Here is a 55,289-nt window from a genome sequence, read left to right on the forward strand (position 1 = left end):
AGCCGGTGGTGCCGGCCACCAGCAGGTGGGGCATGCGGGCGAGATCGGCGATGACCGGCTCGCCGCCGATGGTCTTGCCGAGGCAGAGCGCGAGCTTCTGCTTCGAGGTCTCGAAGTCCTGGCTGGCGAGCAGCTCGCGCAGGTACACGGTCTCGCGCTTGTGGTTGGGCAGCTCGATGCCGATGGCGTTGCGGCCCTGGACCACCGCCACGCGGGCCGAGACCGCGCTCATCGAGCGCGCGATGTCATCCGCCAGCGAGATCACCCGCGACGACTTCGTCCCAGGCGCAGGCTCCAACTCATACAATGTCACCACAGGACCGGGATTGACCTTCGTGATGGCGCCGCGGACGCCGAAATCCTCCAGCGTTCCTTCGAGGAGGGCGGCGTTCTGCTCCAGGGCCTCGGCGGAGATCGTGGGGACTGACGGCCGCTTCGGCTCGGCGAGCAGGTTGAGCTGCGGCAGCTGGTAATGTTCCTCGTCCAGCAGGGAAGGCTGCGCCTCGCGGGCCATGCGCTTGCCGGGCTTGGGCGCGGCATGGGCCGGTCCGACCCGCGCGGGCGCCGGCTCGGGCCGGGCCGACGGGCGCGGGGAGGGCGGTGCGAGCTCGTCGTCCCAGCCCGCTTCGTCGTCATCGTGCATCGGCACGGAAGCCGGCGCGGGCCTCGGGCGCGCGGGGGCGCCGTCGAGAACCGGCTCGCGCCGCAGTCCCGGCTGGCGGGATGGGCGCTTCGGCTGGGCAGGCACGTCATCGTATTCGTCTTCGAGAGCGGAACGGCGGCCTTCCTTCCAGCGCCGCGCAGTGGCGCGCAGGCTCATGACGCCGTGGGCCAGGGCTCCCAAGGACACGATGCCCCAGCCCGGCTCGTCATGGCCGATTTCCTCCGCCTCGTCCCAATCCTGGATCTTGCGCCGCCTGAGGGGCTGCGGCTCCTCGACCTCTTCGGGCTCATCGTGATGCCGCTCCTCGTCCGGTCCGAGGCCGCAGGCGGCCGTGAGGCTGAAAATGGCGAGGCCCGCGAACAGGAAGCCCAGGAGCGCGCTGGCCGAGCCGCTGGAGAGGCCCGTGATTGCCTTCGCGCCGGCGAGGATCGCATCGCCGACGACGCCGCCGAGGCCCGTCGGCAGGGGCCAGCTCTGGGTCGGCGGCATGGCGCTGGCCAGGGCCGTCGCGGCGCCCGCCCCGATGACCCACAGGGCCAGGCGCAGCTGCAGCCGGCCGAGATCGCCCGACTTCATGAGGCGCCAGCCCCAGAGCGCCAGGGGCAGCACGGCCGCGATGGCCCCGAGACCCAGAAGCTGCATCAGCAGGTCGGCCACGATGGCGCCCGGCCAGGCGAGAAGGTTGCGGACCGGCAGGTCGGTGGCGTTGTTGAGGCTCGGATCGTCCACCGACCAAGTGGCGAGCGCGACCGCGACCGCGCCGGCGACGGCAATCAGGCACAGGCCCGTCAGCTCCTGCGCCCGGCGGGCGAGGAAGGCCCGGAAGGCGCTGAAGAGGCCATCATAGGCGGAAGAAGAACGGCGGGCCGTACGCATCAAACCACTCTGAAAATCCATAGGACGGGGCAATCTCGCCAGGATGCTAGACACGCCGGGTTAAGGGTCCTTTAACCGTAAGTGCATCGGGCGGAGAAAGTGGTCCTGGCGATCCGCTGTTGACGTTTTCCGTCGGAGGGACGAGTGTCCGCCCCATGACGCGCAGGGCTCCCCGAACCCATTGGACACGCGCCGCCATCGTGGCGGTGATGGCCTATGCGTTCGTCCTGCAGGCCCTGCTTCTTTCGGTCAGCGGCGCGTTCCACACGGCCGCGGCGGCCGACGGGCAGGGGATCATCTGTCTTCAGGACGGGTCCTCCGCGCCGGATCACGGGCCGACGAAGGCTCATCAGAATCTCTGCTGCACCCTGAGCTGCCACGGCGCAGGCCTGGCCGGGCCGGTTCCCACGGTGATTATTCCCGGGCGGATCGCGCCCGTGGTCGCCGCGGACGAGAGCCCGGCCGAACCGCCGCATCTGCGGCTCACCTCCAACGTCCTGCCCCTGGGATCGCGCGCGCCGCCGCGCCTCGGCTGACCCGCACTCGCCGATTACCCCAATTCCGCAAGGACTCTTTCCATGTCTACGTCACGTTTCGGCGCGCTTGCCGCCGCCCTCATGCTGTCCACGCCCGCCTTCGCCCACGTCACCTTCGAAAACGGCCAGACGGCGCCGAACTCCACCTACAAGGCGATCCTGCGCATTCCCCACGGTTGCGACGGCAAGGCGACCCTCAAGGTCCGCGTCCGCATTCCCGAGGGCATCATCGCGGTCAAACCCATGCCGAAGGCCGGCTGGAAGCTGGAGACCACCAAGGGCTCCTACGTGAAGGCCTACCAGCTCTACGGCGAGGCCGTGACCGAAGGGCTGACCGACATCGTCTGGACGGGCTCGCTCGACGACGCCTATTACGACGAGTTCGTGTTCCAGGCCCGCTTCACCGATGCCTATCAGCCCGGCGCGACGGTCTACTTCCCTGTCGTGCAGGAATGCGACGGCGCGACGGCCGAATGGACCCAGGTGCCGGCTGCGGGCGAGGACCCGCACAGCCTGAAATTCCCCGCGCCCGGCGTACGGATCGCGGGCGTCGGCACTGCCCCGCAGGCCGTGAAGGCCGGCACGCTCACTCTCGAGCAGGCCTGGTCGCGGGCGACCCCGGGCGGCGCCAAGGTCGGCGGCGGCTATGTGAGCATCACCAACACCGGCACGGCGCCCGACCGGCTGATCGGCGGCTCCTTCCCGCTCGCCTCCAAGGTCGAAGTGCACGAGATGCGTCTCGACGGCGACGTGATGCGCATGAAGCCGGTCGAGGGCGGGCTCGAGATCAAGCCCGGCGCCACGGTCGAACTGAAGCCGGGCGGCCTCCATCTCATGTTCATGGACCTGAAGGAGCCGCTGAAGGAAGGGCAGAATGTCAAAGGCACGCTCATCTTCGAGAAGGCCGGTTCCGTCGAGGTGGAATACGCGGTGCGCGGCATGGGCGGCGGAGCCGCGCCGGCCGAGCACAAGCACTAGCCCGGGAGATCGGCCATGAACGTCAAACGTCTCCTCGTCCCGCTCATCGTCTTCACCGCCGGCCTTCTGGTGCTGGTGGTGACGGCGGGCCTGCTGCTGTTCCCCTCGCAACAGCAGCAGAGCGCCGGCAAGGTGCCCATCGGCGGCCCGTTCCGGCTCACCAGCCATGAGGGCAAGCCGTTCACGGAGGAGAACCTGAAGGGCAAGCCCTTCGTGGTCTTCTTCGGCTTCACCCATTGCCCGGAAGTCTGTCCGACCACCCTCTACGACCTGACCCAGGACATGACGGCCCTGGGCAAGGACGCCGACCGGCTGCAGGCCGTCTTCATCACGGTGGATCCTGCGCGCGATACGCCGGAGCTGATGAAGACCTATCTATCCTCCTTCGACCCGCGCATCGTCGGCCTGTCGGGAACCGAGGAGGAGATCGCCGCGGCCGCCCGCGCCTACAAGATCTACTACCGCAAGGTGCCGACCGAGGGTCAGGACTACACCATGGACCACTCGGCCACCCTGTTCCTGATGGACAGCAAGGGCGAGTTCTACGGCACGTCCAACTTCCAGGAGCCGGAGGAGACCCGGCGGGCAAAGCTGCGGCAGCTGATCAGGAACGGGTGAGACATTCTGGTGTCATCCCGGACGCCGCAGGCGATCCGGTACCGTGTGCAGGATGCGGCGCATAAATCATCACGGTCATCCCCGCGCAGGCGGAGACCATCAATACAGTCTTGGCCGAATGAAGAACCGTCAGTGGCGATGAATTTCGAGTTCCGCTTCCGCGGCCACGGAATGACGGTACTCTGCTCATCACGCGGTCCCGGATCTTCGCTGCGCTCCGTCCGGGACGACGTAACCGGAATCCAAACAGGAAAAGCCCCGGTCGCTCAGACCGGGGCTTTTCCGTTCGAGCCTCTGGAAGGCTTTGTGGGTGCAGCGCCGACGGGTCGCTCCCGTGGGCGCTGCACGTGAGCGGGTTCAGTAATTGTAGGCGCGCTCGCCGTGGTCCGCGAGATCGAGGCCTTCGCGCTCCTGGTCCTGCGTGACGCGAAGGCCGACGATCAGGTCGGTGATCTTGTAGAGCACCACGGAGCCGATGCCGGTCCAGACCAGGGTGATCACCACGGCAATGATCTGGGTCCAGACCTGGCCACCGATGGAGTACTCGCCGACGCCGTAGCCGCCGAGGGACGGAGCCGCCACGATGCCAGTGCCGATGGCCCCGATGATGCCGCCGACGCCATGGATGCCGAAGACGTCGAGGGCGTCGTCATAGCCCAGGGCGTTCTTCACACTGGTGACGGCGAAGTAGCAGACCGCACCGGCCACGAGGCCGAGCACGATGGACCCCATGGGGCCGGACAGGCCGGCGGCCGGCGTGATGGCCACAAGGCCGGCGACCGCCCCCGAGGCGATGCCGAGCAGGGAGGCCTTGCCCTTGCCGAGGGCTTCCACGGTCATCCAGGCGAGGCCGGCGGCGGCCGGAGCCAGGATGGTGTTGATGACCGCGAGAGCGGCGCCGCCCGTGGCCTCGAGGTTGGAGCCGGCGTTGAAGCCGAACCAGCCGACCCAGAGCAGGCAGGCACCGACGAAGGTGAGCGTCAGCGAATGCGGGGCGAGCAGGTCGCGGCCGTAGCCGATGCGCTTGCCGAGCATGAGCGCACCCACGAGGCCGGCCACGCCGGAATTGATGTGAACGACGGTGCCGCCCGCGAAGTCGAGAGCGCCGAGGCCGAAGAGATAGCCTTCCGAGAACCACACCATGTGGGCGATCGGGAGATACACGAAGGTCAGCCACAGGCCGGTGAACAGCATCACGGCCGAGAACTTGATGCGCTCGGCGAAGGCGCCGACGATCAGGGCTGGGGTGATGGCAGCAAACGTCAGCTGGAACGCGATGAAGGTGAATTCCGGAATCGCCACGCCCTTGGTGAAGGTGTCGGCGGTGGAATCCCCGTTGATGCCGGCGAGGAACGCCTTGGAGAAGCCGCCGATGAAGGCGCCGATGCCCTCGCCGCCGGACGTGAAGGCGAGCGAGTAGCCGTAGAACACCCACAGGATGGCCACGAGGCTGAACACCGAGAAGACCTGCATCAGCACGGACAGCATGTTCTTCGTGCGCACGAGGCCGCCATAGAACAGAGCGAGGCCCGGGATCGTCATGAGGATCACGAGGATCGTCGAGACGAGCATCCAGGCGGTGTCGCCCTTGTTGACCGTGGGAGCCGCAGCGGCGGCGTCCTGCGCGAGGGCCGGGGCGAGGGCCGCGAGGCTTAATCCCAGCGCACCGAGCGCGGGCAGGAGGAGAGGACGGAACTTCATCGGATCTAAACTCCGGAATGATCAAAAAATGAAATCAGAGGGCGTCGATGTCGGTCTCGCCCGTGCGGATGCGGACCGCCTTCTCGAGCGAGGTGACGAAGATCTTGCCGTCGCCGATCTGGCCCGTGCGCGCGGCCGCCGTGATCGCGTCGATCACCGGGTTCACCAGCTCGCTCGCCACGGCCACTTCGATCTTCAGTTTCGGCAGGAAGCTCACGGCATATTCGGCGCCGCGATAGATCTCGGTATGCCCCTTCTGCCGTCCGTATCCCTTCACCTCGGTCACGGTGAGGCCGTGCACGCCGAGAGCGGTGAGCGCGTCGCGCACCTCTTCCAGCTTGAACGGCTTGATGACCGCCATCACGATTTTCATGGGTTAGGCCCCCTTTGAGACGCCCACCCGGCAACCCGGGCGGCGGTTTCCAACGTGAACCCGGCCTCGTGGACGGGTGTCGGGGGCATCTACGCAAGAAACATGCCAAGCCTTGCCGAGCCTGTGCAAAGGGTCTCTGCCTCTTTGCTAGGCAACGGAAGCCGGGCTATAAAACAGCCTCTTTGATGAATTTTTAGGCAGGTTTTGTCAGGTCCGGCGCTCCCGGATGAGGCCTTCCTGGGCAACCGACGCTACCAATGTTCCGTCCTGCTTAAAAATGAGACCCCGTGAGAAACCGCGGGCGCCGCCGGCACTCGGAGTGTCCTGCGCATAGAGGAGCCATTCGTCGGCCCGGAACGGCCGGTGGAACCACATGGCGTGATCCAGGCTCGCGGGCTGGATGTTCGGATCGAACACCGTCCGGCCATGGGGGAAGAGGGACGTGTCGAGGAGCGTCATGTCCGAGGCATAGGCCAGGACGCATTGGTGGATGGCCGGATCGTCGGGAAGACGGCCGAGGGTCTTGATCCAGACATGGAAGCGCGGCTCGCCCGGATCGCGGGACGTGTAGCGGTTGATCTCCACCGGGCGGATTTCGAGCGGACGCTCGCGTTCGTAATAGGTGCGCATGGGCTCGGGCATCTGCAGGAGCAGCCGGCCCTTCACGTCCTCCTCGCTCGGGAGTTCGTCCGGACCCGGCACCTTCGGCATCTCCGCCTGATGCTCGAAACCCTCCTCCTCGCGCTGGAACGAAGCCGACATGGAGAAGATCGCCTGGCCGTGCTGGATCGCCAGGACCCGACGCGTGGTGAAGCTCTTGCCGTCGCGGATCCGGTCCACCTCGTAGATGATCGGAACCTTGGGATCGCCCGGCAGCATGAAGTAGCCATGGAGCGAATGGGGATGGCGCCCGTCGACCGTGCGGGTCGCGGCGACCAGCGACTGCCCGATCACCTGCCCGCCGAACACGCGCTGCCATCCGCTCTTCGGGCTCTGGCCGCGAAACAGGTTCACCTCGAGCGGTTCGAGATCGAGGATGGAGAGGAGATCGGAGACGGCACGGGACATGGTTTCAGGGTCCTTCGATCGGCAACGGCCATCCATCGGCGAGCGCTTCGAGAAGGTCAAGCTTGACGCTGGTCGATGATTGGCGGACACCCACCTATAACGTTCGGCGCCGGAGAATTTCCCGGGCGGATGCACTTTCCGACCACGAGAGTGTTTCCCTCACCGGGCAGGGCCTTGAGGAGTACGGAATCATGAGCGCAGCGACGGGGATGGAGCGGCCGCGCATCGTCATTGCGGGCGGGGGCCTCGCGGGACTGTCCCTGGCGCTGGCGCTCAAGAAGGCGCTCGGCGACGGGATCGGCGTGGTCATGTGCGATCCGGCGCTCAGGCGCGACCCCCACGGTGACAAGCGCTCCTATGCCATCGCGGCGGCGGCGCGGCGGATGCTGACGGCGCTCGGGACCTGGGACCCGGTCGCCGACAAGGCCCAGCCGATCCTCGACATGGTGATCACCGACAGCCGACTCCAGGACCCGGTGCGGCCGACCTTCCTCACCTTCGCCGGCGAAGTGGACGGAAGCGAGCCCTTCGCACACATGATCACGGCGGGCGACCTGACCGCCGCCCTGCTGGAGGCCTGCCGCGAGAACGGGGTCGATCTCAGGGCCGAGGGCGTGAAAGGCTTTGCCGTTCACGGCGCCCATACGGAGATATCGTTGACGGACGGCGAGGCCGTGCGGGCCTCGCTGCTCGTGGCCGCCGACGGTGCGCGCTCGCGGTTGCGCGAGCAGGCGGGCATCGGCTGGATTTCATGGCCCTACAACCAGTCCGGCATCGTGGCGACCATCGTCCACGAGCGCGATCACGAGGGCCGGGCCGTCGAGCATTTCCTGCCCTCCGGCCCCTTCGCGATATTGCCGCTCAAGCCCGAGCCGCAGGCCGACGGATCGATCAAGCACCGCTCGTCCATCGTCTGGACCGAGCGCGCCGAGAGCGTGCCGGCCCTGCTGGATTCGCCCGCGGACGACCTGCTCGTCGAGCTCGAGCGCCGCTTCGGGCTGCAGCTCGGCAAGCTCGCTTTCGAAACCAGGCCGCAGGCCTTCCCCCTGTCCTTCGGGGTGGCGCGCTCCTTCGTGGGCGAGCGGCTGGCGCTCCTCGGCGATGCGGCCCACGTGATCCACCCGATCGCCGGCCAGGGACTCAACCTCGGACTGCACGATGCCGCGGTGCTCGCGGAAATCGTGACCGACGCCCTTCGTCTCGGCATGGATCCCGGCGCGGCCGACGTGCTCGACCAGTACGAACGGGCGCGCCGCGCCGATATCACCGCGATGGGCCTGATGACGGACGGCCTCAACCGCCTGTTTTCCAACGATGTCCTGCCCGTCCGCCTGATCCGCGACCTCGGTCTCGGCCTCGTCGATCGCATGCCGGGCCTGAAGCGCTTCTTCATCCGCGAGGCGGCCGGCCTGCGCGGCGGCGAGGCGCCACGGCTGTTGAGGGGCGAGGGGCTCTGAGACGCCGAGAGCCGAATAGTCGGAGCGCCGCAGAAGCTGCTTTCGTATCGTTATGCAATAACGTATAATTCTGTCATGACCGGTTCCGGTTCGAGGACCCATCCATGACTGAAATCTACAAGGCCATTCTCCAAACCGGCGATCTCTCGGCCGGAGAAGACAACCAGATCCAATACAAGCACCTCACAGCCGCGACGGGAACGACCTTTCTGGGTTTGAGCCTCACCGACCCGGACACCGATGCCGGGGGGATCAAGGCGACCGCCAGCCACCGCCTCATCGTCGCCTATGACATTACCCTGAACGTCAAGCTCAATGCGCTGGACTTCTCCGGTGCGAGCAACACCGTCTACAACGAGGGCAAGATCACATCGACCACCGGCACGGGCCTACGCTTCCTGGGTGGCGGGACCCACACGGTCAGCAATGTTCTGCGCGGAGCCCTTCCGACGAGCGCCTCCAACCTAGGGTCTCTGCAAGGAGGCAGCATTTCCGGCGTCGTCGGGATCGACCTGACTCCGTCGGGCAGCACTTCCAGCCGGCTGGACCTCTTCAATTCAGGCCTCATCCACGCATCCTCTGGCACGATCATCATTGGCGGCGAAGGCGACGACCGGGTCACCAATGCCGGGTTGTTTCTGACCACGGCAACCGACGGCTCTCTCCTCGTTGATCTGAAGAACGGCAAGAATTTTTACGATGGGACCGCCGGCAGCTATATGGCTTCCTCCGGCATCCCCTTGAACGTAACGATCAAGGGGGGAACGGGGGACGACACATTCTATGGCGGCGCCGGCAGCGAAACCTTCATCGGTGGAATCGGCGTCAATGTTATCAACGGCGGTAGTGCCACCGATGCCAACCAGAAAGACACGGTCGATTACTCGTGGTCGTCAGCGGCGCTCAATGTCAGTTTGGAGCGCACCTTCCAACAATGGACCGGTGTGTCGCGTGATCTCCTGGTCAACATCGAGAACCTTACCGGCGGCGCCTTCAACGATACGCTCACCGGAGACACCTACGCCAACGTGCTCAAGGGCGGGGCAGGCAACGATACCCTCGAGGGCGGCGCTGGAGACGACGTGCTCGACGGCGGCAGTGATGAGAATGAAAACAACACGGCGCTCTTCTCCGGCAGCTCGGCCGCAACCGTCGATCTCACGATTCTGGCCGCCCAGAATACCGGCTACGGCTCCGATAAACTGATCAACATCCGCAACGTCGAAACCGGCACCGGGGCTGACAAGCTGCTCGGAGATGCCAAGGACAACCTCTTCAAGAGCGGAGCCGGGACCGACCGGCTGGAAGGTCGCGGCGGCAAGGACACGCTCGAGGGCGGAGCCGGAGCCGATACCCTCGTCGGCGGCGCAGGCGACGACACGCTCGACGGTGGGTCGGGGAACGATACGGCGGAATTCTCGGGCAACCGTGCCAACTACGCCTGGAACAAGAACGCCGACGGCAGCTACACGATCGTGGACGGCACGGGCCAGGACGGCACCGATCTCCTCAAGGACATCCGCATCCTGAAATTCGCCGATGCAACGGTGGCGCTCTCCAATACCGGGCCGTCGTCCATCGTCCTTTCGACATCGATCGTTTCCGAATCGGCGGCGCCCGGCAAGATCGCAGATATCTACGGTTCCGATGCCGATGGCGACACGCTGACCTACACCCTCATGGACAGTGCCGGAGGCCTGTTCTCGATCGACGGCGACAAGCTCATCCTCAACCGCGCGCTCGATTACGAGGCGGCGAAGCAGCACGTCATCTCCATCAAGGCCATGGATCCCTACGGCGGCGAGGTGACCAAAGCCATCGCGATCAATGTTCGCAACGTGAGCGAGACGACTCCGATCATTCTCACCGGAACCGCCGGCGCCGACAAACTGGAAGGTGACAACGGCAACGATCGCCTCTCGGGTCTGGCCGGTAACGACGAGCTCAACGGCAGCGGCGGCAACGATATGCTCCTGGGTGGTGGTGGAAACGACTCTCTCTATGGAGGCAACGGCGACGACACCCTCATCGGCGGCAACGGCAACGACGCCATGTACCGCGGAGCCGGCAAGGACGTGTTCGTGTTCGACACCAAGCCCAATGTGAAGACGAATGTGGAGTATCTCTACGACTTCAACCCCGCGGACGACACGATCCACCTGAAGCTGTCCGCGTTCAAGGGTGTCGGCAAGAAAGGGGCTCTCTCCAAGGCCGCGTTCTGGACCGGCACCAAGGTGCACGATTCGAACGACCACATCCTCTACAACAAGAAGACCGGTGCCCTCTTCTTCGATCCGGACGGCACCGGCTCCAAGCCGGCGCTGCAGATTGCCGTCATGCTCAAGAACCTCAAGCTGACCTACAAGGACTTCTTCATCGTCTGACGACTCGTTAGAGCATCGTGCGGAAAAGTGGATCCGGTTTTCCGCGAGAACGATGCTCTCATCTAAAGCATCGAACGCAAAAGTGGGCGCCGGTTTTGCGTGGAAAGATGCGACAAAACAAACGCTTAGTGCATCGAACGTGAGTTCGAATTCACGTCCGATGCACTAGAGAGGTAGCATCGGATCCAATCCCAAAAGTGCAAATCCACCTTTGGGTCCGATGCTTTAGGACATCGAACGACAAAGGCCGGGCTTGCGCCCGGCCTTCCGATGATAAATTCGCCGGGTCTTCAACCCTACTTCTTCGCCCGCTCGATCGCCTCGACGATCAGGCGGCGGGCCTCTTCGGCGTCGCCCCAGCGGATGATCTTGGCCCATTTGCCGGGCTCCAGATCCTTGTAGTGTTCGAAGAAGTGCTCGATCTGCTTGATGGTGATCTCCGGCAGATCCGTATAGGTCGCCACCCGGTCGTAGCGCTGGGTGAGCTTGCTCGACGGAACGGCGATGATCTTCTCGTCCTGGCCGCCATCGTCTTCCATCACGAGAACGCCCACGGGGCGCACGTTCATGACGGCGCCCGGCGCGATGGCGCGGGTGTTGGCGATGAGCACGTCGCAAGGGTCGCCGTCACCGGAGAGTGTGTGGGGGATGAAGCCGTAATTGCCCGGGTACCGCATGGAGGTATAGAGGAAGCGGTCGACGACGAGCGCGCCGGATTCCTTGTCCATCTCATACTTGATGGGCTCGCCGCCGAGGGGCACCTCGATCACGACGTTCACGTCGTCCGGCGGGTTCTTTCCAATCTTGATCGCGTCAAGGCGCATAGAGCTGTTCTCCGGAACAAGGCCTGAAGCACCGCCCCGGGTCGGGCCTCCTCCTGGCAGGGAGATGGGCCGTCACGCCGGGCGGTGCGGCAAAAGCTCGTCTTGAGAGCGGCTTGAACCCTTTAGGCCGAAAGGCCGCTTTCTGAAGCTTGGACGCCTCACTAGAACATTGAGGCCAAAAGGGGAACCCACTTTTCGGCCCCATCGGGCTCGGCTCACGGCAGGCAGCAGAATCGGATACTATGTTCCGGTTCGGGCGCCGGGACACTTTTACCGGAACAGATAGGCGACCTTGGCGAGCGGCGTCCCGCCGATCCGCTCCTCAACCCGCGCGATCGTCCGCCCGCCCATGCCGGCGTAGAAAGCGCAGGCGCGCGCGTTGTCTTCGAGCGCCCAGACCACGATCCTGTCCATCCCGCGCGCCTTCAGGTCGTTGCGGACGGCGTTGAACAGGCGCCGCCCGAAGCCGACGCCCTGGTATTCCGGCAGCAGGTAGAGTTCGTCGATTTCCCCGTTCGCCGGCAGCGACCGGTCGCGGCAGCGGCCGTAGGAAGCATAGCCGACCGGGCCCTGGCCCATATCGAGCACCACCAATGGACGCCCGCGCGACACCGTGGAGCTCCACCAGCGCGGGCTGCGCCGGGAGAACATCTTGTCGAGGGTCACGCCTGGGATGATGCCGAGATAGGCCTCCCGCCAGGCGGCGTCGAAGACCCGCGAGAGCGCCTGGGCGTCTTCGGGCTTGGCGTGACGGATACTGACGAGAAGGTCGCTCATGGCTTTGGCAGAAAAGTCGAGAGAAGCAATACCATCAGTTTCCGCGTCGAAGGGTTAATGGCGCCTTAACGAAGTGGGAAGCCCGATGGTGAAAGCGTGGCATTCTCGGCAGAATCGGCGCGTCGGGGAAGAGCCATAGTGACGCAAGCCGGCTCCTTCGCCGGCAGGCCATTTTCATCGGAACATCCGCGACGGGATCGCCGGTAGGATCTCCCGTCAGCAGAGGAGCAGCGGTGACGCCAACATGAAACAGGGCGCTTCATCGCTGAAGCGCCCTGTTCGGTCCTGATGAACACCCGCTCTTCGTCAAAGGAGCGGGCTGCTGTTTCGTGCGTTATGCCGCCAGTTGCCGCAGGACGTAGTGCAGGATGCCGCCGTTGCGGAAGTACTCGACCTCCTCCAGCGTATCGATGCGGCAATGCACCGGCACCTTGCGCATCGAGCCGTCGGCGGAGGTGACTTCCATCTCCATGCGCTGGCGCGGCTTCAGTTCGCCGGCCAGACCCTTGATGGTGATGGTTTCATCACCCTTCAGGCCGAGGGTCTCCCAGGATGTGCCCTGCTCGAACACGAAGGGAGCGACACCCATGCCGACCAGGTTCGAGCGGTGGATGCGCTCGAAGCTCTCGGCGATGACGGCACGCACACCCAGCAGGTTCGTGCCCTTGGCCGCCCAGTCGCGGGACGAGCCGGTGCCGTATTCCTTGCCGGCGAGCACGATGAGCGGAACGCCCTCCTCCTTGTAGCGCATGGCCGCGTCGTAGATGAACATCCGCTCGCCGGAGGGCTGGTGGATGGTGTAGCCGCCTTCGACCACGTGGCCGCTCTCGTCCTTCACCATCTGGTTCTTGATGCGGATATTGGCGAAGGTGCCGCGCATCATGACTTCGTGGTTGCCGCGACGGGTGCCGTACTGATTGAAGTCGGCGACGCGCACCTGGTGCGACTGCAGGTATTCACCGGCCGGCGAAGCGGCGCGGATGTTGCCTGCGGGCGAGATGTGGTCGGTGGTGATCGAGTCCTGGAAGAGGCCGAGGATGCGCGCGTTCAGGATATCCGTGACCGGCTTCGGCTCCTTGGTCATGCCCTCGAAATAGGGCGGGTTCTGCACATAGGTGGAACCCATGTCCCACTCGTAGGTGAGGCCCGGCTCGAAGGTGACCTTCTTCCAGTTGGCATCGCCCGAGAACACATCGGCGTAGCGGGTCTTGAACAGCTCGCTCGTGATCGTACGTTCGATGAACTCCTGCACCTCGGCAGAGGAGGGCCAGATGTCCTTGAGATAAACCGGCTTTCCGTCCGAGCCCGTGCCCAGCGGATCCTTGGTCAGGTCCACCAGCATGGAGCCGGCGAGCGCATAGGCCACCACCAGCGGAGGGGAGGCGAGGTAGTTGGCGCGCACGTCCGGGTTCACGCGGCCTTCGAAGTTGCGGTTGCCCGAGAGCACCGACACCGCCACGAGGTCGTTGTCGTTGATCGCCTTCGAGACGTTCTCCGGCAGCGGGCCCGAATTGCCGATGCAGGTGGTGCAGCCGAAGCCGACGAGGTTGAAGCCCAGTGCATCGAGGTCGCCCTGGAGACCGGCCTTCTTGAAATATTCCTCGACGATCTGCGATCCGGGCGCCAGCGAGGTCTTCACCCACGGCTTCGACTTCAGGCCCTTGGCGACGGCGTTGCGGGCGAGAAGGCCCGCGCCGATCATCACGCTCGGGTTCGACGTGTTGGTGCAGGAGGTGATCGCCGCGATCACCACGTCGCCGTGGCCGAGATCGAAATTGGCGTTCTCCACCTTCACGCGCTGGCTGATGTCGCCGGCCTTGCGGAACTCCTTCTCCATGGCATCGGCGAACGAGGTCTTGGAGGTGTCCAGCGTCACGCGGTCCTGCGGGCGCTTCGGGCCGGCGAGCGAGGGAACCACGTCGCCGAGGTCAAGCTCGAGGCTGTCGGTGAAGACCGGATCCGGCGTCTCGGCCGTGCGCCACATGCCCTGGGCCTTGGCATAGGCCTCGACGAGGGCCACGCGCTCGTCCGTGCGGCTGGTGGTGCGCAGGTAATCGATGGTCTTGGCATCGATGGGGAAGAAGCCGCAGGTGGCGCCGTATTCGGGAGCCATGTTGCCGATGGTGGAGCGGTCCGCCACGGACATGTCGTTGAGGCCCGGGCCGTAGAATTCCACGAACTTGCCGACCACGCCCTTCTTGCGCAGCATCTGGGTGACGGTGAGCACGAGATCGGTGGCGGTCACGCCCTCTTTAAGCTTGCCGGTGAGCTTGAAGCCGATCACCTCGGGGATGAGCATGGAGACCGGCTGGCCGAGCATGGCGGCCTCCGCCTCGATGCCGCCCACGCCCCAGCCGAGAACGGCGAGGCCGTTGACCATGGTGGTGTGCGAATCGGTGCCGACCAGGGTGTCCGGATAGGCGGTCTCTTCACCGGTCGCCGTGTCCTTGCGGGTCCAGACGGTCTGCGAGAGGAATTCCAGGTTCACCTGGTGGCAGATGCCGGTGCCCGGAGGAACGACCGAGAAATTCTCGAAGGCGGTCTGGCCCCACTTGAGGAAGCGGTAGCGCTCGCCGTTGCGCTGGTATTCCAGCTCCACGTTGCGGTCGAAGGCCTTCGGCGTGCCGAATTCGTCGACGATGACCGAGTGGTCGATCACGAGGTCGACCGGCACGAGCGGGTTGATCTTGCGCGGGTCGCCGCCGAGGTTCTTCATGGCGTCGCGCATGGCGGCGAGATCCACCACGGCCGGAACGCCGGTGAAGTCCTGCATCAGGACGCGGGCGGGACGATAGGCGATTTCCTTCTCGTCCTTGCCCTTGTTGTTCAGCCATGCGGCCACGGCCTCGATGTCGGTCTTGGTGACCGTGCGGCCGTCCTCGTAGCGGAGCAGGTTCTCGAGCAGCACCTTCATGGAGAAGGGCAGCTTCGAGGCGCCGGTCAGGCCGTTTTTCTCGGCCTCGACGAGGGAATAATAGGTATAGGACTTGTCACCGACCTTGAGGGTCTGGCGGGCGTTGAAGCTGTTGTTGAGCGTCACGGCGAATCCTCGCGTGCATTTGGGTTACGAACATGTGTTCGGCCGAAAGCGCGATAAGCGCGCGCCGCTCCGGGGGCGCCCGGACAGGGGAGAAGCGCGCGAGACGGATTGGACGCCTTGGCGCGCGGCGCAGCCGAGGGTGCTATAGATCATTTCGAACCATCCCGCTACACGGTTTAGAACCATTCTGGGGTGCAATCAGGGCAGGGGTCCGGGGTTTGGGACAGGGTTTGCGTCTGAGCGTTAACAATTTGGCCTGCGAGCGGGGCGAGCGCCGAATCTTCCAGGGCGTTTCATTCGTCCTCGAATCCGGCGAAGCCCTGGTGATCACCGGCCGCAACGGCGCCGGCAAATCCACCCTGCTGGACCTGCTCGCCGGTCGCCTCACGCCCGCGGCCGGACGGATCCTTTGGGAGGGGCCGGGCGAGCGCACCCTGGCCGAATGCCTGCATTACGTGGGCCATCGCGATGCTCTCAAAAGCGCGCTCACCGCGGAGGAGAACCTGACCTTTGCCCGCGACTTCCTCGGGCACCCGGCGATGAAGCCGAGGGAGGCCCTGGAGGCTGTGGGTCTCGCCCATGCGGCCCGGCTGCCGGTGGCCTATCTCTCGGCCGGGCAGCGCCGCCGCGTCGCGCTCGCCCGGCTCCTGGTGGCCGAGCGCCCGCTCTGGCTCCTCGACGAGCCGACCTCAGCCCTCGATACCGCGTCCCAGGAAACCCTGCGTCTCCTGCTCGAGAACCACCGCGAAGCCGGCGGCATGATCGCGGCCACGACCCATTCGCCGCTGTTCCTGAGGGACGCCAAGGAAATCAGGATCGAGCGCAGCTCCAACCCTCCTCCCTCCGCGGGGGAGGGCGCCGAGCAAAGCGAGGCGGGAGTGGGGGCGTTCGGTGTCGAGCAGAGCCCCTCTCCCGGTCCATCGGACCACCCTCTCCCGCAGAGGGGAGAGGGATAATGCTGAGCTCCTTCCGTGCCCTCCTGGTCCGCGACCTGAAGCTCGCTGCCCGCGTCGGCGGCTCCGGCGTCATGGGGCTCATCTTCTTCCTGATGATCGTGACCCTCATCCCCTTCGCGCTCGGTCCCGATCTCAACCTGCTCTCGCGCATCGGCCCGGCGATCCTCTGGATCGCGGCCCTGCTCGCGACGCTGATCGGCCTCGACCGGCTGTTCCAGGCCGATCAGGAGGATGGATCCCTCGATCTCCTGAGGCTCTCGCACGCGCCCCTGGAGATCGTCGTGCTGGCGAAGGTCCTGGCTTATTGGCTCGTCACCGGCCTGCCGCTCGCCATCGCGGCGCCCTTCCTGGGTCTTCTGGTGGCCCTCTCGCCCGAGGGCATGCTCGCCATGGTGGCGACCTTGCTGGTCGGAACGCCCGCGCTCACCTTCATCGGTGCGGTCGGGGCCGCCCTGACCTCGTCGCTGCGGCGCGGCGGGCTCATCCTGGCGATCCTGGTCCTGCCCTTCATGATCCCGACGCTGATCTTCGGTGTGTCGGCTGCCAATGCGGCCCTCGGCGGGACGATCCCGTTCGCGACGCCGTTCCTGATCCTGGCTGCCCTGTCGCTGATCGCCGCCGTGGTCGGAACGGTCGGAGCCGCAGCCGCCCTGCGCTCGGGCGAATAGGCCATGGCCGGACGCCTCGTCCTGCGTCTGCGCCGTTCGCTCGTGGCACCCGTGCCGGAACCCGACTGGCCTCGAGGCATCCGGCCTGTCGCCTTCGTTCCGGAACTCCATGCGCAGAATGTCCATGGGCTCCTGAGACGGGCCTATACGCAGGGAGGCGGCTACGTGGAGCCCTTCGCGATCTGGTCGCCGAGCCTGCGGGATGATTCGGAATACGACCCGGCTCTGGTGTTCCTCGCCACGGATGAGCGGGACGAGATCGTCGGCGTGGCGCAGTGCTGGACGAGCGCCTTCGTGAAGGATCTCGCCGTCGCTCCCGCGTGGCGTCGCAAGGGCCTGGGCGCCGCCCTGCTGCATGAGGCCTTCCGCGTCCTGCGGGAACGTGGAGCATCGTCCATAACCTTGAAGGTGGAGGCGGACAACCCGTCAGGGGCGCTACGGCTCTATCGCTCACTCGGCTTCGAGGAGGTCGAGTCCTACAGGCTCGGCTGAGTCTCAGGCGACTTGCGAAACGTGATCCTGCGCCGGCATGAAAGCCGTCGCGAACTGCGCCGCTCCCTCGCAGGTGAAGGTGAGGACGCGCCCGGTCTCGCGCCGGACCCATCCCCGGTCGGTCATGCGGGACAGGATCGCCGCCCCGAGGGCGCCGCCGAGATGGCTGTGGCGCTCGCTCCAGTCGAGGCAGGCGCGGCAGACGGGGCGACGGCCCTTTTCCAGTCCCGCGAGATCGATCCCGAAATCGGCGAAGAAGGCCCGGCCCTTGGTGGTTAGGGCCAGATCCTGCCCGCCTTCGATGAGGCCCTGGCGTTGCGCGCCCTTCAACAGCGCGACGCCACGCTCCCCGGCGAGGTGGTCGTAGCAGATCCGGGCGGACCGGAGCGCCGCGTCCTTCGGGCCGGTTCGGACGCGGGTGGCCCCCGTGCGCTCGGCCAAGCCCATCAGGGCTTCGAGCACCTGCGCCACGTCGGGGCCCGAGAGCCGGAAATAGCGGTGGCGCCCCTGCTTTTCCGCCGTGAGCAGGTTCGCGGCATCGAGCTTGGCCAGATGGCCGCTGGCCGTCTGGAGCGTGACGCCCGCCGCTTCGGCGAGCTCGCTTACGGTCAGCGCCCGCCCGTCCATGAGGGTGGTGAGGATGTTGGCCCGAGCCGGATCGCCGAGGAGCGCGGCCACGGAGGCGATGACAGGACCTTCTTTCATACTTCGATCTTAACCGAACCATCGGCGACGATCCATCGGCTAAGACCGAACTGTCCCAGTCAACAGGATGCCAACCCATGATCACCTGTTTCATTCGCTATGAAATCGACCCCTTCAAGGTGTCCGCCTTCGAGGAATATGCCCGCAATTGGGGCCAGGCCATTCCCCGCTGCGGTGCGGATCTCATCGGGTATTATGCGCCGCACGAGGGCTCCGCCACCACGGCCTATGGGGTCTACAACATCAGGAATCTCGCCGAATATGAGTCGTATCGCGAGCGTCTGCGCAACGATCCGATAGGGCGGGCCAATTACGAATTTGCTAAAAGGGAACAGTTCATCCGCCGCGAGGACCGGGTCTTCCTGCGGCTGGCCTCGACCCCTCATGCGGAGCTGATCAAGCCATGATCGCGGTAATTTTCGAAGTCTGGCCGGACGGGGACGGGGGCAAGCGGGACTATCTCGGTCTCGCGGCCGCGCTCCGCTCCGATCTGATGGAGATGGACGGCTTCATCTCCGTCGAGCGCTTCCAGAGCCTGACCGATCCGGGCAAGCTCCTGTCGCTGTCGTTCTGGCGCGACGAGGAGGCGGTGCGGGCCTGGCGCAACCTGCCCTCGCACCGCAGCACACAAGGGGCCGGTCGCGCCGGTGTCTTTCGCGACTACCGCCTGCGGGTCGCCGGGGTGATTCGCGATTACGGGCTGAACGAGCGCGAGCAGGCGCCCGATGATAGTCGGGTGGCGCACGATTCGCACTCATTCGAGGCCTCAAAGTCTAATCCACCAATCTCGACCTCATCCTGAGGAGCCTGCGGAGCAGGCGTCTCGAAGGATCGTCCAGCATGCACTGGAGGCGCCCTCGTCCTTCGAGACACCGCCTGCGGCGGTCCTCAGGATGAGGGCTCTGCGATGAGTCAAACACTCAGGCTGGTTCTGAGCGCCTGCTCTGTCCCGGGTGTGTCAGCAGAGCGGCCGGTGTCGTGGTGAGACGTTGAGCAATTTTCACGATTTGGGATGACGTAAAATTGTGACGCTGAGTCCGTGGACATGCGATCCGCGTAAGAGCCTCCTTGAGCCTATGGCCGGGGGGTATCGTCAGATGTCCAAGACGCAAGTCCAAAAGCCGATACAGCCGCTTGAGACGGTCCCAGAGCCCCCGGCCGCCACTCTCCCTGCATCACGGCCTCAGGCTGATGCCGAAGGCCTGCTCGATGGCGGGTTTTCCCTCCCGCTCGACGCGATAGATGGCGCGGTAGAGGCCGGGGCGGAAGCCGCCCTGGGGCTGCTTCACGCCGGCGAAGGCCATCCATTGCGCCTTGGCCCGGTCGAGGGGCGGGGCCTTGTTCTGGGCCAGCGGCTTGCCGTCGGGATCGAACAGGGTGAGCGTCTGGACGTCGCCGCCCTTGAGCCCGATGGCGCGGACAAAGGCCACGAGGGCAGGGGACCTCGTGGTCGGGATGTCCTGCTCCGCCACGCCGGACTCGATGGCATCCATGGTCACGGGACCAGGAGCGAATCCCTTGTTGAGGACGCTGCCGCCCTGATAGGCCAGGGAAAACTTCAAGGAGTCGTCCCATAGGGAGGAAACTCCTCGGGTGTCGCAGGATTTCGTGGGCGGCCCCGACACAAAGGGGTCGACCGCCTCACCGTTCTTGCGAACCGTGAAATGCAGATGCGGAAATTCGGTCGCGCCGGACAAGCCGACCTGTCCGATTTTGTCGCCGGCTTTCAGCATATCACCTGCCTTCACACGCAGGCTGCCCTTGGCCATGTGGCAGTATTGAGTCTGCCAGCCATTGCCGTGATCGACGAGAGCCCCGTTGCCGCATTCCGTGTTGATCACGCTTTCGCGTCCCTTGCCCGAGATGGAAACGTCCTCCATTCCGTCGCGGATTCGTAGAACCGTGCCGTCGGCCGCCGCCACCACGTCGACTCCGGCCTTCATGGCAGCCAGGGTCGGAACGCGGATGTCGGTGCCGTCATGCCCGTCATAGGTCATTGTCCCGCAGCGATAGTCGCTAATTCCAGCATCCCGAACATGATCCATGTAATGCTGGATGAAGCAGGTCCGGCCGATCTCGCAGGCGACCGGCAGGCGCAACGAGATGTCCTGCGCGGCCGCCGGAAGCGCGACGAGGGTAAGGCCGACGAGGCTCGTGAATCCAAGGCGCATGACCGCTCCGCAACAATGATGCGGGAGTATAGGCTGAATCATAAGGCGGATGAAGGGCGGGTTTCTTTCCTCCCTGCAAGAGGGAGGGGGAGGCGCAGCGCCCTTTGCCCTACGCAGAATTCCGGAATGCCCAGCGCGGCCCGAACCACCTAAAAGCCCCATTCTGGCGAAAACGTTATACGGCTTGCGGCGATGTCTCCGTTGCAGGTGCAATTCAAGACCGCTACATCGAACCCATGATCCGTGAGCTTGCCAATCCGACCCGCTTCATGAGCCTCAGCGGCACGCTCCTGCCGTGGGTGGGAGGCTTGGCCGCGCTCGTCATGGCTGTCGGGCTCTACATGGTCTGGTTCACGGCCCCGGCCGATTACCAGCAGGGCGAGACGGTCAAGATCATGTATATCCACGTGCCGGCCGCGTGGCTGTCCCTGTTCTTCTACATGATCATGGCCAGCTCCGCGCTGGGCACCCTCGTGTGGCGGCACCCATTGGCCGACGTGTCGCAGAAGGCGGCGGCGCCCATCGGGGCGGCCTTCACGCTGATCTGCCTCGTCACCGGTTCGCTCTGGGGCAAGCCCATGTGGGGCACCTATTGGCAATGGGACGCGCGGCTGACCTCCATGCTGGTGATGCTGCTCATCTATCTCGGCATCCTGGCGCTCTGGCGCGCCATCGAGGAGCCGAACCGGGCCGCCCGGGCCGTGTCGATCCTCACCCTCGTGGGCGCGGTGAACGTGCCGATCGTGAAATTCTCCGTCGATTGGTGGAACACCCTGCACCAGCCGGCCTCCGTGTTCCGCCTCGGCGGGCCGACGATCCATTCCTCCATGCTCGTGCCGCTCCTAGTCATGGCCGTCGCCTTCACGCTGGTCGGCGTGGCGCTGCATCTCTCCGGCATGCGCACGGAGATCCTGCGCCGCCGGGTGCGCACGCTCACCATCCTCGAGGCCGAGCGCCTCGACGCACAGGCCGCCTGACCGATGTCGCACACGTTCTTCATCGCATTCTCCTACATCCTGACGGGGCTGGTCATCGCCGGATTGGTCCTGCGCGCGGTGATCGACCACCGCATCCAGGTTCGCGCGCTGGCCGAGCTCGAATCGCGCGGCGTCGGACGGAGGTCCCGCCGTGGCTGAAGCCGCCGAGCGTCCACGCTCCCGCCTGATCTTCCTTTTGCCCGCGCTCGTCTTCGGCGCCCTGGTGGTGCTCTTCGGCGTGCAGCTGATCTCGGGACGAAATCCCGCCGAGGTGCCCTCGGTTCTGATCAACAAGCCCGTGCCGACCTTCAGTCTCGCGCCGCTCGAAGGCCTGCTGGCCAACGGCCAGCCGGTGCCGGGCTTCTCGAACGATGATCTCAAGGGTCGCGTGACGGTGGTGAATGTCTGGGCGTCCTGGTGCGCCCCCTGCCGCCAGGAGCATCCGCTGCTGGTCGATCTCGCCAAGGATCCGTCGATCCGGGTAGTCGGCATCAACCAGAAGGACAATCCGGACAACGCCCGCCGCTTCCTCGGCGCGCTGGGCAATCCCTATGCGGCCGTCGGCATCGATCCCAACGGCCGCGCGTCCATCGACTGGGGCGTCTACGGCGTGCCCGAAACCTTCATCGTCGGCCCGGACGGCACGATCCGGTACAAGCATATCGGCCCGCTGACGCCGGAGAATTTCGAGGCGTTCAGGGAGAAGCTGCGCCAAATCCCGCGCGCTTGAGCCGGTTGATCGCCACGTCCAGGGCCGAGAGAAAGGCCGAGCGGTCCTTTTGCGAAAACGGCCTCGGTCCAGCCGTCACCTCGCCCATGGCGCGCAGGTCTTCCATCAGGTTGCGGGTGGCGAGCGCCATGCCGACGGAGGATTCCGAGAACGGCTTTCCGGTGGGGCCAATCACGTCGGCGCCGGCCTTCACGCAGCGGCTCGCGAGCGGGATGTCGGCGGTGATCACGATGGCGCCGCGCCGGGCGCGCTCGGCGATCCAGTCATCGGCCGCATCGAAGCCCGAGCTGACCACGATGCGTTCGATCAGCGGATTCTGAGGCACTTGCAGGAAGGCGTTCGACACCACGAACACCTTGACGCCGTGCCGCTCGGCGACCCGGTAGATCTCCGGCTTCACCGGGCAGGCATCCGCATCCACGTAAATCACGATCGGTTGGACCATTTCGTTCATCGGCCATATATTCCTGTGGGATGCGGGGATGCCGCCAGGATCTCTCCGGCTGGTCGTGGTGCGTAAGCTTTCCGTAAAGGGCTTTGAGTCACGTGTCGACCGGACCATATCCAACCTGGAGAGCAGAAAGAAACCCGTGACTCCCCGATCCCGTATCCGCGCCGCCCTGGGCCTGATCGACAGGCTGCGAACGTCTCCCTCCTTGAGCGATGCCACGCACCGGCTGATCCGGGAGGCCGATACGGGCGCGCTTCAGCGCGCCGGGCTCGCGCGCATGGTCACGGCCGGGCTGCTGCTCGTGGCCGTCCTGGTCACCACGTCGGGCGTCGAGCTCACCAATCCCATCGCCCTCCGGCAGATCTGGGCCGCCGAGCTCACGCTGATCCTCTTCGGAGCGCTCGGCTGGGGCGGCGCCTGGCTCGCGTCCAGGCGCATCGGCATCGAGAAGCTGCCGGTCATCACGGCCGTGGTCGACGCCTGCCTGGTCCTCGGCAACCTCGGCTACACCCATTGGGGTCTCGGCATTCCCGGCAGCCTCTTCTCGGTGTTTCCGGTCGCCTGGGTCGTGCCCATCACCATGGCGGCGGCGGCCATTCACTACCAGCCCCGGCTCCAGGCCTTCGTGGCGGCCATCTATGTGATCGGCCTCTCGCTGCTTGCCTTCGGCAGCGGGTACCTGAGCCCGGCCGACCGCCAGGAGGATCTGGCGGAGATCGTCGGCGTGTTCTCGGCCCAAGCCAACATGGTCCGCATCGTCATGGTGTTCGCCGCCGCCCTGATCCTGATCCTGGTGGCGCGCCAGGGACGCCTCATGCTGGAGCGGGCCGTGCGCGAGACGACCCTACGTGTGACGCTCACCCGCTACCTGCCGCGGGAGCTGGCGCCGATCCTGACCGACCAGGCCTTCGCATCCCTGCGCCAGGGGCGGCGCATTCCGGTGACCCTGCTCTTCGTCGACATCCGCGCTTCGACCACCTTCGGCGAAACCATGGAGCCGGCGCAGCTCGCGGTTTTCATCACGTCGTTCCGCCGCCGTGTCCTGCGGGCGGCCTCCCGGCATGGCGGCGTCATCGACAAGTTCACGGGCGACGGGGCTCTCATCCTTTTCGGCGTGCCGGGCGCCCGGGACGACGATGCGCGCCGGGCGCTCGCCTGCGGCCGCACCCTCCTGACCCTGATCGACCGCTGGAACGCCAAGCGCGGCTTCAACCCGCCGGTGCGCATCGGCATCGGCATCCACACGGGCGATGTGTTCTGCGGCGTGGTGGGGGACGAGAGCCGGCTTGAATTCACCGTGGTCGGCGAGACGGTCAACATCGCGTCGCGCATCGAGCAGGCTACGAAGTCGGCCGATTGCGAACTTCTCGCCTCGCAGGAAACCGTGGCGGCGGCCGGCGAGGAGGAAAGCTGGACCGAGGTCGAGTGCGAACCCCTGCCGGGGGTCACGCGCAGGATGGTGCTGATGAAGCCGGTCGGGTGAGGCTCACCCTCTCGCCCGCGCGATGGCCTCGCGCTTCTGCTCCAGGCTCATGCCGCCGACATAAGCTTCCGTCCCGATCAAGAAGGAGGGCGTCGCCACGAGGCCGAGATCGCTGCCGGTCGCGAAGGCTTCCTTCATCCAGCCGGTGGTCTTGTCGCTGTTGGCGATCTCGGTCATGCGCGCCCGGTCGCCGCCGAGCTTCTCCGCTGCCGCCAGCGCCCGCTCGCCGTCGACCGTGCCGCGCAGGGCGAACAGGGCGAGGTGCAGGGGCAGGTATCGCTCGGGCCCGTAGAGCTGCAGAAAGGCCAGGGCCGCGCGCGTCGCCGCGACCGATTGCGGGCTCAGCACGGCGAAGTTCACCAGCATGTAGGACAGCTCTGGCTCCGCCTTCAGCAGGTCGGGCAGGCTCTGCGCCGACCGTTTGCACCAGGGGCAGTTGTAGTCGAAGTACTCCACCATGATCACGTCGCCGTGCGGGTGGCCGATGCGCACGATCGAAGGAAGGTTCAGGGTGTTGTCGATCAGCTCCACCGGGATCATCTGCGGCTCCGGCGCGGATTGCGCAAAGGCGGGAGCTTTCGTGCCGGACAGGGCGAGACCGGCGAGAAGAACGCGGCGGGACAGGATCATGAACAATACTCTCGTAAGGTGAGATCCTCGTGCCGGTCGAACATGGCGATGGCAAGGCCAAGGTTCATTTTCTCGCGGACTCGTGAAAGGTGGTCCTCTCGCGGCGATAGCGTGCCGCGCAAGGCTCTCACACGCCGGTCCACGACGTGATGAAGGGCGGCACGTCGCCGGGCGGCATGGGGCGGCCGAAATGGTATCCCTGAACGAGGTCGCAGCTCATGCGCTGCAGGAGGGTGGCCTGAAAAGCGTTCTCGACGCCTTCCGCCACCACCTCGATGCCGAGGTTACGACCGAGATTCAGGAGCGCCCTGACGATGGCGGCGTCGTCCGCGTCCGTTTCCAGGCCGGCGACGAAGCTGCGGTCGATCTTGATGGCATCGACCGGATAGCGCTTGAGATGCGACAGGGAGGCATAGCCGGTGCCGAAATCATCGAGCGCGATCGTCACGCCCTCTGCGCACAGGGTGCGCAGCGCCCGCTCGACGTATTCGGCGCCGGAGCCGAGAAAAACGCTCTCGGTCACTTCCACTTCCAGGCACTGGGCCGGCACGTTCATCCATCTCAGGTCTTCGAGGACGCGCTCGGCATAGTTGTCGCGCCGGAACTCGGCTGCCGAGGCATTGATGGCGATGCGGCCGAAGGTGAGGCCGGCATCGAGCCAGGCGCGGATATCCCTGAGGATGCAGGACCGCATGCGCTCGCCGATGGCCGTTCCGAGCTCGGTGTCGTTGAAGGCGGGAGCGATCGTCTCGGGCGACTGGATTCCGCCCCGGGGGTGATGCCAGCGCAGAAGTGCCTCGAACCCGGCGAGCGCGCCCGTGGCGAGCGTCACCTTGGGCTGGTAGAACGGCACGATCCAGTCGGACGCCACCGCGCGGGCCGCCACCTCCAGGGCTGACGCGGTGCGCTGCGATTCCTCCCGCATGGTCGTGACGAACATCCTGAACGAGCCGCGTCCGGAGGTCTTGCTGCGGTAGAGCGCCAGATCGGCCTGCTTCTGAAGCTCTTCCGAGCTCATGGCGAGACCAGCCGAAACGGTCCCGCCGATGCTCGTGCGGCAGTCCAGGAGCTTGCCGTTGCGTTTCAGAGGCTCCTGCATGCGGGTCAGGATGGTTTGCGCCATGGCGGCGACGTCCCATTCGCCCGCGATCTCGGGCAGAAGCACGGCGAACTCGTCGCCGCCCAGCCGGGCGACGGTGTCGCCAGGGCGCGCCGCATGGCGCAGCCGCTGCGCGAACTCCCTCAAGAGAGCGTCGCCGGCATCGTGGCCGAACCGGTCGTTGATCTGCTTGAGGTGATCGAGGTCCATGACCAGCAGGCCCGTGACCCGGGAGGAGCCGGGCGCGGGGGCGAGGGCCTCCTGAAGACGTTCGCGGAACAGCCTGCGGTTGGCGAGACCCGTGAGGTCGTCGTGGTGGGCGGCCCAGCGGAGGGTCTCCTCCGTGAGCTTGCGGTCGTGGATGTCCTCGACCGCCCCGTACCAGCGGATGATGGCTCCGTCTCTGCTCCGCCGGGGAGCGGCCCGGGAGCGGAACCAGCGATAGGTCCCGTCCACCATGCGCAGGCGGTAATCCATATCCAGCCCTTCACCGGCCTCGACCGCCCGGGACCAGCGGCTCAGGGAGGTGGGCGCGTCATCGGGATGCAGGGCTCGGCTCCAGCCGAAACCCAGCGCCTCCCGCAGGTCCATGCCGGTCAGGTCGCGCCAGCGCGAGGAAATGTCGAGGAGATTGCCCTGCGGATCCGCCGTCCACGAGATCTGCGGATTGAGCTCGACGGAATGGCGGTGATGCTCCTCGCTCTCCCGCAGAGCCACGTCGCTGCGCTGCCGCTCGAGTACCAGGACCGCCAGATGCAGCACCGCCTCCATGCGCTCCATCTCGTCGCTGCTCGGAGCCCGGGACTCGCCATAATAGAACCCGAAGGTACCGAGCACTTCACCGGACCGCGAGAAGATCGGCGTCGACCAGCAGGCCCGCAGGCCGTGGGCCAGGGCGAGATCGCGCCAGTGAGCCCAGAAGGGATCCGATGCGATATCGGATACGATGACGCTGTCGCGCAGGTAAACGGCGGTTCCGCACGAACCCACGTTCGGCCCGACTTCCAGGCCGTCGATCGCCGCATTGTAGGCGGGCGGGAGGCTTGGCGCGGCACCGTGACGGAGCAGACCGGTCTCGGCATCGTACAGCAGGACCGAGCACCGGGCGCCGGGGAGCTGGACTTCCGCCAGCCCGCAGAGCGCGGACAGGATCTCGCCGATAGGCTGGCCGGCAGCAACCATTTCCAGCACATCGGCATGGCCCTGCAGGGCGAGTTCCGCTTCCTTCCGGTCGTGAATGTCTTCCGTCGTCCCGTACCAGAACGCGACGGAGCCGGTCTCGTCGCGCCGGGCCGCCGAACTCGACCGGCACCAGCGATAGCTGCCGTCCGCCATCCTGATCCGGTATTCACATTGATAGGGTGCGCCGGCCGCGATGCTTTCGCGCCTCGCCTCGACCAGGCGGGGCAGGTCGTCCGGGTGAACCAGCTTGACCCAGCCGTTGCCCACCAGCGCCTCGGGCGGCTGGCCGATCCATTCGCGCCAACCGGGCCCCACCTCGACGACCTTGCCGGAGGCATCGGCCAGCCAGGGGATCTGACGGCTTAGGGTGAAAGCGTAATGATACAGACTGTCATGAGTTGTCGGTCCATTCCTCTTCGTCATGAGCAAATCCTCGCGAATTAACTCATGGGCGGAAGTGAAACCAACGTCCTCGTTCCAACGCATACAGCAAACCGAAATGCCGCGAATATCGAATGAATTCTTGGCCTAGATTGGTATGACTGTCCATTAGGAGGAATGGACTAAGGCAGCTTTTCAGAGAACGCCACAAGATCGTTTTTATTGATGCTTTATTGATAAGGTTAAGCAAAGGCGCGGAGCTCAGGTGCTCCGGCATTGCGACCCTGCGAGAGCTACGGCTCTCACGGACGCCTCACGACATTTCGGGCGACAACTGTCACCTGCTGCTCGATCGCTGAAGCGCCATCCCGGGAGCAGTTCGTCGACGAGCCTGCATTGTCGTGAAGGGGGCTTACTTTCCGTACTGGGTCTATTGTTTTGTAATAACATAAAATGTAGTATGGACTGACCTTTCCCCTCCATCTCACCAACCGAGCCTTGCATGACTCAAACCCTCGCCGGCAGCACCTTCAACCTGACCAATAGTGACGATATCCTCGATAACATCACTGGAACGGCCGAGGATGACACGTTCGTAGCCGTCTACGGCACCCTCAACGTCGGTGACAGACTCACTGGCGGCGCCGGAAACGACACGCTGCAGCTCGGGTACTGGTCCGATGGAAATGGAAGAAGCGGTATCCAACTTTCGTGGATCGATTTCACAGGCATCGAAACCATCCTGGGCTCGGATAGAGACGATCTCATCACCCTTGATGGCGGGCAACTTCAGGACGTCAAGGTCATCAACGGCGGTGGCAGCCAATACGGTTTTGATTCGCTGAACCTTCAAGGAACCATGATCGACCTGACCGGAAAGATCGTCACAGGATTTAGTTCGATCGAGGTCAACACCGATGGAGCGACCGTTAAGGTCGACAATGTAGACACTGCCAAATTGATGCGGGGCTCTCAAGCACAGAACGATCACCTGATCCTGACTCAGGGAACGCTCACGAACGACGAACGCAACCAGCTTCATGCCCGGGGTGTCGACAAGATCACCGCCGGAGGCGTCACGACAGAGAACAAGGCTCCGGTTGTGGCCAATCTCGACGGAGACCGGGTCGTTGCTTCCCTTTTTGGCCAGCTTCGTTCGGCTCGACGCCGGCGCGCCCGTGACGCTGACCGACGACGATCCGACACCCTCCCAGATCAGCGTTAGGATCAAGACCCGGCAAGAGGCCAACGATATCATAGGGATCGACCTCACAGGCGGCTCCATCGCCCTTTCCGACAGACTGCGGCCCGGAAGTCGGATCTCCATCAAAGAGGCGAACATATGGAAGGACATCGGAGGGCTCAACTCAGGCGCAGGCTATGGCCAGTTGTCCATCTCGCTGAATGCTGACGCCACGCCGGAGCGGGTGCAAACCCTTCTCCAGGCGCTGACTTATTATACTTACGAGATTTTGCGGGAGACTTTGCAGGTCGAAATTGCGGTGTCAGACCCCGGCGGCCGCAAGTCGGTCTCAACCGTGACCGTCATCAGGGAGGATAATGAGGCACCCGGTTCAGTGACTCTCGATTCGGCGACGAGCCTCACCGTCGCGGAGAATACTGCCTTCTCCGGCCTTCTGTCCGCGACCGACGACCTGACGCCTGCCGGAGACCTCACTTTCTCCTTCGACCCCTCCGCCCCGGGCGGCGGCAATGCAGGCGGGCTGTTCGTGATCGAGGGCGGCCGGCTCAAGCTCGCGCCAGGACGCAGCCTCGATTACGAGGCGCTTCCAGCCGGACAGAAATCTGTTTCCGTTTACGTCAAGGCGACGGATTCCGAGGACGGTGTCGGGGCGACGCAGGCCATCACGATCAACGTGACCAACGACGTGCAGGACGACAGCACCGATGGACCGGACGTTCTCATCGGCGGAGACAAAAGCGAAATCCTGAACGGCAAGGGCGGCAACGACGTCATCCGGGGCAATGGCGGCGACGATACGCTCTCCGGCGGGGCCGGTAAGGACACGCTGGATGGCGGTGCGGGCAAGGACATCTTCGTGTTCGACGCCAAGCTGGCGAAGACGAACAAGCTGAACAAGAAGCAGAACCTGGACAAGGTCCTCGACTTCGTCGTGGCCGACGACACCATCCACCTGGCCAAGAGCGTGTTTTCCAAGATCACCAAGAAGGGCGTGCTCAAGAAGGGCGAGTTCTTCATCGGCAGCGCGGCGCATGATCGGGACGATCGGGTGATCTACAACAAGAAGACCGGCGCGCTCTCCTACGATGCCGACGGCAATGGCGCCAAGGAGGCGATCCAGTTCGCCACGCTGGCCAAGAACCTCAAGCTCACCAACCTCGATTTGTTCGTCGTCTGACGCCGCGCGACCACGCTTCAGGCGTCCGCCCGGGCCTCCACCGTCATCACCCCCGGACTTGTTCCGGGGACCAGTGCCGGTGATCTCGACGGAAAAACGCGACACATCAAAGACGAGAGCTGTTTCCACGTCTGTGGAAACAGCTCTCGTCCCACAAAATCGGTATAGCGGGGAACGATCCACGCATCGGGTCTCGGTCCGGTCGAGGGCGTCCGTTGCGGCTGCTCATGCGCCGGCCAGCGAGGCGATATCTTGCAGGCGCCCACCCTCTCGACGGCCAGACGCGTCCTTGCCGACAAGGTCCAGGCCAGTAATGCGTTGCGCCACTGCGTCGTCGCGCTGGGAGCCGATGCGGTGATACCGTTCGACTTGGTACGCCCGGCGGCCGCCCACGTCCTCAGCTTCGATCACCGCGCCTGCGCAATCCTATGGATGCGTCGAAGGTCGATCCAGCCTAGCCCTCTTCGCCCGTCACGCCGGCGGCGTCCTGGGCCTTCAGGATCTCGGGGCGCGGCATCGAGATGATGTTGTAGCCGGAATCCACGTAGTGGATCTCGCCGGTCACGCCGTTCGAGAGGTCGGAGAGCAGGTAGAGGGCCGAGCCGCCGATATCCTCGATGGTCACCGTGCGCCGCAAGGGGGCATGGGCCTTCTGGTAGGTGAACATGAGGCGGGCGTCCGAGATGCCGGCGCCGGCGAGCGTGCGCACGGGACCGGCCGAGATCGCATTGCAGCGGATGCCCTTCGGGCCGAGATCGGACGCGATGTAGCGCATGGAGGCTTCCAGCGCCGCCTTGGCCACGCCCATCACGTTGTAGTTCGGCATGACCCGGGTCGAGCCGCCATAGGTGAGGGTCAGCAGCGAACCGCCGTTCCTCATGCGGCTGGCGGCGCGCTGGGCGATCTCCGTGAAGGAGAAGCAGGAGATCACCATGGTGCGGGAAAAGTTCTCCCGGGTGGTGACGTCCACATAGGAGCCCTTGAGCTGCGACTTGTCGGAGAAGCCGATGGCGTGGACCACGAAGTCGAGGCCGTCCCAGGTCCTGTCGAGGGTCTCGAACACCGCATCGACGGAGGCGATATCCTCCACGTCGCAGGGAATAACGAGTTCGGAGCCGAGCGACTGCGCCAGAGGAGCGACACGCTTGCCCAGGGCATCGCCCTGATAGGTGAAGGCGAGCTCCGCCCCGTGCTGGGCCAGGGTCTTGGCGATGCCCCAGGCGATGGAATGGTCGTTGGCGACGCCCATGATGAGGCCGCGCTTTCCTTGCATCAGACCGGTCACTTGGGTCCCCCTGTGCATCGGCTCCATCGTGCGATGCCAATTATTATGAAAGTGTGCATCGCGAGCCGGAAGAATGGTGTCGGTGAGCGAGTCCATGCGAATCCCCCAGGAATGAATCGGGGCATCGCATGGAGCCGTCTCAGGTTTATGACAGAGTCTTATCCGTTGTAACGGCTGAAGACGAGTGTGGCATTGGTGCCGCCGAAGCCGAAGGAGTTCGACAGGACGGTGTCGATCTTGGCATCGTCGATGCGCTTGCGGACGATGTTCATGTCGGCGAATTCCGGATCGAGCTCGTCGATATGGGCGCTTTCGCAGATGAAGCGGTTGTTCATCATCAGGAGCGAATAGATTGCCTCCTGCACGCCGGTGGCGCCGAGCGAGTGGCCGGTGAGCGATTTCGTCGCAGAGATCGGCGGGCACTTGTCGCCCGAGCCGAAGACCTGACGGATCGCCTCGATCTCCTTCTGGTCGCCCACGGGGGTCGAGGTGGCGTGCGGGTTGATGTAGTCGATCGGGTTGTGGACGTCCTTGAGGGCCATGCGCATGCAGCGGATCGCGCCCTCGCCGGACGGGGCCACCATGTCGTAGCCGTCCGAGGTCATGCCATAGCCGACGATCTCCCCATAGATGCGGGCGCCGCGGGCTTTGGCGTGCTCCAGCTCCTCCAGCACCAGCACGCCTGCGCCGCCGGCGATGACGAAGCCGTCGCGGCTGGCGTCATAGGCGCGGGAAGCCCGGGTCGGGGTGTCGTTGTACTTGGTGGACATGGCGCCCATGGCGTCGAAGAGGTTGGACATGGTCCAGTCCAGATCCTCGCAGCCGCCGGCGAACATCACGTCCTGCTTGCCGTACTGGATCATCTCGTAGGCATTGCCGACGCAGTGATTCGAGGTCGCGCACGCAGACGAGATCGAATAGTTCACGCCCTTGATCTTGAACCAGGTCGCGAGGGTTGCCGACGCCGTGGAGGACATCGCCTTCGGCACGGCGAAGGGGCCGATGCGCTTCGGGCCTTTGTCGCGGGTGATGTCGGCCGCTTCGACGATCACCCGGGTGGACGGGCCGCCCGAGCCCATGATGATGCCCGTGCGCTCGTTGGAGATGTCGCTCTCCTCCAAGCCCGCGTCCCGGATGGCCTGGTCCATGGCCACGTGGTTCCAGGCGGTGCCCCGGGCGTGGAAGCGCATGGCGCGGCGATCGACGATCTCTTCCGGGTTCAGGCTGGGAGCGCCGTGAACCTGGCAGCGGAAGCCGTATTTCGTGTAATCTTCGGCCTTGCTGATCCCGGACTTCGCTTCGCGCAGAGAGGCAAGCACCTCCTGCGTGTTGTTGCCGATGGACGACACGATGCCCATTCCGGTGACGACGACGCGCCTCATAGCCTACCTCTTCAAAGGATCTTCACTGTCTGCCTTGGCGGTTCAACACGTAAGGTCGATCCTGCTCATTCTCAACACTGAGCCATGCGAATGGGATGAAAGCGTGATCCCAAGGAAGGCCCCGCCGCTTCGCGGCAGGGTCGGTTCTTTAAAAAAGAATACGCTTTGTCAATAGGATGGGACAGGTGCTGACCTTTGGTCAGCACCCGAAAAACTAGCCGCCTGCGGCCGCATCCGCCTGAAACAGGCCGACGCGCATGTCCTTGGCCTCGTAGATCCGGCGCCCGTCGGCCTCCAGCCAGCCGTCGGCGATGCCGAGCACCAGCTTCGAGCGGAAGACGCGCTTGAGATCGACGCCGTAGACAACTTTCTTGACCGTCGGCAGCACCTGGTCGGAGAATTTCACCTCGCCGACGCCGAGCGCCCGGCCGCGGCCGGGCGAACCGCCCCAGCCGAGGAAGAAGCCCGTCATCTGCCAGAGGGCGTCCAGGCCCAGGCAGCCCGGCATCACCGGGTCGCCCTGGAAATGGCAGGGGAAGAACCAGAGATCCGGCCGCACGTCGAGTTCCGCCAGCACATGGCCCTTGCCATAGGCGCCGCCATCCTCGCCAATGGAGGTGATGCGGTCGAACATCAGCATGGGCGGGAGCGGCAATTGCGCGTTGCCGTGACCGAACAATTCTCCGCGCCCGCAGGCAAGGAGCTCTTCATAGGTAAAGCTGGACTGGCGGGCCATTCCGGATGCCGATCCTTTCATCGCGTCTTCAAAAGCGGCCTCGAGACGGTCTCGGGACCTGGGTGCGGGCTCTGGTAGCACAGGCTTGGCGATCCATCAAAGGGACCTGAGCCGGGATTCTTCGCCTTTCGGGAACCGATGCCGCAGCCCCGGGCAGCCTTGCGGTTAACCTCTCGCTTTCCTATGATTGTGATGGTAGAAGCGCCCATCCGTTCATTCAGTTCCGCCGATGACCGATCCATTGTCCGCCTATATCGAGTCCACCACCGCTCCGCATCGGAAGGGTTGTCCCGTGTCCGAGCTGCGGGACAAGCTGCGTCGCGTGGGCCTGCGCCCGACCCGGCAGCGCGTGTCCCTGGGCTGGCTCCTGTTCGGCAAGGGCGACCGGCACATCACGGCTGAACTGCTCTTCGACGAGGCGTCCCGGGCCCGCGTCCCGGTCTCGCTGGCGACCGTCTACAACACCCTGCACCAGTTCACGGAAGCGGGCCTCCTGCGCCAGCTGTCGGTGGACGGCGCCAAGGCCTATTTCGACACCAACCCGACCGAGCATCACCACTTCTTCCTGGAGGAGGAGGGCGAGCTCGTCGACATGCCCGAGACCGCAGCCGTGAGCGTGGCCGACCTGCCCGAACCTCCCGCCGGCATGGAAGTGGCCGGCGTCGAGGTCATCGTGCGCCTTCGCCGTAAAGGCGTTTGAACGACCGCCTCCCTCCTGTCTGGAAAAGCGGCTTCCGGTCCGTAACAGATGCCGCTCAGCCATAGCCTCGTCGCTCTTCTCGTCACGGCCATCTGGGGCCTGAGCTTCGTCGTCATCAAGCTGGGCGTCGGCACCATGCCGCCGCTCCTGCTGGCGGCGCTCCGCTTCCTCTTCGCCGCCCTGCCGGCCGTGTTCTTCGTGGCCAAGCCCAAGACCGACTGGCGAATCGTCGTCGCTTACGGCTTTTTCCTCGGCATCGCCCAGTTCGGGCTGCTGTTCGCGGCCATCAGCCTGGGCATGCCGGCAAGCCTCGCCTCCGTGGTCATGCAGGCCCAGGTCTTCTTCACGATTCTGTTTGCCGCTCTGGTCATGGGCGAGCGTCCCGGACCGCACCAGGTGATCGGCGGCATCGTGGCGAGCTCCGGCCTCGTTCTCATCGCCTGGCCGCGCATGACCGGCGGCGGTGCCGTTCCCTTCCTCATGACCGTGCTGGCCGCCGCCGCCTGGGGCGTGGCGAACATCGTCTCGAAGCGGGCCGGGCGGGTCGACATGTTGAGTTTCATCGTCTGGTCGAGCCTCGTCGCGCCCCTGCCGCTGTTCGGGCTGTCGCTCTGGCTCGATGGGCCGGCCCAGGTCTTCGATGCGCTCAAGCATATCGACGGGAACACCGTGGCGGCGGTGGCCTATCTCGCCTATCCGACGACGATCTTCGCTTTCGGAATCTGGGCCTATCTCCTGTCCCGCCACCCGGCCGCCACGGTGACGCCGTTCGCCCTGTTTGTTCCCGTCGCGGGAATCCTGGGCTCTGCCCTCATCCTCGGCGAGGCCATGCACCCGATCGAGGCCATCGGCGGGGCGGTGATCGTCCTCGGCCTCGCCTTCAACGTCTTCGGGCGGCGGCTCCTGAGACGGGCGGCCTGATCAACGGAACAGCCCGAACCCGACCAGCGCGTAGGCGATCAGGAAGATCGCGACGAAAATGTTGAGGAAACGCGGGGCGACGATCGACGCGATCCCGAGCACCAGGGCGAGGATCGGGAGGATGTTCTTCAGGCTGAGGGAGAGCGTCATGAGGGCGTGTCTTCGGAAGAAAGGAAACGGTGTTTCCTTTTAGGGCTCGAAAGCTTGATAAATCGCAAAAGGCCTATTCGACGGTCTCGTTGGGATAGACGCCCCAGAGCTTTTCCTGCTGGATATAGCCGTCCACGTCCCGGGCGCCGTCGAGCACGATCACCACGCGGCACCATTTGCCGTCGCAGCCCTTGATGTTGGTGATCACGCCCGGCTGCAGGTGGGCAGCCACGCCGCCCTTCTCGTCGGCCCGGTCGAACAGGCTGATCGGGGGCTGATTGCCCTTGGCCCAGGGCATCACGAGCGCCGTGCGACGGCCCGACAGCAGGGAATGGAGAACCCAGCCTTCCGTGCCTTCCGAATCGCGAATGCGCCGCCAGGTCTCGTATTCGGCGATGATCTCCACCGGCAGTCCGGCCCGCTGGAACACCCAGGCGGTCCTGTGGTCCTTGGAGGGCCCCTCGCGCAGGTTCACCCGGTCGGTCTTGAGGCTCACATAGCGCGGCACCGGCAGGCCCGTGCCGAGACGGCCGCCCGGGGGCTGCTGGGCGACGGCCGCCGCGGCGCTCAGGCTGACAAGAGCAAGGGCAAGGGCGATCTTGCGCATGGTTCCCCCGATAGTGACTTTGTCTTGGGTTGAGGCTCTGGTAGAGAAGCTTGACGGAGACCGCCACGCGGCGCGTCGTCACCTTTGATCGCCGAAGCAGGGTTAAGAGAGCGTGAAACTCTCTGAACTTCGCGGGTTTTCAGTGCCGGGGACGCTTGAAGTCGATGAAGAAGAGACCTGTCGTCGTAGTCACCCGCCGCCTGCCCGACGTGATCGAGACGCGCCTGCGCGAATTGTTCGACACGCGTCTCAACCTCGAGGACAAGCCCCTCTCGCCCGAGGAACTGGCCGAGGCCGTCAAGACGGCGGACGTGCTCGTGCCGACCATCACGGACGAGATCAACGCGTCCGTTCTGGAGCAGGCCGGCCCCAACCTGAAGCTCATCGCCAATTTCGGCAACGGCGTCGACAATATCGACGTGCCGGCCGCGGTAGCCCGGGGGATCACCGTCACCAACACGCCCGGGGTGCTGACCGAGGATACGGCCGACATGACCATGGCGCTGATCCTGGCCGTCGCCCGGCGCATCCCGGAAGGTGCGCGCGTGATCCCGGAGGGCAACTGGACCGGCTGGGCGCCGACCTGGATGCTGGGCCGGCGCATCACCGGAAAGCGCCTCGGCATCGTCGGCATGGGGCGCATCGGCCAGGCGCTCGCCCGGCGCGCCAAGGCCTTCGGCCTGTCGATCCACTACCACAACCGGCGCCATGTCCCGCCGAAGATCGAGGCGGAGCTCGAGGCGACCTACTGGGAATCCCTCGACCAGATGCTGGCCCGCATGGACATCGTGTCCGTGAACTGCCCGCACACCCCGGCTACCTATCACCTGCTCTCGGCGCGGCGCCTCAAGCTCATGAAGCCCGATGCCATCCTGGTGAACACCGCCCGCGGAGAGATCATCGACGAGGGCGCGCTCACCAAGCTCATCGAAGCCGGCGCCATCGCGGGAGCCGGCCTCGACGTGTTCGAGGAGGAGCCGGCGGTCAATCCGCGCCTCGTGCGCCTCGCCAAGCAGGGCAAGGTGGTGCTGCTGCCGCATATGGGCTCCGCCACCCACGAGGGGCGCGTGGCCATGGGCGAGAAGGTCGTCGTCAACATCCGGGCCTTCGTCGATGGCCACAAGCCGCCGGACCGCGTGCTGCCCAGCATGCTTTGAAGGGCCTTCGGGTCGGAGGGCGGCGTCCTGCTGCGAACGACGCGGAGGTCCCATGCTCCCGGAGAATTTCCCGAGAGGCCGGGCGACATGCCAGGGGCGGCCCTCGGCCGCTTTCCTGCGTGAGCGATGGAGCGGCCCGTCGGCCGGGGGAAGATGTGGGTCGGAAACCGGCGCAACCAAAATCCATCTTGAGCATAAACATATGTGAGTGCGGCTGCGAAAGGAGTTTGGCCAGAACAGGAGTGTCCTTACCCCCATGGCCTTGATGACCAATTCCCTGATCCTGAAACTCGAGAAATACGGCCGGCTCTCCGATGACGAGAAGAGGGCTCTCGACAATGCCATCGCTCGGATCCGCATCGTCGACGCCGACGAGGACATCATCCGCGAGGGCGACCGCCCCACGGATAGTTCGCTGCTCCTGGAAGGCTTCGCGGCCCGCTACAAAATCGTCTCGAACGGCCGGCGGCAGATCTCGGCCATCCATGTGGCGGGCGACTTCATCGACCTGCACAGCTTTCTCCTGAAGACGATGGACCACGGCGTGCTGGCGCTCACCAATTGCCGCATAGCCCTCGTTCCGCATGCGACGCTTGAGCGGATCACGGACGAATATCCCCATCTCACCCGTCTGCTCTGGCTCAACACGCTGATCGACGGCGCCGTGCACCGGGAATGGCTCACCGCCATGGGCCGCTTGTCAGCGACGGCCCACATGGCGCACCTCATCTGCGAATTGTATCTTCGCCTGAAGGCGATCGGCCGCGTCGAGGGCGACACGATCCAGCTCCCCATCACGCAGGCGGAACTCGGCGACACGCTCGGCTTGTCGACCGTCCACGTGAACCGCGTGCTGCAGGAACTGCGCAAGGAAGGATTGATCCGTTTCCAGGGTGATGCGTTGACCATTCTCGACTGGGAACGGTTGAAGAAGGTGGGGGAGTTCACCTCGACCTATCTCAGCCTTCAGAACGAGGATCGGCAACCCTGATCCTGGAGCATTTTCGGTGAAGTGGAACCGTTTCACCATCAAACATTCAGCAACGCAAAGACGAGCGATGATTCCGCGTCAGTGGCAACAGCTCTGGGATGGACGATGAGCGACATTACTCTCCACGAAATGCCCGTTCTGGCGGATGGCGGCAGGCATGAAGGACAGCTCGTTCTCGCGGACGGGCAGCTGGTCGCGGTCTTCACCTGGGTGACGCCCGAGGAAACCGTCGGCGGGCCGGATCGGGCCGGCGGCTGGTTCCTGGAAGCGGGGTTCGGCCCCTGCAGCGGCCTGATGAGCACGACACCGCCCGTTCTCGCCACCCTCGACGATGCCGTGACCTGGGTGCGCAGCCAGCTGGATACCGGACTGACCCGGTCCTGAAACCTCAGCGCAGCTGGGCGGCGATCTCGCCGGCTGCCCTTTCGCCTTCCTCCCAGGCTCCTCCGGCCGTGCCCCATTGGGCCCGCGAGAGCGCCTCGCCGGCAAACCAGATCCGCTCCCCGACGGAAGCCTTCAGGCTGTCCCGGATGGCATAAAGCCCCGGCGGCACCACGGCCCAGGAGGCGCGCGACCAGGGATCGTGCCGCCAGGCGGTGCCGTGCATGGCCGCGAGGTGGCGGATCGCCCGATGGCCGAACTGCTCCGCCAGCACCGCGCGGGCATAGCGGTAAGGGGCGTGGGCGTCCCGCCGGTCGAAGGAGGAAGCGGTAGGCTGGTCGAGCTCGAAGAAGTGGAACGGCGTGCCGTCGATCCGCGTCAGGAGCCCCGGCGGCTGCCGGTGCGTTCCGGTGAGGCTCGCCAGCCGGTCCGCGCCGCGGAAGGGCGAATCCGGCCAGTGCAGGATCACATGCTCGTAGACGCCCTGCGTGAAGCCGTTGATCGCTTCCGCGACGGGGTGGGGCAGGGCGGGCGCGAAGCGGATGGCCTCCCGCTGCAGTACCGCCATGGGCGCGGTGACGATGACAGTCCTGGCTCTGAGCGTTCCGGCCGACGTTTCGAGTCTCACGCCCTCGCCGGACCAATCGACGCCATGGACGGCTGTGCCGAGCCGCACGGGCAGATGGTGGGCGAGGCGGCCGACATAAGCGCCGAGCCCGCCGGCGATGAACAGGTTGTCCGAATATTCCATGCTCGGGAAATCGTGCAGGCTCACCTCGTCGAGGGGTCGGCCCGACACGAGGCCGTGGATGGCCGCCACCCGCCGCCCCTGCGGTCCCATCGGCGGCAGCACGTCGGCGGCAGGCTGGTCCTCCCGGGCCTTGGCCGCCTGGGTCATGGCCCGGTCGGCCCTGTCGAAGGCGCGGTCGAGAGCCGCCCGCTCGGTTGCGGTGCCCGGCCGGCCGCGGACGAAGAAATGCCCGTTCACCGGCGCCCGACGCAGGGGCTCGCCGCGCAAGCGCCCGAGCTTCACGAGAGGATTGATCGGACCGGCATGAAGCCAATGGGCGCCGAGATCGACCGGATGGCCCTTGAAGCGGCGCGTGACCGTGCGCCCGCCGATCCGGTGGCGCGCTTCCAACACCATCACGGTCAGACCCGACGCCAGGAGGCGACGCGCCGCCGCGATCCCGGCGCTTCCCGCGCCGACGATCGCCACATCGGGATTCTCGGTCCAGTTCGTCGAGATTTCCTGATCCATCGGCACGGCGTTCTCCACCCCTCGCTTTGCGGCGCGATCGTTCATAAGTAAGGTCCGCTTCCCGCATCAAGGGATGCTGAGCAAGGACCCGACGACAGATGCTGATCCAATCGGTTTTCGCGGCGGCCCGCGAGGTTTTCTCGCCGGCCCTGCGGCGTATTCTCTGGAAATCGATTGGATTGACGATCGCACTGCTCGTCCTGGTCTGGCTCGGCCTGACCAAGCTGTTCGACCTCTTCCTGAGCGATCACCACCTGAGCGCCACCTATCCGATCATCGACAGCTTCGCATTCTTCCTCGCGGGCTTCGGCCTCTTCGTCGTCATGGTCTATCTGCTGCCGGCGATTTCCGCCATCGTGGCGGGCTACTTCCTCGACGACGTGGCCGAGGTGGTGGAGCGGGACAACTACCCGGCCGATCCGCCCGGCCGGGCTCTGCCTTTCGGCCAATCGCTCATCTATGGCCTCCGCTTCGCGGGCCTGTCCCTGCTGGTGAACCTTGTGGCCCTGCTCCTGTTCTTCATTCCGGGGATCAATATCGGCGTGTTCTTCATCGCCAACGCCTATCTGCTGGGCCGGGAATATTTCGAGCTGGCGGCGGGCCGCTTCTGGCCGGCCGAAGACGTGGTGCGCCTGCGCACGGAGTATCGGGGAACGGTGCTGGCGGCCGGGGCCGTGGTAGCGGCCCTGGTGCTCGTGCCGGTGCTGAACCTGATCACGCCGATCTTCGGCGCGGCCCTGATGGTTCACCTGCACAAGAGACTCACGCGCAATCGGACGGAGCCGTTGCCGCTGCGCCGCGACGGTGCGGTTTCGATCGAGAAGGCCTGAGGGGCGGCCTTTAGGCTCCGCCCCGCCCAGTTCCCCTTCTTGTGCCGCTTAGCGGCTCGACGACTGGCCGACGGCCGGACCGGGGGCCCGCTCCGGGTGGAAGTCAGAGCCGGCGCCCCCCGAACGGGGCGCGAGCAGGTCCGGCGTGTTGCTCGGCGGCGCATTGCGCTTGAGGTCGAACTGGCCGGTTCTGCGGAAGCGCAGGAGGTAGCTCGGGACGATCGCCTCGATGGTGGTGGGCGTGAGGCCGAGGCCCTGGAGCGTCCGGCCCTCGCGGACGGCGCTCTCCGAGACCACGTTGTCCGTCTCCAGCAGGATCGCCTGGTCGCGGGTGGTGACGAGCTCGTCAGGGATCAGGCCGAGGGTCAGCCAGTCGAGCGTTCCCAGGACGCCGCCCACGGTCCGGGCCAGGTTGCCGGGCAGGGGCACGATGGGGCGGTTGCGTTCGGTGACCGCGAGGACGAATTCCATCATCTGGCGCATGGTGCGGATCTCGGGTCCGCCGAGCTCATAGACCCGGCCGCCCGGCACCGCGCCGTCCACGGCGCGGACGACCGCCTCGGCCACATCGCCCGCATAGACCGGCTGGAACCGGGTCTCGGCGCCCGGCAGCGGCACCACGGGGAGCATGCGCGCGAGCGTTCCGAAGCGGTTGAAGGAGCTGTCGCCCGGCCCGAACATGAGGGAGGGGCGCAGGATCACCGCATCTGGCCGCTCCTGGAGCAGGGCGGCCTCGCCCTCGGCCTTGGAGCGCGCATAAGCCGACTCGGAATTGGCGTCCGCCCCGATGGCCGAGACATGGGTGAAGGATACGGCCTTCCTGGCGAGCCGCGCGATCATCGCCGGGGCCTTGGCCTGGAGCGTGTCGAAGCGCTGGCGGCCGGTTTCCTGCAGGATGCCCACGAGGTTGACCACATGGTCCGCCCGGGCCACCGCATGGGCGACCGAAGCCTCGTTGCGCAGGTTGGCGTGGATCGGGTTGATCTGCCCGACCTTGCCGAGGGGCAGGAAGTTCGCGAGGTTCGGCTGGCGGGTCGGCACGAGAACGCGATAGCCGCGCTCGGCCAGGCGGCTCACCACGTAACGGCCGAGAAAGCCCGATCCGCCGAAAACGGTGACGGTTTGCTGCTCAGGCGTGCGAAGGGCACCGATCATGAAACTCTCCTGCCCGGCTAAGGGCTAGCATGGAGCTTGGGTGTGAAATGCGAAGATGTCTCTAGTCAAACGCCGCTCCCCTGTGAAGAGGTGCAACGCCAAGAAAGCGCATCGGTCGCATTTTCAGTGATTGACGAACCCCGAGAAGCACCGTAAACGAAGCCTCGCCGACGAGGCATGCCCAGGTGGCGGAATTGGTAGACGCACTGCTTTCAGGTAGCAGCGGGTAACACCGTGGAGGTTCGAGTCCTCTCCTGGGCACCATCTTTCCCTCAAAGCGCGGAACTCGCGCAGCGATCTGAGGGAGTTCAAGAGCTTTAGGCCTTTTGCACTGAGACGCTGGAGACGCCTGCAGGGGCATCTCGGTCTCGTGATCCTCAATCCAACGTTCGAATGCATCGCCCTGAGCGACGGTGTTGCCGGCAGATTCCGGCGAAACCGATGAGCGCAGGCGCTGGCATGCCTTGAGCCTGATGTTGCAGGGGCGCCGAATCGATTCCGCGCCTCCTGCTTCCGAGGCCTCGTCTCTGAGGCTCTGCTTTTGCTAGGCCTTCGTCTCTGCCGTTGCAGCGTGCGGGGCCGCGGTGGGGGCCGCGATCGACTTGCGCGGTCCGGAGAAGCGGGGCTTCGGCTTGGGAGCCGCGATCAAACCCTCCCGGATCGCCTGCTTGCGGGCCAGCTTGCGGCTCCGGCGGACGGCTTCGGCCTTCTCGCGCGTCTTACGCTCGGAAGGCTTCTCGTAGGACTTGCGGGCCTTCATCTCGCGAAAGATGCCTTCGCGCTGCATCTTCTTCTTGAGGACTCTCAGGGCCTGATCGACATTGTTGTCGCGCACTAAAACTTGCAATGGATGTCCCTTCTCTGTGTGTTGGTTTCGTTCCGCTGCGGCGGAGACTGGCGGGTTGATCCGGAAGAGTTAAGCGCCGCGGATCTCGCTCTCACGGACGGCTCTTTCGATCGTTCCTGACTTGATGCGGTAGGAGACCTCCCCGGTCTGGTCGGCCGGCATGAGCCGCGTCACCTCGTAAAGACTGGCGGCACCCGCTCGAGCGTCGGAGAAACCCGGCTGAGCCAAGCGAACCATCTGTCGGATCTTGAACTTGTGAGACATCAGTCAATCTCCTTGCGATCTGGATAATCGGGATCGGACGTCGTTACTTCCGCGCCTTGCGAGCGGCATAACGAGCATCGCGGGCCGCCTTGCGCTCAGCCTCTTGCCGGGCATCGTCCGCTTCCTTTTCGGCCGCAGCGTGTCGCTCCTGTTCGGCCCTGTCGGCCGCTTGAGCTTCACGCACCTGGGCGATACGGGCCTCCTCTGCCACGCGCTGCGCTTCCCGTTCGGCCACGCGGACATCGCGTGCCGCGCTTACGGCCGCTCTCGCGGCGCGCCGTTCGGAAACCGCCGGGTCGTCCGGCCGGGGGCGCTGATGGAACTTCGCCACCATGGCCTGCTTCGCGCTCTGGGAAACCTGCAGTCGCTCGCCGAAATCTTTGTGCTTCATGTCACCTGTCGATCTTATGGAATCCGCCAAGCCCGTCCGATAACGTCATCGGACGCGCCGAATGCTCGTGATGTTTCCTTCAGGAAGAGTTCCCTGTTCCTGTCGGGTTCGCGCCATGACTTCGACGAAGCGTGCGTCGGACGCTTTTTCCGGATTATCGATCCAGAGATAGGCTCGGCGCGCATCATCGTAATCGACGACGAACATCACCGATTTGGCGGGAGATTTTCGAAACGTATACATCGCTTCAGCACCCGTTCTGGCCATGGATCATGGCGTGTTGAAAGAAAAAGCCGCTCCGCCGGGGAGCGGCTCCGGACGCGGCTCTTAGAGCGTGCGCCGCACCATTCTCAGTCCGCCTGGATGTTATTGACGGCGACCTTGCCGGAGCGACGGTCCTCAGCGGTGTCGAAGGACACCTTCTGGCCTTCGCGCAGGCCGCGGATGCCGGCGCGCTCGAGCGCGGTGGCGTGGACGAACACGTCCTTGCTGCCGTCGTCCGGCTGGATGAAGCCGAAGCCTTTTTGATCGTTGTAGAACTTCACGGTGCCCGAAATCATGGGAATATCCTTGGTAGGCTTGTATGCACGTGAGCACGGGGCATGCGGAAGCACGCCCACACTCGGGTTCGTCGATGTTTGGGAAGAGTGTCTGAACGTGCGCCTGGAAGGCCAAGGCGTAACGGCCCGATTGTCCGGCCAAATGTCGATGAGCTCTATCTAAGGCCTCCTTGCGGCGAATACAAGGCGCATCGACAAAGTCACGCTCCAGGTTACGCGGGGGCCTGGCCTGGAATGGAATGAATTTAGAAAGTTTTTCGGGCGGTCGGGGTGCCGGCGGGCTTCGCTCTCTCAAGGGTCATCATTTCGCATTCTCATCATTATTTTTATTCGTCCTTGCGAATATGCGAAGAATGATCCATATTACTTTTATCCAACCGATACGTTCGGCCTGCTCTCTGAAGCTCATGATCGAGCGCCGAGCCCGCTTTCCGCACCTTTGAAGTTTGGTCGCCGCCTGTAACTCACGCGGCGGATCTGTCGTTTTGCTCCGCATCCGACGTCATCAACAACAGCGGCACAGCCTGGGGCTGAAGCCGCCCAGGGAATTCATGTATACGATACGCCATACGAAACCGGTAAAGATGCTGTCCCAGCCCTTGCCGAAGAAACAGCCGCACAGCTCTCTCCCGACCTGGCGGCCGCAGCAGACCACGCTCACCCGCGAAGAGATCCGGGCGATCGTTCTCGAGCAGATCGGCTGAGCCATCGAGCGAAAAATCGGGAACCGGTTTAGCGGGGACCGACGCAAAAGCCCAAAACGGAGAGCATCGGGCGCGAGATTGCATTCACGTCCGATGCTTTAACATCGCGATGGCTCGCCTCGTGAGAGCGCCGGCCAGTCGCATACAAGTGTCGGGCCTTCTCCGGCAGAGATGACCGATCACTGTGTCCCGCCAAGGAGAGCCCGCCCGTCGAAGCCGGCTCATCGGGCTGCCCCGGGCGTCAGGACCATATTCGCATCGGCATAAGCCAGTCGATTTGTCTCAGTCATCGCGCAGGCGGCGGTCCGGGCCGCTGACGCCCTCAAATCCCCACGAACTGCGCATAAACCCTTTAAGCCCCTGCGACATCGGGGCCATTTTCGGGCGGCTACCGGCCGGAACGAAATCCGCCGCGGCCTGTTAACCTTTGTTTAACTCTTGCCTTGAATTCGCCATCCGCGCTGTGCCAATAAAGATGAACAATTCCTTAACGGCACATCGGTGGGGGCAATGCGGCAACCTCTCTTCGGGCTTCTGAGCATCCGGCTTTTTTCCACAAGCACGCTCCGTCTTGCCGCCCTCTCCATCGCCCTGAACGTCACGGCCGCCGCACAGGCCCAAACCGGCAGCATCCTGCCGGGTTCCTCGCAGCCCGTCGCCCAGGTGGGCGTGGCCAAGCCGATCCTGGGCTGGATTCGGTTCTGCGAGCAGTACCCGGAGGAGTGCACGGTCGATCAGTCCGAGCCCGCGACCATTCAGCTGGGCGCCAAGGAATGGCAGACCATCGTCCGCATCAACCAGCAGGTCAATGCGGCCATCAAGCCCAAGACCGACATAGACCACTGGGGCGTCGAGGACGTCTGGGACTTCGCCGAGGACGGCTACGGCGATTGCGAGGATTACCAGCTCGTCAAGCGCAAGCGCCTGGTCGAGGCCGGCTTTCCCCGCCGTGCGCTGCGCATGACCGTCGTGATCGATGAGGAGGGCGCGGGCCATGCGGTCATGATGGTGCGCACCAACCGGGGCGATTTCATCCTCGACAACAAGCGCAATGCAGTCCTGCCCTGGCATCGGACGGGCTACACCTACATCAAGCGCGAGGGCGACCGTAGCATGGCCTGGGCCTCGCTCGGCGGCCAGGTGTCGCCGACCATGACGGCGAACCAATAAGACCTTTCGGCGCAAGGCAAACCACCCGAGAGAACAAAGCCGCCCGGACGCAGTTGTCACTGCGGAGCTTGTTCGGGAGGGGCATATGTCCGGGTTCTGGGTGAAGGCATCGATGCGCTTCGGTCTTTATGGCGCCGGGGCCTTCCTCGTGTGGGCCGGATCCGCGTCGGCGGCGGAAGCTGATCTGCCATTCGGGCTGCTGACCTTATGCCTTGCGACGCTTCCCGAGACGCGACCGGAGCAGCTCTGGGCCTCGTGGAGCCTCGCGCCCGTGATCGTCCTGCCGTTGCTCCTCGTCGCGACCCTCTATGGCCGCGGGCTGCACGTCCTGTACTCGGATATTCGGCCGCCCCTGACGCAGCGGGTTCTTTTCGTCGCCGGCATGGCATGCCTGGTGGTCGCGCTGGTCTCACCCCTTTGCCGGATGGCCTCGACCCTCGCCTGGGCGCACATGGTTCAGCACGTCCTGCTCGTCGCCGGCGCGCCGCTGCTCCTGGCCCTGAGCCGTCCTGGCCGCGTCCTGATCGCCGCCTTGCCGGAGCGTCTTCGCATGACCCTCGAGGCCATGCGGACGGATAGGGCGGCGTCGCAGCCTTATGCCTATCTGCTCGCCAGCTTCGTGCTCTACGGCGCGAATATCTGGTTCTGGCATGTGCCGGCACTCTACCAGGGCGCGCTCATGGATGCCGGCCTGCACGTGCTGATGGTCGCGGTGCTGCTGGCCGTCAGCCTGCTGTTCTGGCACGTGATCCTGGAAACCTACAGGATACCGGGGCCAGGCTCCGGACTGGCCGCCGCGCTCCTCTTCTTCACTTTCCTGCACACCGCCGTTCTCGGCTTGCTCCTCGCCCTCTCCCCCCAGGTCTGGTACCCGCTGATGGCGCTGCGCGGCGCGGCCTGGGGTCTTCTGCCCATCGACGACCAGAGGCTCGCCGGCTTGATCATGTGGATCCCCATGGGCGGAGTCTATTTCGCCACCGCCCTCGTGATCATGGGTCGGCTCATCACCGGCTCCAGCCGAGCCGCCGACCCCGCAGCGGCTTCGACCGGAGTCGAGTAACCGCGTTCCGATGCTCTCAGGTTTTGTTTTGGCGCATCTTTCCACGCGAAACCGGCGCCCACGTCTGCGTTCGATGCATCAGGTCCGTCCTCCGGCGGCGAGCAGGCGCATCGCATTGGCCGTGACCAGCACCGTCGCGCCCGTGTCCGCCAGAATCGCGGGCCACAATCCCGTAATGCCCAGGATCGTCGTGACCAGGAACACCGCCTTGAGCCCGAGCGCGATGGTGATGTTCTGGCGGATATTGGCCATGGTGTCCCGCGACAGGCGCACCATGCGGGCGATGTCGAGCACCCGCCCATGCAGCACCGCCGCGTCGGCGGTCTCCAGAGCCACATCCGTGCCACCCCCCATGGCGATGCCCACATCCGCGGCCGCCAGTCCCGGGGCATCGTTGATGCCGTCGCCGATCTTGGCCACCACATGGCCGTTGGCCTGCAGTTCTCGGACGATGGCCTGCTTGTCCTGCGGCAGCAGGTCCGCCCGAGGCTCGATGCCGAGCCCGGCTGCGATGGCCGTCGCCGTGCGCCGGTTGTCGCCCGTGACCATGAGCGTGTCGACACCCGCCCGCTTCAGGGCCTCGAGCCCTTCCTTGGCGTCCGGGCGCGGCTCGTCGCGCATGGCGATCACGCCGGCGACCTGATCGCCCGCAAGCAGAACCGAGACGGATTTGCCCTCATCGTTAAGCCCGGTGATCAGCGCCGCTTGGTCCGAGGTGAGTGCCACCTTTTCACCGGCAGCCTTGGGCGAGCCGAGAAACATCGCGACGCCGCCGACATTGCCGGTCACGCCCTTGCCGCCGACCGCGCCGGCATCGGCCGCCGGGGGTACCGGAACGCCGGCCTCCGCGGCCTTGGCCAGGATCGCCGTGGCGAGCGGATGGCTCGATCCGGTCTCCAGGGCGGCCGCCAGGGACAGGACCTCCCGCTCCGAGCGTCCGACGGGGATCACGTCCGTTACCTTAGGCTTGCCTTCGGTGAGGGTGCCGGTCTTGTCCAAGGCCGCCACGGTGATGGTCCCGAGCGTTTCGAGCACGGCGCCGCCTTTCATGAGCAGGCCGCGGCGGGCGCCGGCCGCGAGGCCTGCCGCGATGGCCGCGGGCGTCGAGATCACGAGGGCGCAGGGGCAGCCGATCAGCAGGATCGCCAGGCCCTTGTAGACCCATTCGCCCCAGGACGCGCCGAAGAGCAGCGGCGGCGCAACGGCGACGAGCGCACCGACCACGAGGACGGCCGGCGTGTAGTAACGCGAGAAACGGTCGATGAAACGCTCGGTCGGGGCCTTGCTCTCTTGGGCCTCCTCCACGAGGCGCACAATGCGCGCGATGGTATTGTCCTGGGCGGCCGCCGTGACGCGCACCCGCAGGGCGCCGTCGCCGTTGATCGTGCCGGCGAAGACGGTCTCGCCCTCGCCCTTGCGCTTGGGCACGCTCTCGCCGGTCACCGGAGCCTCGTCGACGGCGCTCTCGCCGGAGACGATCTCGCCGTCGGCGGGAACGCGGTCGCCGGGCCGCACGAGGATGACGGACCCGACCGTCAGGGTTTCGGCCGGAATCTCCTCGGTCTTGCCGTCGCGTTCGATCAGGGCCGTCTTGGGGACGAGCTTCGTCAAGTTCTGGATGCTGGCCCGGGCGCGACCGGCCGCAACACCTTCGAGCAGTTCGCCGACCAGGAACAGGAACACCACCATGGCGGCTTCCTCGGTGGCCCCGATGATCACCGCGCCGACGGCCGCGATGGTCATCAGCATCTCGATGGAGAGCGGAGTGCCGAAGCGGGCCGCGACGAGCGCGCGTCGGGCAATCGGAACGAGGCCGACCGCCATGGCGAGCACGAAGGCCCAATGCCCGGTCTGCGGCAGGAGCCGGCCGACGAGATAGGCGGCGACCAGAGCCAGGCCGCAGGCGATGGTCAGGAGACCGCGTGGGCTCTTCCACCAGGGACCGTCGCTCGGGCCGTGATCATGCAGGTGCCCGTGGAGGCCGGCGGTCGCTTCGGCCCCATGATCGTGCCTGTGGCCCTGCGTGTGATCGTGATGATCGTGGCCCTCGTGGTCATGGTCGTGATCGCAGCCGGGGCCGTGGACATGTCCATGAGCGTGATCGGCCTTCGCCCCGGAAGCCTTGGCGTTCGCGGGACCCTGCCCAGTGACCTTGTACCCGAGCACCGCGATCCTCTGGGCGAGCGCAGCCGGCACGACAGTCTCGTCGTGATCGACCGTGACGGTTCCGGCCGGAACCGAGACGTTGACGTCAGCCACGCCCGGGGCTCGCCGCAGGGCGGTATCGATCTTGGCCGCGCAGGAGGCGCAATCCATGCCCGAGACCCGGTAGCGGGTGCGCTGTCCCTTGGCGGACTCGACCTCATGGTCGCCGGGCAGGTGGCGTGGCTCACTCATCGCAAAAGACCTCTTCACTTCGATTCGGCGGGAGCCTACATCCTCTAGCGACTAGAGGTTCAAGAGGTTTCTTTCATGTCCCTGACGATCGGAGAGCTGTCGCGGCAGGCTCAGGTGAAGGTGCCGACCATCCGCTATTACGAGCAGATCGGCCTTCTGGCCGAGCCGAGCCGGACGGAAGGCCAGCAGCGGCGCTATGGCGCGGGCGACGTGCGCCGGCTCAACTTCATCCGCCATGCCCGCGAACTCGGGTTCGAGGTCGAGGCCATCCGGCAACTCCTGAGCCTTGCGAATGATCCCCATCGCGCCTGCGGCGAGGTGCATGAGATCACCAAGGCCCATCTCGACGAAGTCAACGATAAGATCGCCCGGCTCACGGCATTGCGCGACGAACTCGAGGCCATGGTAGCCTGCGACCACCGGAAGATCGCCGATTGCCGCATCATCGAGGTGCTGGCCGACCATGGGCAGTGCCGGCACGATCATCACTAGAGGACCCGACGTGAAATCGAACTCACGTCCGATCCTCTAACGCATTGGCTTGAAGTCTCTTTCCACGCAAAACCGGTTCCTATTTCTGCGTTCGATGCTTTAGACGACGGCCGAAAGTGCACCTGCCCCTTCGGGATTCTCTCCACCCTCACCGCCAGCCCAGCGCCGGGGCCACATGCTTCAGGATGGCCTCGATGACATGGGCGTTGTACGCGACGCCGAGCTGGTTCGGCACGGTCAGAAGCAGCGTATCGGCTTCGGCAATCGCCTCGTCCGCCTTGAGCTCCTCGACGAGCCTGTCAGGCTCCGCCGCATAGGAACGGCCGAAGATCGCCCGCATGTTGTCGATGACGCCGATCTGGTCGCCGTCCTTGCCGCGCCCGAAATAAGACCGGTCGAGGTCGTTCACGAGCGCGAAGATCGAGCGTGAGACCGAGATGCGGGGCTCGCGGGCGTGCCCCGCTTCCTTCCAGGCTTCCCTGTAGAGACGGATCTGCTTGGCCTGCTGGACATGGAAGGGTTCGCCCGTCTCGTCTTCCTTCAGGGTCGAGCTCTGGAGGTTCATGCCCCGTTGCGCGGCCCAGATGGAGGTCGCGTTGGAGGCGGATCCCCACCAGATGCGCTCGCGCAGGCCTTCCGAATGCGGCTCCAGGCGCAGCAGGCCGGGCGGGTTGGGAAACATCGGGCGCGGATTCGGCTCGGCGAAACCGTCGCCCTTGAGAACGTTCAGAAGCACTTCCGTATGGTGACGGGCCATGTCGGCATCGCTTTGGCCTTCGTCGGGCATGTAGCCGAAATAGCGCCAGCCATCGATCACCTGCTCGGGCGAGCCGCGGCTGATGCCGAGCTGGAGACGCCCGCCGGCGATCAGGTCGGCCGCGCTCGCATCCTCGGCCATGTAGAGCGGGTTCTCGTAACGCATGTCGATGACGGCGGTACCGATCTCGATTCGGCTTGTCTTTGCACCGATAGCGGCCAGCAGCGGAAAGGGCGAGGCGAGCTGGCGCGCGAAGTGATGGACGCGGAAATAGGCGCCGTCCGCCCCCAATTCCTCGGCCGCGACGGCAAGGTCGATGGATTGGAGAAGGGCATCGCGGGCCGAACGCGTCTGCGATTGCGGCGAGGGCGACCAATGCCCGAACGAGAGAAAGCCGATCTTCTTCATGAGGCGGTCCTCTGCAGATGCCCTGAGCGGGTTCGTGTCACAACGCCCTGACGAGACATTCTCCTAGGTGACCCGCCGTGACAGATCAATCTCGATGCGGCTGCGCTTCAGGGAAGCATCGGCTGCAACGATTTGGGCCATGTTCGCGATTGGGTCGCAATGACCGGCTAACGTATGTTAAATTGATCTTGGTCAAGGCGTCGATGTTCGAGTGGACCGAAGCTACGGTTCTCAGTCACATATTAGAGCTCTGCGAGAAGGCCATGACGATGACCAACGACATCGGGCCTGCGCTCAGGAGTAAGAGCAACGGTCAGGAACGGCCCATATCGGTCTCGTCAATGGTTCCGGCGGGATTGGGTCGCGCGCTTCCACCCGGCTACATACATCTCGGTGTTGCCAAGGAAATCGTGCCGACCCTGCGCGAATTCGGCATCGATCCCGTGCCGATCATTCGTGAGGTGGGACTCGATCCGGGTCTTTTCGACGACGGTGCGAACATCATTCCCCATGCGGCGCTGGGCCGGCTCCTCACCCTGAGCGTCGCTCGCACCCATTGCCCGCATTTCGGGCTGCTGGCCGGCCGGCATGCCACGATCCTGTCCCTGGGACTGGTCGGCCGCTTGATGCAGCATTCCGAAACCGTGGGCGATGCGGTGCGAGCGCTCGTGACGAACCTGAGCATCCAGAACCGGGGCGCCGTGCCCTCGCTCATGATCAGCGACGGCATGGCTCTCCTCACCTTCTCGATCTATCAGCCCGAGGTCGAAAGCGCGGATCAGATCTCGGACGGGTCCCTCGCGGTGGCGGTCAATGCCCTGCGCACCCTGTGCGGATCGGACTGGAATCCGACCGAGGTGCTGCTGCCCCGCGCGGCCCCCGGGGATCAGGAACCGTATCGCCGTCATTTCCGGGCGCCTGTCCGCTTCAACCAGGAGAACGCCACCCTGGTCTTCCCGGCGCGCGATCTGGAGCATCGGATCGAGGGGGCCGACCCCATGGTGCGGGAGGTTCTCGAGGAGCGGATCCGGCAGATGAAGATCGCCCAGGGGGGCGAGTTCTCGGACGACATCCGGCGGCTGCTGCGGACGCGGCTGACGAGCACCCGCTGCTCGGCGGAGGACATCGCCGAGACGCTGGCCATGCATCGCCGGACCCTGAGCCGTCGCCTGAAGGACAGCGGTATGGGCTATCGGGCGATCGCCAACGAGATCCGGTTCGAGATCGCCCGGCAATTGCTGCAGGATACCGAGGTGCCTCTGGGGCAGATCGCGGCGGCGCTGGGCTATTCGGAAGCCAGCGCCTTCACCCGGGCTTTCCGGCGCTGGTCGGGCCGGACGCCCAAGGCCTGGAGGGCCGACGGCCGCTCCGGGTGTCTGGCCACGGCAGTCCAAAGTGTCAACGGACTATCCTCACGGGTCAAGCACGGGGCTGCGGGAGGCCTACAGTGATCTCCGCGGGCTGCCGATTTCGGGAAGCATACCGTGATCCAAGCTGCCGGCAGGTCGTGAATACCTCTGGCCAAAGTGTTTATCATTGCCCATGATCAGTCCAGTTCGGAGCAGACCGTGATCGCGAAGCCGCCCCGAACCTTGGTCGCCGCTCTTTGGGGACTGATGGTTCTGATCCTGGTTCATGTGGGCGCAGGTTCGGCCTGGGCCCAGGCCGAACCTGCGCCACCCGCGCCGCCGCAGGTCCAGGAGCTTCTTCGGCTTCTGGAGGACCCTGCGACGCGGGCCTGGATCGACCGGCAGGCACGGTCGCCCGTTCCACCGGCCGCGGAGACGCCGCAACAGCCGCAGGACATGAATTCCGAGCTGATGGCGAGGCGCGTCGAGGCGCTGCGGACGCATCTCGCGTCCTTGGCGGCAGCGGTGCCCCGTCTGCCCCATGAGGCCAGGCACGCGGCGGATCTCCTGTCGCAGGAGCTACAGAGCCGGTCCGCCGTCGATGTCGTTCTCCTCGTGCTCGGCTTCCTGGGCCTCGGAGCCGGGGCCGAATGGATCTTTCGCAGGATCACCGCATCGGCAGGCGAGCGGATCGTTTCCCACCCGATACGAACGGCAGGCGACCGGCTGCGACTGATCGGCTGGCGCCTTGGATTCGATCTGGCCCATGTGGCGATCTTCGGCCTGGGGAGCATCGGCGCTTTCCTCGTCTTCGACTGGCCGCCCCTGCTCAGGCGCATCGTGCTCGCCTATCTGCTCGCAGCGCTCCTGCTGCGGGTAGCCCTCCTGGTCAGCCGGGTGCTGCTCTCGCCCTGGGCGGTGCGCCCTCACGGTCCCGAAGTGCTGCGGGTCGTTCCCATGACCGACGAGGCGGCCCGCTTCTGGCACCGCCGCATCGTGCTGTTCATCGGCTGGTTCGCGTTCGGCTGGGCCACTGTCGAATCCGTGAGCACGCTCGGTTTCTCGATCGACAGCCGTCGGTTGGTTGCCTATGTCCTGGGGATCGGCCTTCTGGTCCTGGCGATCGAGGCCGTCTGGCGGTGGCCGTCTCCTCCCGTGCCTGCATCGGCCGCACCGGATCATCCAGCGCGGCATCACACGATCGGAACATGGCTTTTGTCGCTCTGCCTCGTCGTGCTGTGGGGCATGTGGGTTGCGGGCCTGATGGGACTGTTCTGGCTGGTGGTGGTCGGCCTCTTCCTGACCCAGGCCCTGAAGGTCACCAGGGACTCGGCCCGTCATCTGCTGCGGCCTGTGGAGGCTTCGGAGGCCGGCTACAGCCCTGAACTCTGGGCCGTTTATCTCGACCGGGGCATAAGAGCGCTCCTGATTGTCGGAGCGGTCCTGTTCCTCTCATGGGCCTGGGGGATCGATCCGGGCGAGATGACCAGCCGCGACACCGTCATCACGCGACTCCTCCGGGGCGCGCTCAGCAGCATCGTGATCCTGCTGGTGGCCGACCTCCTCTGGCAGGTGGTGAAGACGCAGATCGACCGCAGGATGTCCCGCCTGCAGATCGGCGCAACCCCCGGCAGCGAGGAGGCCTTGCGCCAGGCGCGGGTCCGGACGCTCCTGCCGATGCTCCGCATGGCCGCGTTCATCGTTCTGGCGACCGTTGCCGTGCTCATGGCGCTCTCCTCCCTGGGGGTCGAGATCGGCCCGCTCATCGCAGGCGCGGGCATCTTCGGCGTTGCCGTGGGGTTCGGGTCTCAGACGCTTGTGAAGGACGTGATCAGCGGCATTTTCTACCTGCTCGACGACGCTTTCCGGGTCGGCGAGTACATCCAGAGCGGCTCCTATAAGGGCACCGTCGAGAAGCTGGGATTCCGTTCCGTGAAGCTGCGGCACCACCGGGGTCCGGTCTACACGGTTCCTTACGGACAGCTCGGGGCGGTGGAAAACATGAGCCGTGACTGGGTCATCGACAAGATGACCCTCAACGTCACCTACGACACCGATCTCGACAAGGCGAAGAAGATCATCAAGCAGGTGGGCAAGGACCTGGCGGCGGATCCCGAATGCGCCCCCAACATCATCGAGCCGCTGAAGATGCAGGGCGTGGAGAATTTCGGCGATTTCGCCATCCAGCTGCGCATGAAGATGATGACCCGCCCGGGCGAGCAGTTCGTGATCCGGCGCAAGGCCTTCGGTCTGCTCAAGAAGGCTTTCGACGAGAACGGCATCGAGTTCGCATTCCCGACCGTCCAGGTGGCAGGCCGCGGGGATGCCGAGCCGGCTGCCGCCCGACAGGTGCTCACCCTCGTCAAGGGCAAGCCGGAGGAAGGCGGCTAGCGCAACCTGCCGGCCTGCGCATGATCCCAAGTGTCAAAAGGAAGTCACAAGCGGTCAAGCACGCAGGGGCGGGAGCGGCCATGATGGCGCTGTCCGGCCGCGGCAGGGCTGCCGGAGAGGCGGAGGGAACCATGGATATGTCATCCACCCGCAGGACAGACGAGATGCCGCAGGGCCATGGCTCCGGACCCCTGACCGACGATCTGCGCCGGGTGCTTCGCACCGAGCTGCTCCGGGACACCTGCTCGGCCGCGGCCGTCGCCCGTCTGTTCTCGATGCATCGCCGCACCATGAGCCGGCACTTGCGTACGGAAGGCCTCGCCTTCCGCCAGGTGGCCAACGAGGTTCGCTTCGAGATCGCGTGCGAGTTGCTGGAGAACACCGACATGGCGGTGAACCAGATCGCTGCTGTCCTGAGGTATTCGGAGCTCAGCGCCTTCACCCGCGCTTTCCGGCGCTGGTCAGGGGAGACGCCGTCGGCCTGGCGCGCCAGCCATCCCCGTGTCCGGGATGTCGTGAAGCCACGTCTTCAGCGGCTCAAGATGTCCGAGTGATTCACGCTTGATGCCGAAGACATCGGATGCAGCGTCGACGAAACAGCCGATGCATTCGTTCTCCCGCTTTGCGCATCAGGCGAGGGCGGTTCTCAATCGTCCCACCAATCCCTCGGGCCTTCCTTGCAGCGATAGCCGATGAAGCAGGCCGGTGTATCCCGACTCGGGACAAAGGCCTGCGAGGCGTATTCGCCGATTGCGCAGAAGGACTGGTCGCGCACGAACCGGTCGTAGGTTTGCCCGCCGGTTCCCAGGACGATGGCGCCTCGGGCGAAGACCAGTTGCTGGCTGGCGCCGCAGGGCATAGCCAGCGTTGACGGGCGCGGCTGGGCCTGCGCGCCTGTCAGGAATGCGGATGACATCAATACGATCACGGCTCGCTTCATGGGCGGCCTCCTGCCTCGTTGCGTTTGCATGGCGGATTGATCCTGGACCGTTCCCGACCAGAAGGTTCCGCGGCATCCATGCTCTCACCGGCCGTTGTTGATCTCGATGGAACGGCAAATTCCTCCGATGGGGCACTGGGCCACATCGGCCGTTCTCACCCAGGTCGGCCATACCGTTTCCTGGAGCGCGCAGAAACTCGAATCTCTGACATAGCGGTCATAGGTCGTTGGTCCAGTGCGGAGCACGACGGCGCCCCGCGAGGCCACGATCCCGCGGACCTCGGCACAGGTCATGGTCAAGGTCGTGGCTCCCGTCTGGGCCATCGCGCCCGTCACGAAACCAGTCATGACAAGAGACATGAGGACGGGCTTCATCGCTTCCCTGCACTTCTCCGGACCAG

General features: G+C 65.2%; 56 protein-coding genes and 1 tRNA gene. 29 read left to right on the top strand and 28 right to left on the bottom strand.

The window, feature by feature from the left end; all coding sequences use genetic code 11:
* Positions 1-1,540, bottom strand: a 1,540-nt coding sequence (locus OC446_RS13705) for a DNA translocase FtsK 4TM domain-containing protein (RefSeq protein ID WP_262029586.1), incomplete at its 3' end; no start/stop codon positions are given.
* A gap of 155 nt (positions 1,541-1,695) precedes the next feature.
* On the opposite strand from OC446_RS13705, the gene OC446_RS13710 reads away from it, so the two are divergent.
* From OC446_RS13710 to OC446_RS13720, 3 genes are read left to right on the top strand one after another with little or no spacing between them, the layout of a single operon-like run.
* Positions 1,696-2,076, top strand: coding sequence for a DUF2946 family protein (locus OC446_RS13710; protein WP_262029587.1), 381 nt, complete (start codon positions 1,696-1,698; stop codon positions 2,074-2,076).
* A gap of 42 nt (positions 2,077-2,118) precedes the next feature.
* Positions 2,119-3,054, top strand: coding sequence for a DUF1775 domain-containing protein (locus OC446_RS13715; protein WP_262029588.1), 936 nt, complete (start codon positions 2,119-2,121; stop codon positions 3,052-3,054).
* 15 nt (positions 3,055-3,069) lie between these two features.
* Positions 3,070-3,672 (top strand): SCO family protein, encoded by a 603-nt coding sequence (locus tag OC446_RS13720; RefSeq protein WP_262029589.1) that lies wholly within the window; start codon positions 3,070-3,072, stop codon positions 3,670-3,672.
* 357 nt (positions 3,673-4,029) lie between these two features.
* Here the strand turns inward: OC446_RS13720 and OC446_RS13725 are convergent, their stop codons facing one another.
* From OC446_RS13725 to tesB, 3 genes are all read right to left on the bottom strand, one after another.
* On the bottom strand, positions 4,030-5,373 hold the full coding sequence (locus OC446_RS13725) for an ammonium transporter (RefSeq protein ID WP_262029590.1): 1,344 nt from the start codon (positions 5,371-5,373) through the stop codon (positions 4,030-4,032).
* Positions 5,374-5,407: 34 nt separating this feature from the next.
* Positions 5,408-5,746, bottom strand: coding sequence for a P-II family nitrogen regulator (locus OC446_RS13730; RefSeq protein ID WP_262029591.1), 339 nt, complete (start codon positions 5,744-5,746; stop codon positions 5,408-5,410).
* A 207-nt stretch (positions 5,747-5,953) separates the two neighbouring features.
* Positions 5,954-6,814, bottom strand: a complete 861-nt coding sequence (gene tesB / locus OC446_RS13735; RefSeq protein WP_262029592.1) for an acyl-CoA thioesterase II — start codon at positions 6,812-6,814, stop codon at positions 5,954-5,956.
* A gap of 191 nt (positions 6,815-7,005) precedes the next feature.
* Here tesB and OC446_RS13740 point away from each other — a divergent pair, with 191 nt between their 5' ends.
* A complete protein-coding gene (locus tag OC446_RS13740) occupies positions 7,006-8,271 on the top strand; it encodes a ubiquinone biosynthesis hydroxylase (RefSeq protein WP_262029593.1) in 1,266 nt (421 codons plus the stop codon).
* 104 nt (positions 8,272-8,375) lie between these two features.
* A complete protein-coding gene (locus OC446_RS13745) occupies positions 8,376-10,655 on the top strand; it encodes a calcium-binding protein (protein WP_262029594.1) in 2,280 nt (759 codons plus the stop codon).
* A gap of 296 nt (positions 10,656-10,951) precedes the next feature.
* On the opposite strand, the gene ppa is transcribed toward OC446_RS13745, so the two are convergent.
* The 3 genes from ppa to acnA all read right to left on the bottom strand — a co-directional run bounded on the left by ppa (position 10,952) and on the right by acnA (position 15,296).
* Positions 10,952-11,479 carry an inorganic diphosphatase gene (ppa, locus tag OC446_RS13750; RefSeq protein WP_262029595.1) on the bottom strand — a complete coding sequence of 176 codons (528 nt, stop codon included), beginning with the start codon at positions 11,477-11,479 and terminating at the stop codon, positions 10,952-10,954.
* A 270-nt stretch (positions 11,480-11,749) separates the two neighbouring features.
* Positions 11,750-12,256, bottom strand: coding sequence for a GNAT family N-acetyltransferase (locus OC446_RS13755; RefSeq protein ID WP_262029596.1), 507 nt, complete (start codon positions 12,254-12,256; stop codon positions 11,750-11,752).
* A gap of 334 nt (positions 12,257-12,590) precedes the next feature.
* Entirely contained in the window at positions 12,591-15,296 is a 2,706-nt protein-coding gene (gene acnA, locus OC446_RS13760) for an aconitate hydratase AcnA (protein ID WP_262029597.1), read from the bottom strand.
* Positions 15,297-15,526: 230 nt separating this feature from the next.
* On the opposite strand from acnA, the gene ccmA reads away from it, so the two are divergent.
* Genes ccmA through OC446_RS13775 form a run of 3 tightly spaced genes read left to right on the top strand, consistent with a single transcriptional unit; the run spans position 15,527 to position 17,412 of the window.
* Positions 15,527-16,252 carry a heme ABC exporter ATP-binding protein CcmA gene (gene ccmA / locus OC446_RS13765; RefSeq protein WP_262029598.1) on the top strand — a complete coding sequence of 242 codons (726 nt, stop codon included), beginning with the start codon at positions 15,527-15,529 and terminating at the stop codon, positions 16,250-16,252.
* Positions 16,252-16,920 carry a heme exporter protein CcmB gene (gene ccmB / locus OC446_RS13770; RefSeq protein WP_262029599.1) on the top strand — a complete coding sequence of 223 codons (669 nt, stop codon included), beginning with the start codon at positions 16,252-16,254 and terminating at the stop codon, positions 16,918-16,920. Before ccmA ends, ccmB begins: the two co-directional genes overlap by 1 nt.
* 3 nt (positions 16,921-16,923) lie before the next feature.
* Positions 16,924-17,412 carry a GNAT family N-acetyltransferase gene (locus OC446_RS13775; RefSeq protein ID WP_262029600.1) on the top strand — a complete coding sequence of 163 codons (489 nt, stop codon included), beginning with the start codon at positions 16,924-16,926 and terminating at the stop codon, positions 17,410-17,412.
* A 3-nt stretch (positions 17,413-17,415) separates the two neighbouring features.
* Here the strand turns inward: OC446_RS13775 and OC446_RS13780 are convergent, their stop codons facing one another.
* Positions 17,416-18,117, bottom strand: coding sequence for an ArsR/SmtB family transcription factor (locus tag OC446_RS13780; RefSeq protein WP_262029601.1), 702 nt, complete (start codon positions 18,115-18,117; stop codon positions 17,416-17,418).
* A 77-nt stretch (positions 18,118-18,194) separates the two neighbouring features.
* Here OC446_RS13780 and OC446_RS13785 point away from each other — a divergent pair, with 77 nt between their 5' ends.
* Together OC446_RS13785 and OC446_RS13790 are read left to right on the top strand one after the other, a co-directional pair.
* Entirely contained in the window at positions 18,195-18,524 is a 330-nt protein-coding gene (locus OC446_RS13785; RefSeq protein WP_262029602.1) for an NIPSNAP family protein, read from the top strand.
* Entirely contained in the window at positions 18,521-18,919 is a 399-nt protein-coding gene (locus OC446_RS13790; RefSeq protein ID WP_262029603.1) for an antibiotic biosynthesis monooxygenase family protein, read from the top strand. Before OC446_RS13785 ends, OC446_RS13790 begins: the two co-directional genes overlap by 4 nt.
* A gap of 373 nt (positions 18,920-19,292) precedes the next feature.
* Here OC446_RS13790 and OC446_RS13795 read toward each other — a convergent pair whose 3' ends face one another.
* The gene (locus tag OC446_RS13795; RefSeq protein WP_262029604.1) at positions 19,293-20,288 is read right to left on the bottom strand and encodes a M23 family metallopeptidase; all 996 of its coding nucleotides are present in this window, start codon (positions 20,286-20,288) and stop codon (positions 19,293-19,295) included.
* A gap of 236 nt (positions 20,289-20,524) precedes the next feature.
* Here OC446_RS13795 and OC446_RS13800 point away from each other — a divergent pair, with 236 nt between their 5' ends.
* From OC446_RS13800 to OC446_RS13810, 3 genes are read left to right on the top strand one after another with little or no spacing between them, the layout of a single operon-like run.
* Complete coding sequence (locus tag OC446_RS13800; protein WP_040638305.1) at positions 20,525-21,265, top strand: heme ABC transporter permease; 741 nt, start codon at positions 20,525-20,527, stop codon at positions 21,263-21,265.
* 3 nt (positions 21,266-21,268) lie between these two features.
* Positions 21,269-21,424 (top strand): heme exporter protein CcmD, encoded by a 156-nt coding sequence (ccmD, locus tag OC446_RS13805; RefSeq protein WP_262029605.1) that lies wholly within the window; start codon positions 21,269-21,271, stop codon positions 21,422-21,424.
* Positions 21,417-21,995 carry a DsbE family thiol:disulfide interchange protein gene (locus OC446_RS13810; RefSeq protein ID WP_262029606.1) on the top strand — a complete coding sequence of 193 codons (579 nt, stop codon included), beginning with the start codon at positions 21,417-21,419 and terminating at the stop codon, positions 21,993-21,995. Before ccmD ends, OC446_RS13810 begins: the two co-directional genes overlap by 8 nt.
* Here OC446_RS13810 and OC446_RS13815 read toward each other — a convergent pair.
* Positions 21,961-22,449 (bottom strand): YaiI/YqxD family protein, encoded by a 489-nt coding sequence (locus OC446_RS13815; RefSeq protein ID WP_262029607.1) that lies wholly within the window; start codon positions 22,447-22,449, stop codon positions 21,961-21,963. The two genes, OC446_RS13810 and OC446_RS13815, sit on opposite strands and share 35 nt — an antisense overlap.
* Before the next feature lie 136 nt (positions 22,450-22,585).
* Between OC446_RS13815 and OC446_RS13820 the strand changes: the two genes are divergently transcribed.
* On the top strand, positions 22,586-23,929 hold the full coding sequence (locus OC446_RS13820) for an adenylate/guanylate cyclase domain-containing protein (protein ID WP_262029608.1): 1,344 nt from the start codon (positions 22,586-22,588) through the stop codon (positions 23,927-23,929).
* 3 nt (positions 23,930-23,932) lie between these two features.
* Here OC446_RS13820 and OC446_RS13825 read toward each other — a convergent pair whose 3' ends face one another.
* Both OC446_RS13825 and OC446_RS13830 read right to left on the bottom strand, forming a co-directional pair.
* The gene (locus OC446_RS13825) at positions 23,933-24,559 is read right to left on the bottom strand and encodes a thioredoxin domain-containing protein (protein WP_262029609.1); all 627 of its coding nucleotides are present in this window, start codon (positions 24,557-24,559) and stop codon (positions 23,933-23,935) included.
* A gap of 127 nt (positions 24,560-24,686) precedes the next feature.
* Entirely contained in the window at positions 24,687-27,263 is a 2,577-nt protein-coding gene (locus OC446_RS13830) for a GGDEF domain-containing phosphodiesterase (protein ID WP_262029610.1), read from the bottom strand.
* A 460-nt stretch (positions 27,264-27,723) separates the two neighbouring features.
* Between OC446_RS13830 and OC446_RS13835 the strand changes: the two genes are divergently transcribed.
* Positions 27,724-28,446, top strand: a complete 723-nt coding sequence (locus OC446_RS13835) for a hypothetical protein (protein ID WP_262029663.1) — start codon at positions 27,724-27,726, stop codon at positions 28,444-28,446.
* Positions 28,352-29,602 (top strand): calcium-binding protein, encoded by a 1,251-nt coding sequence (locus OC446_RS13840; RefSeq protein WP_262029611.1) that lies wholly within the window; start codon positions 28,352-28,354, stop codon positions 29,600-29,602. The genes OC446_RS13835 and OC446_RS13840 overlap by 95 nt, the downstream gene beginning before the upstream one ends.
* 454 nt (positions 29,603-30,056) lie before the next feature.
* On the opposite strand, the gene fabI is transcribed toward OC446_RS13840, so the two are convergent.
* From fabI to fabA, 3 genes are all read right to left on the bottom strand, one after another.
* Positions 30,057-30,887, bottom strand: a complete 831-nt coding sequence (gene fabI / locus OC446_RS13845) for an enoyl-ACP reductase FabI (RefSeq protein WP_315986505.1) — start codon at positions 30,885-30,887, stop codon at positions 30,057-30,059.
* A 158-nt stretch (positions 30,888-31,045) separates the two neighbouring features.
* The gene (gene fabB, locus OC446_RS13850) at positions 31,046-32,269 is read right to left on the bottom strand and encodes a beta-ketoacyl-ACP synthase I (RefSeq protein ID WP_262029612.1); all 1,224 of its coding nucleotides are present in this window, start codon (positions 32,267-32,269) and stop codon (positions 31,046-31,048) included.
* A gap of 214 nt (positions 32,270-32,483) precedes the next feature.
* Complete coding sequence (gene fabA / locus OC446_RS13855; RefSeq protein WP_262029613.1) at positions 32,484-33,005, bottom strand: 3-hydroxyacyl-[acyl-carrier-protein] dehydratase FabA; 522 nt, start codon at positions 33,003-33,005, stop codon at positions 32,484-32,486.
* Positions 33,006-33,234: 229 nt separating this feature from the next.
* On the opposite strand from fabA, the gene irrA reads away from it, so the two are divergent.
* A complete protein-coding gene (gene irrA / locus OC446_RS13860; protein ID WP_262029614.1) occupies positions 33,235-33,705 on the top strand; it encodes an iron response transcriptional regulator IrrA in 471 nt (156 codons plus the stop codon).
* Between the two features lie 48 nt (positions 33,706-33,753).
* The gene (locus tag OC446_RS13865; RefSeq protein WP_262029615.1) at positions 33,754-34,626 is read left to right on the top strand and encodes an EamA family transporter; all 873 of its coding nucleotides are present in this window, start codon (positions 33,754-33,756) and stop codon (positions 34,624-34,626) included.
* Here OC446_RS13865 and OC446_RS13870 read toward each other — a convergent pair whose 3' ends face one another.
* Both OC446_RS13870 and OC446_RS13875 read right to left on the bottom strand, forming a co-directional pair.
* Positions 34,627-34,776: a DUF3096 domain-containing protein gene (locus OC446_RS13870; protein WP_262029616.1), complete on the bottom strand. Its 150-nt coding sequence runs from the start codon at positions 34,774-34,776 to the stop codon at positions 34,627-34,629. It abuts the gene before it with no gap.
* Between the two features lie 73 nt (positions 34,777-34,849).
* Entirely contained in the window at positions 34,850-35,383 is a 534-nt protein-coding gene (locus OC446_RS13875; protein ID WP_262029617.1) for an SH3 domain-containing protein, read from the bottom strand.
* A 164-nt stretch (positions 35,384-35,547) separates the two neighbouring features.
* Here OC446_RS13875 and OC446_RS13880 point away from each other — a divergent pair, with 164 nt between their 5' ends.
* The 3 genes from OC446_RS13880 to OC446_RS13890 all read left to right on the top strand — a co-directional run bounded on the left by OC446_RS13880 (position 35,548) and on the right by OC446_RS13890 (position 37,915).
* The gene (locus OC446_RS13880; RefSeq protein ID WP_262029618.1) at positions 35,548-36,540 is read left to right on the top strand and encodes a 2-hydroxyacid dehydrogenase; all 993 of its coding nucleotides are present in this window, start codon (positions 35,548-35,550) and stop codon (positions 36,538-36,540) included.
* A gap of 265 nt (positions 36,541-36,805) precedes the next feature.
* Complete coding sequence (locus OC446_RS13885) at positions 36,806-37,531, top strand: Crp/Fnr family transcriptional regulator (RefSeq protein WP_410055073.1); 726 nt, start codon at positions 36,806-36,808, stop codon at positions 37,529-37,531.
* A 105-nt stretch (positions 37,532-37,636) separates the two neighbouring features.
* On the top strand, positions 37,637-37,915 hold the full coding sequence (locus OC446_RS13890; RefSeq protein WP_262029620.1) for a hypothetical protein: 279 nt from the start codon (positions 37,637-37,639) through the stop codon (positions 37,913-37,915).
* Between the two features lie 4 nt (positions 37,916-37,919).
* Here the strand turns inward: OC446_RS13890 and OC446_RS13895 are convergent, their stop codons facing one another.
* On the bottom strand, positions 37,920-39,173 hold the full coding sequence (locus OC446_RS13895; RefSeq protein WP_262029662.1) for a flavin monoamine oxidase family protein: 1,254 nt from the start codon (positions 39,171-39,173) through the stop codon (positions 37,920-37,922).
* A gap of 98 nt (positions 39,174-39,271) precedes the next feature.
* Between OC446_RS13895 and OC446_RS13900 the strand changes: the two genes are divergently transcribed.
* Complete coding sequence (locus OC446_RS13900) at positions 39,272-40,003, top strand: sulfate transporter family protein (RefSeq protein ID WP_262029621.1); 732 nt, start codon at positions 39,272-39,274, stop codon at positions 40,001-40,003.
* A 48-nt stretch (positions 40,004-40,051) separates the two neighbouring features.
* Here the strand turns inward: OC446_RS13900 and OC446_RS13905 are convergent, their stop codons facing one another.
* The gene (locus OC446_RS13905; protein ID WP_262029622.1) at positions 40,052-41,158 is read right to left on the bottom strand and encodes a complex I NDUFA9 subunit family protein; all 1,107 of its coding nucleotides are present in this window, start codon (positions 41,156-41,158) and stop codon (positions 40,052-40,054) included.
* 179 nt (positions 41,159-41,337) lie between these two features.
* Between OC446_RS13905 and OC446_RS13910 the strand changes: the two genes are divergently transcribed.
* Positions 41,338-41,422, top strand: a tRNA-Leu gene (locus tag OC446_RS13910).
* Positions 41,423-41,702: 280 nt separating this feature from the next.
* Here OC446_RS13910 and rpsU read toward each other — a convergent pair.
* From rpsU to OC446_RS13935, 5 genes are all read right to left on the bottom strand, one after another.
* Positions 41,703-42,005: a 30S ribosomal protein S21 gene (gene rpsU / locus OC446_RS13915; protein WP_262029623.1), complete on the bottom strand. Its 303-nt coding sequence runs from the start codon at positions 42,003-42,005 to the stop codon at positions 41,703-41,705.
* A 69-nt stretch (positions 42,006-42,074) separates the two neighbouring features.
* The gene (locus tag OC446_RS13920) at positions 42,075-42,269 is read right to left on the bottom strand and encodes a hypothetical protein (protein ID WP_262029624.1); all 195 of its coding nucleotides are present in this window, start codon (positions 42,267-42,269) and stop codon (positions 42,075-42,077) included.
* 43 nt (positions 42,270-42,312) lie between these two features.
* Positions 42,313-42,660, bottom strand: a complete 348-nt coding sequence (locus OC446_RS13925; protein WP_262029625.1) for a DUF6481 family protein — start codon at positions 42,658-42,660, stop codon at positions 42,313-42,315.
* A 45-nt stretch (positions 42,661-42,705) separates the two neighbouring features.
* Positions 42,706-42,927 (bottom strand): hypothetical protein, encoded by a 222-nt coding sequence (locus OC446_RS13930; RefSeq protein ID WP_262029626.1) that lies wholly within the window; start codon positions 42,925-42,927, stop codon positions 42,706-42,708.
* Between the two features lie 83 nt (positions 42,928-43,010).
* On the bottom strand, positions 43,011-43,220 hold the full coding sequence (locus OC446_RS13935) for a cold-shock protein (RefSeq protein ID WP_114943546.1): 210 nt from the start codon (positions 43,218-43,220) through the stop codon (positions 43,011-43,013).
* 1,214 nt (positions 43,221-44,434) lie between these two features.
* Here OC446_RS13935 and OC446_RS13940 point away from each other — a divergent pair.
* Both OC446_RS13940 and OC446_RS13945 read left to right on the top strand, forming a co-directional pair.
* Complete coding sequence (locus OC446_RS13940; RefSeq protein WP_262029627.1) at positions 44,435-45,094, top strand: transglutaminase-like cysteine peptidase; 660 nt, start codon at positions 44,435-44,437, stop codon at positions 45,092-45,094.
* An 85-nt stretch (positions 45,095-45,179) separates the two neighbouring features.
* Positions 45,180-46,154 carry a cytochrome c oxidase assembly protein gene (locus OC446_RS13945; RefSeq protein ID WP_262029628.1) on the top strand — a complete coding sequence of 325 codons (975 nt, stop codon included), beginning with the start codon at positions 45,180-45,182 and terminating at the stop codon, positions 46,152-46,154.
* A gap of 78 nt (positions 46,155-46,232) precedes the next feature.
* Here the strand turns inward: OC446_RS13945 and OC446_RS13950 are convergent, their stop codons facing one another.
* Complete coding sequence (locus tag OC446_RS13950; protein WP_262029629.1) at positions 46,233-48,551, bottom strand: heavy metal translocating P-type ATPase; 2,319 nt, start codon at positions 48,549-48,551, stop codon at positions 46,233-46,235.
* Between the two features lie 75 nt (positions 48,552-48,626).
* Here OC446_RS13950 and OC446_RS13955 point away from each other — a divergent pair, with 75 nt between their 5' ends.
* The gene (locus OC446_RS13955) at positions 48,627-49,043 is read left to right on the top strand and encodes a MerR family transcriptional regulator (RefSeq protein WP_262029630.1); all 417 of its coding nucleotides are present in this window, start codon (positions 48,627-48,629) and stop codon (positions 49,041-49,043) included.
* A gap of 148 nt (positions 49,044-49,191) precedes the next feature.
* Here the strand turns inward: OC446_RS13955 and OC446_RS13960 are convergent, their stop codons facing one another.
* Positions 49,192-50,208: an LLM class flavin-dependent oxidoreductase gene (locus OC446_RS13960; protein WP_262029631.1), complete on the bottom strand. Its 1,017-nt coding sequence runs from the start codon at positions 50,206-50,208 to the stop codon at positions 49,192-49,194.
* Between the two features lie 263 nt (positions 50,209-50,471).
* On the opposite strand from OC446_RS13960, the gene OC446_RS13965 reads away from it, so the two are divergent.
* From OC446_RS13965 to OC446_RS13975, 3 genes are all read left to right on the top strand, one after another.
* On the top strand, positions 50,472-51,659 hold the full coding sequence (locus OC446_RS13965) for an AraC family transcriptional regulator (protein WP_262029632.1): 1,188 nt from the start codon (positions 50,472-50,474) through the stop codon (positions 51,657-51,659).
* Between the two features lie 117 nt (positions 51,660-51,776).
* Positions 51,777-53,948, top strand: a complete 2,172-nt coding sequence (locus tag OC446_RS13970; protein WP_262029633.1) for a mechanosensitive ion channel family protein — start codon at positions 51,777-51,779, stop codon at positions 53,946-53,948.
* 131 nt (positions 53,949-54,079) lie between these two features.
* Positions 54,080-54,502, top strand: coding sequence for a helix-turn-helix domain-containing protein (locus tag OC446_RS13975; RefSeq protein WP_262029634.1), 423 nt, complete (start codon positions 54,080-54,082; stop codon positions 54,500-54,502).
* Positions 54,503-54,594: 92 nt separating this feature from the next.
* Here the strand turns inward: OC446_RS13975 and OC446_RS13980 are convergent, their stop codons facing one another.
* Both OC446_RS13980 and OC446_RS13985 read right to left on the bottom strand, forming a co-directional pair.
* Positions 54,595-54,888, bottom strand: coding sequence for a hypothetical protein (locus tag OC446_RS13980; RefSeq protein ID WP_262029635.1), 294 nt, complete (start codon positions 54,886-54,888; stop codon positions 54,595-54,597).
* Positions 54,889-54,972: 84 nt separating this feature from the next.
* Positions 54,973-55,263 carry a hypothetical protein gene (locus OC446_RS13985; protein WP_262029636.1) on the bottom strand — a complete coding sequence of 97 codons (291 nt, stop codon included), beginning with the start codon at positions 55,261-55,263 and terminating at the stop codon, positions 54,973-54,975.
* Positions 55,264-55,289: the final 26 nt, after the last annotated feature.

This window comes from Microvirga sp. Mcv34 (assembly GCF_024519725.1).
In the GTDB taxonomy this organism is placed as follows: domain Bacteria; phylum Pseudomonadota; class Alphaproteobacteria; order Rhizobiales; family Beijerinckiaceae; genus Microvirga.

Bases quoted from the DNA above. Each gene is read 5' to 3' on its own strand.
- OC446_RS13730 (WP_262029591.1), bottom strand. From the start codon at position 5,746: ATGAAAATCGTGATGGCGGTCATCAAGCCGTTCAAGCTGGAAGAGGTG.
- OC446_RS13720 (WP_262029589.1), top strand. From the start codon at position 3,070: ATGAACGTCAAACGTCTCCTCGTCCCGCTCATCGTCTTCACCGCCGGC.
- irrA (WP_262029614.1), top strand. From the start codon at position 33,235: ATGACCGATCCATTGTCCGCCTATATCGAGTCCACCACCGCTCCGCAT.
- OC446_RS13955 (WP_262029630.1), top strand. From the start codon at position 48,627: ATGTCCCTGACGATCGGAGAGCTGTCGCGGCAGGCTCAGGTGAAGGTG.
- OC446_RS13975 (WP_262029634.1), top strand. From the start codon at position 54,080: ATGGATATGTCATCCACCCGCAGGACAGACGAGATGCCGCAGGGCCAT.
- ppa (WP_262029595.1), bottom strand. From the start codon at position 11,479: ATGCGCCTTGACGCGATCAAGATTGGAAAGAACCCGCCGGACGACGTG.
- OC446_RS13815 (WP_262029607.1), bottom strand. From the start codon at position 22,449: ATGAACGAAATGGTCCAACCGATCGTGATTTACGTGGATGCGGATGCC.
- fabB (WP_262029612.1), bottom strand. From the start codon at position 32,269: ATGAGGCGCGTCGTCGTCACCGGAATGGGCATCGTGTCGTCCATCGGC.
- OC446_RS13780 (WP_262029601.1), bottom strand. From the start codon at position 18,117: ATGAAAGAAGGTCCTGTCATCGCCTCCGTGGCCGCGCTCCTCGGCGAT.
- OC446_RS13935 (WP_114943546.1), bottom strand. From the start codon at position 43,220: ATGATTTCGGGCACCGTGAAGTTCTACAACGATCAAAAAGGCTTCGGC.
- OC446_RS13790 (WP_262029603.1), top strand. From the start codon at position 18,521: ATGATCGCGGTAATTTTCGAAGTCTGGCCGGACGGGGACGGGGGCAAG.
- OC446_RS13945 (WP_262029628.1), top strand. From the start codon at position 45,180: ATGTCCGGGTTCTGGGTGAAGGCATCGATGCGCTTCGGTCTTTATGGC.
- OC446_RS13905 (WP_262029622.1), bottom strand. From the start codon at position 41,158: ATGATCGGTGCCCTTCGCACGCCTGAGCAGCAAACCGTCACCGTTTTC.
- OC446_RS13925 (WP_262029625.1), bottom strand. From the start codon at position 42,660: ATGAAGCACAAAGATTTCGGCGAGCGACTGCAGGTTTCCCAGAGCGCG.
- OC446_RS13930 (WP_262029626.1), bottom strand. From the start codon at position 42,927: ATGGCCAGAACGGGTGCTGAAGCGATGTATACGTTTCGAAAATCTCCC.
- tesB (WP_262029592.1), bottom strand. From the start codon at position 6,814: ATGTCCCGTGCCGTCTCCGATCTCCTCTCCATCCTCGATCTCGAACCG.
- OC446_RS13880 (WP_262029618.1), top strand. From the start codon at position 35,548: ATGAAGAAGAGACCTGTCGTCGTAGTCACCCGCCGCCTGCCCGACGTG.
- OC446_RS13985 (WP_262029636.1), bottom strand. From the start codon at position 55,263: ATGAAGCCCGTCCTCATGTCTCTTGTCATGACTGGTTTCGTGACGGGC.
- OC446_RS13745 (WP_262029594.1), top strand. From the start codon at position 8,376: ATGACTGAAATCTACAAGGCCATTCTCCAAACCGGCGATCTCTCGGCC.
- OC446_RS13920 (WP_262029624.1), bottom strand. From the start codon at position 42,269: ATGTCTCACAAGTTCAAGATCCGACAGATGGTTCGCTTGGCTCAGCCG.
- OC446_RS13965 (WP_262029632.1), top strand. From the start codon at position 50,472: ATGACGATGACCAACGACATCGGGCCTGCGCTCAGGAGTAAGAGCAAC.
- OC446_RS13940 (WP_262029627.1), top strand. From the start codon at position 44,435: ATGCGGCAACCTCTCTTCGGGCTTCTGAGCATCCGGCTTTTTTCCACA.
- OC446_RS13795 (WP_262029604.1), bottom strand. From the start codon at position 20,288: ATGCGCCTTGGATTCACGAGCCTCGTCGGCCTTACCCTCGTCGCGCTT.
- OC446_RS13755 (WP_262029596.1), bottom strand. From the start codon at position 12,256: ATGAGCGACCTTCTCGTCAGTATCCGTCACGCCAAGCCCGAAGACGCC.
- OC446_RS13890 (WP_262029620.1), top strand. From the start codon at position 37,637: ATGAGCGACATTACTCTCCACGAAATGCCCGTTCTGGCGGATGGCGGC.
- OC446_RS13715 (WP_262029588.1), top strand. From the start codon at position 2,119: ATGTCTACGTCACGTTTCGGCGCGCTTGCCGCCGCCCTCATGCTGTCC.
- OC446_RS13875 (WP_262029617.1), bottom strand. From the start codon at position 35,383: ATGCGCAAGATCGCCCTTGCCCTTGCTCTTGTCAGCCTGAGCGCCGCG.
- OC446_RS13980 (WP_262029635.1), bottom strand. From the start codon at position 54,888: ATGAAGCGAGCCGTGATCGTATTGATGTCATCCGCATTCCTGACAGGC.
- OC446_RS13960 (WP_262029631.1), bottom strand. From the start codon at position 50,208: ATGAAGAAGATCGGCTTTCTCTCGTTCGGGCATTGGTCGCCCTCGCCG.
- OC446_RS13835 (WP_262029663.1), top strand. From the start codon at position 27,724: ATGACTCAAACCCTCGCCGGCAGCACCTTCAACCTGACCAATAGTGAC.
- OC446_RS13950 (WP_262029629.1), bottom strand. From the start codon at position 48,551: ATGAGTGAGCCACGCCACCTGCCCGGCGACCATGAGGTCGAGTCCGCC.
- OC446_RS13725 (WP_262029590.1), bottom strand. From the start codon at position 5,373: ATGAAGTTCCGTCCTCTCCTCCTGCCCGCGCTCGGTGCGCTGGGATTA.
- OC446_RS13830 (WP_262029610.1), bottom strand. From the start codon at position 27,263: ATGACGAAGAGGAATGGACCGACAACTCATGACAGTCTGTATCATTAC.
- OC446_RS13785 (WP_262029602.1), top strand. From the start codon at position 18,195: ATGATCACCTGTTTCATTCGCTATGAAATCGACCCCTTCAAGGTGTCC.
- OC446_RS13870 (WP_262029616.1), bottom strand. From the start codon at position 34,776: ATGACGCTCTCCCTCAGCCTGAAGAACATCCTCCCGATCCTCGCCCTG.
- ccmD (WP_262029605.1), top strand. From the start codon at position 21,269: ATGTCGCACACGTTCTTCATCGCATTCTCCTACATCCTGACGGGGCTG.
- OC446_RS13885 (WP_410055073.1), top strand. From the start codon at position 36,806: ATGACCAATTCCCTGATCCTGAAACTCGAGAAATACGGCCGGCTCTCC.
- OC446_RS13895 (WP_262029662.1), bottom strand. From the start codon at position 39,173: ATGGATCAGGAAATCTCGACGAACTGGACCGAGAATCCCGATGTGGCG.
- OC446_RS13710 (WP_262029587.1), top strand. From the start codon at position 1,696: ATGACGCGCAGGGCTCCCCGAACCCATTGGACACGCGCCGCCATCGTG.
- OC446_RS13825 (WP_262029609.1), bottom strand. From the start codon at position 24,559: ATGATCCTGTCCCGCCGCGTTCTTCTCGCCGGTCTCGCCCTGTCCGGC.
- OC446_RS13865 (WP_262029615.1), top strand. From the start codon at position 33,754: ATGCCGCTCAGCCATAGCCTCGTCGCTCTTCTCGTCACGGCCATCTGG.
- ccmB (WP_262029599.1), top strand. From the start codon at position 16,252: ATGCTGAGCTCCTTCCGTGCCCTCCTGGTCCGCGACCTGAAGCTCGCT.
- OC446_RS13740 (WP_262029593.1), top strand. From the start codon at position 7,006: ATGAGCGCAGCGACGGGGATGGAGCGGCCGCGCATCGTCATTGCGGGC.
- OC446_RS13800 (WP_040638305.1), top strand. From the start codon at position 20,525: ATGATCCGTGAGCTTGCCAATCCGACCCGCTTCATGAGCCTCAGCGGC.
- OC446_RS13775 (WP_262029600.1), top strand. From the start codon at position 16,924: ATGGCCGGACGCCTCGTCCTGCGTCTGCGCCGTTCGCTCGTGGCACCC.
- fabA (WP_262029613.1), bottom strand. From the start codon at position 33,005: ATGGCCCGCCAGTCCAGCTTTACCTATGAAGAGCTCCTTGCCTGCGGG.
- OC446_RS13900 (WP_262029621.1), top strand. From the start codon at position 39,272: ATGCTGATCCAATCGGTTTTCGCGGCGGCCCGCGAGGTTTTCTCGCCG.